The organism is Lacipirellulaceae bacterium (assembly GCA_040218535.1).
GTDB lineage: Bacteria > Planctomycetota > Planctomycetia > Pirellulales > Lacipirellulaceae > Adhaeretor.
Genome location: JAVJRG010000012.1, coordinates 1,153,430 through 1,211,100 on the forward strand (window position 1 = coordinate 1,153,430; position 57,671 = coordinate 1,211,100).

47 protein-coding genes (2 of these 47 running past the window's edge) are annotated in these 57,671 nt (G+C 54.8%); 27 read left to right on the plus strand and 20 right to left on the minus strand.

Annotation, left to right across the window (positions count from 1 at the left end):
- From RIB44_18635 to RIB44_18650, 4 genes are all read left to right on the plus strand, one after another.
- A protein-coding gene (locus RIB44_18635; protein MEQ8618595.1) for an HlyD family efflux transporter periplasmic adaptor subunit crosses the window boundary here: on the plus strand, positions 1 to 466 show its final stretch. Its footprint begins 1,520 nt before the window's first position; the window shows 466 of its 1,986 coding nt (coding positions 1,521-1,986); its start codon lies off the left edge, out of view; it ends in the stop codon at positions 464 to 466.
- 35 nt (positions 467 to 501) lie between these two features.
- Positions 502 to 1,446 carry an HlyD family efflux transporter periplasmic adaptor subunit gene (locus RIB44_18640; protein MEQ8618596.1) on the plus strand — a complete coding sequence of 315 codons (945 nt, stop codon included), beginning with the start codon at positions 502 to 504 and terminating at the stop codon, positions 1,444 to 1,446.
- Positions 1,439 to 3,649, plus strand: coding sequence for a hypothetical protein (locus RIB44_18645; protein ID MEQ8618597.1), 2,211 nt, complete (start codon positions 1,439 to 1,441; stop codon positions 3,647 to 3,649). The genes RIB44_18640 and RIB44_18645 overlap by 8 nt, the downstream gene beginning before the upstream one ends.
- A 234-nt stretch (positions 3,650 to 3,883) precedes the next feature.
- The gene (locus RIB44_18650) at positions 3,884 to 6,121 is read left to right on the plus strand and encodes a TolC family protein (protein MEQ8618598.1); all 2,238 of its coding nucleotides are present in this window, start codon (positions 3,884 to 3,886) and stop codon (positions 6,119 to 6,121) included.
- 129 nt (positions 6,122 to 6,250) lie between these two features.
- Here RIB44_18650 and RIB44_18655 read toward each other — a convergent pair whose 3' ends face one another.
- Positions 6,251 to 6,712 carry a hypothetical protein gene (locus RIB44_18655; GenBank protein ID MEQ8618599.1) on the minus strand — a complete coding sequence of 154 codons (462 nt, stop codon included), beginning with the start codon at positions 6,710 to 6,712 and terminating at the stop codon, positions 6,251 to 6,253.
- A 305-nt stretch (positions 6,713 to 7,017) separates the two neighbouring features.
- On the opposite strand from RIB44_18655, the gene RIB44_18660 reads away from it, so the two are divergent.
- The 4 genes from RIB44_18660 to RIB44_18675 all read left to right on the plus strand — a co-directional run bounded on the left by RIB44_18660 (position 7,018) and on the right by RIB44_18675 (position 10,645).
- A complete protein-coding gene (locus tag RIB44_18660; protein ID MEQ8618600.1) occupies positions 7,018 to 8,658 on the plus strand; it encodes a hypothetical protein in 1,641 nt (546 codons plus the stop codon).
- 131 nt (positions 8,659 to 8,789) lie between these two features.
- The gene (locus tag RIB44_18665; GenBank protein ID MEQ8618601.1) at positions 8,790 to 9,074 is read left to right on the plus strand and encodes an antibiotic biosynthesis monooxygenase family protein; all 285 of its coding nucleotides are present in this window, start codon (positions 8,790 to 8,792) and stop codon (positions 9,072 to 9,074) included.
- Positions 9,075 to 9,271: 197 nt separating this feature from the next.
- On the plus strand, positions 9,272 to 10,063 hold the full coding sequence (locus tag RIB44_18670) for a phosphoadenylyl-sulfate reductase (GenBank protein ID MEQ8618602.1): 792 nt from the start codon (positions 9,272 to 9,274) through the stop codon (positions 10,061 to 10,063).
- Between the two features lie 159 nt (positions 10,064 to 10,222).
- The gene (locus RIB44_18675) at positions 10,223 to 10,645 is read left to right on the plus strand and encodes an Rrf2 family transcriptional regulator (GenBank protein ID MEQ8618603.1); all 423 of its coding nucleotides are present in this window, start codon (positions 10,223 to 10,225) and stop codon (positions 10,643 to 10,645) included.
- 117 nt (positions 10,646 to 10,762) lie between these two features.
- Here RIB44_18675 and RIB44_18680 read toward each other — a convergent pair whose 3' ends face one another.
- Positions 10,763 to 11,050 (minus strand): hypothetical protein, encoded by a 288-nt coding sequence (locus tag RIB44_18680; protein MEQ8618604.1) that lies wholly within the window; start codon positions 11,048 to 11,050, stop codon positions 10,763 to 10,765.
- Between the two features lie 125 nt (positions 11,051 to 11,175).
- Between RIB44_18680 and RIB44_18685 the strand changes: the two genes are divergently transcribed.
- Together RIB44_18685 and RIB44_18690 are read left to right on the plus strand one after the other, a co-directional pair.
- Positions 11,176 to 11,757, plus strand: a complete 582-nt coding sequence (locus RIB44_18685) for a protein tyrosine phosphatase family protein (protein ID MEQ8618605.1) — start codon at positions 11,176 to 11,178, stop codon at positions 11,755 to 11,757.
- 76 nt (positions 11,758 to 11,833) lie between these two features.
- On the plus strand, positions 11,834 to 12,538 hold the full coding sequence (locus RIB44_18690; protein ID MEQ8618606.1) for a hypothetical protein: 705 nt from the start codon (positions 11,834 to 11,836) through the stop codon (positions 12,536 to 12,538).
- Between the two features lie 75 nt (positions 12,539 to 12,613).
- On the opposite strand, the gene RIB44_18695 is transcribed toward RIB44_18690, so the two are convergent.
- From RIB44_18695 to cysD, 3 genes are all read right to left on the minus strand, one after another.
- Positions 12,614 to 13,165, minus strand: coding sequence for a hypothetical protein (locus tag RIB44_18695; protein ID MEQ8618607.1), 552 nt, complete (start codon positions 13,163 to 13,165; stop codon positions 12,614 to 12,616).
- A gap of 49 nt (positions 13,166 to 13,214) precedes the next feature.
- On the minus strand, positions 13,215 to 15,149 hold the full coding sequence (cysN, locus tag RIB44_18700) for a sulfate adenylyltransferase subunit CysN (GenBank protein MEQ8618608.1): 1,935 nt from the start codon (positions 15,147 to 15,149) through the stop codon (positions 13,215 to 13,217).
- Between the two features lie 371 nt (positions 15,150 to 15,520).
- Positions 15,521 to 16,432 carry a sulfate adenylyltransferase subunit CysD gene (gene cysD / locus RIB44_18705; GenBank protein MEQ8618609.1) on the minus strand — a complete coding sequence of 304 codons (912 nt, stop codon included), beginning with the start codon at positions 16,430 to 16,432 and terminating at the stop codon, positions 15,521 to 15,523.
- A gap of 491 nt (positions 16,433 to 16,923) precedes the next feature.
- On the opposite strand from cysD, the gene RIB44_18710 reads away from it, so the two are divergent.
- From RIB44_18710 to RIB44_18745, 8 genes are all read left to right on the plus strand, one after another.
- Positions 16,924 to 18,708, plus strand: a complete 1,785-nt coding sequence (locus RIB44_18710) for a hypothetical protein (GenBank protein ID MEQ8618610.1) — start codon at positions 16,924 to 16,926, stop codon at positions 18,706 to 18,708.
- A 103-nt stretch (positions 18,709 to 18,811) separates the two neighbouring features.
- The gene (locus RIB44_18715; protein ID MEQ8618611.1) at positions 18,812 to 19,855 is read left to right on the plus strand and encodes a DUF1559 domain-containing protein; all 1,044 of its coding nucleotides are present in this window, start codon (positions 18,812 to 18,814) and stop codon (positions 19,853 to 19,855) included.
- Positions 19,852 to 20,316, plus strand: a complete 465-nt coding sequence (locus RIB44_18720; protein ID MEQ8618612.1) for a hypothetical protein — start codon at positions 19,852 to 19,854, stop codon at positions 20,314 to 20,316. The genes RIB44_18715 and RIB44_18720 overlap by 4 nt, the downstream gene beginning before the upstream one ends.
- Before the next feature lie 141 nt (positions 20,317 to 20,457).
- On the plus strand, positions 20,458 to 21,207 hold the full coding sequence (locus tag RIB44_18725; GenBank protein MEQ8618613.1) for an FKBP-type peptidyl-prolyl cis-trans isomerase: 750 nt from the start codon (positions 20,458 to 20,460) through the stop codon (positions 21,205 to 21,207).
- A gap of 514 nt (positions 21,208 to 21,721) precedes the next feature.
- Complete coding sequence (locus tag RIB44_18730; protein MEQ8618614.1) at positions 21,722 to 23,623, plus strand: hypothetical protein; 1,902 nt, start codon at positions 21,722 to 21,724, stop codon at positions 23,621 to 23,623.
- A 251-nt stretch (positions 23,624 to 23,874) separates the two neighbouring features.
- Positions 23,875 to 24,912 carry a DUF481 domain-containing protein gene (locus RIB44_18735; GenBank protein MEQ8618615.1) on the plus strand — a complete coding sequence of 346 codons (1,038 nt, stop codon included), beginning with the start codon at positions 23,875 to 23,877 and terminating at the stop codon, positions 24,910 to 24,912.
- Between the two features lie 113 nt (positions 24,913 to 25,025).
- A complete protein-coding gene (locus tag RIB44_18740; protein MEQ8618616.1) occupies positions 25,026 to 25,478 on the plus strand; it encodes a YiiD C-terminal domain-containing protein in 453 nt (150 codons plus the stop codon).
- A 314-nt stretch (positions 25,479 to 25,792) separates the two neighbouring features.
- Positions 25,793 to 26,266: an Hsp20/alpha crystallin family protein gene (locus tag RIB44_18745; GenBank protein ID MEQ8618617.1), complete on the plus strand. Its 474-nt coding sequence runs from the start codon at positions 25,793 to 25,795 to the stop codon at positions 26,264 to 26,266.
- Positions 26,267 to 26,367: 101 nt separating this feature from the next.
- Here the strand turns inward: RIB44_18745 and RIB44_18750 are convergent, their stop codons facing one another.
- Both RIB44_18750 and RIB44_18755 read right to left on the minus strand, forming a co-directional pair.
- Complete coding sequence (locus RIB44_18750; protein ID MEQ8618618.1) at positions 26,368 to 27,114, minus strand: SGNH/GDSL hydrolase family protein; 747 nt, start codon at positions 27,112 to 27,114, stop codon at positions 26,368 to 26,370.
- A gap of 83 nt (positions 27,115 to 27,197) precedes the next feature.
- Positions 27,198 to 28,664, minus strand: coding sequence for a Y4yA family PLP-dependent enzyme (locus RIB44_18755; protein MEQ8618619.1), 1,467 nt, complete (start codon positions 28,662 to 28,664; stop codon positions 27,198 to 27,200).
- A gap of 153 nt (positions 28,665 to 28,817) precedes the next feature.
- Here RIB44_18755 and RIB44_18760 point away from each other — a divergent pair, with 153 nt between their 5' ends.
- Together RIB44_18760 and RIB44_18765 are read left to right on the plus strand one after the other, a co-directional pair.
- Positions 28,818 to 29,804 (plus strand): peptidoglycan recognition family protein, encoded by a 987-nt coding sequence (locus tag RIB44_18760; GenBank protein ID MEQ8618620.1) that lies wholly within the window; start codon positions 28,818 to 28,820, stop codon positions 29,802 to 29,804.
- A 122-nt stretch (positions 29,805 to 29,926) separates the two neighbouring features.
- Positions 29,927 to 30,574 (plus strand): EF-hand domain-containing protein, encoded by a 648-nt coding sequence (locus tag RIB44_18765; GenBank protein MEQ8618621.1) that lies wholly within the window; start codon positions 29,927 to 29,929, stop codon positions 30,572 to 30,574.
- A gap of 37 nt (positions 30,575 to 30,611) precedes the next feature.
- Here the strand turns inward: RIB44_18765 and RIB44_18770 are convergent, their stop codons facing one another.
- On the minus strand, positions 30,612 to 31,742 hold the full coding sequence (locus RIB44_18770) for a DUF1559 domain-containing protein (protein MEQ8618622.1): 1,131 nt from the start codon (positions 31,740 to 31,742) through the stop codon (positions 30,612 to 30,614).
- Between the two features lie 248 nt (positions 31,743 to 31,990).
- Entirely contained in the window at positions 31,991 to 32,905 is a 915-nt protein-coding gene (locus tag RIB44_18775; protein ID MEQ8618623.1) for a PEP-CTERM sorting domain-containing protein, read from the minus strand.
- Between the two features lie 647 nt (positions 32,906 to 33,552).
- On the opposite strand from RIB44_18775, the gene RIB44_18780 reads away from it, so the two are divergent.
- From RIB44_18780 to RIB44_18800, 5 genes are all read left to right on the plus strand, one after another.
- Positions 33,553 to 33,993 carry a hypothetical protein gene (locus tag RIB44_18780; protein MEQ8618624.1) on the plus strand — a complete coding sequence of 147 codons (441 nt, stop codon included), beginning with the start codon at positions 33,553 to 33,555 and terminating at the stop codon, positions 33,991 to 33,993.
- Between the two features lie 56 nt (positions 33,994 to 34,049).
- Positions 34,050 to 35,117: a DUF1559 domain-containing protein gene (locus tag RIB44_18785; GenBank protein ID MEQ8618625.1), complete on the plus strand. Its 1,068-nt coding sequence runs from the start codon at positions 34,050 to 34,052 to the stop codon at positions 35,115 to 35,117.
- A gap of 417 nt (positions 35,118 to 35,534) precedes the next feature.
- Positions 35,535 to 37,073 (plus strand): hypothetical protein, encoded by a 1,539-nt coding sequence (locus RIB44_18790; GenBank protein MEQ8618626.1) that lies wholly within the window; start codon positions 35,535 to 35,537, stop codon positions 37,071 to 37,073.
- Between the two features lie 431 nt (positions 37,074 to 37,504).
- Positions 37,505 to 38,608, plus strand: coding sequence for a DUF1559 domain-containing protein (locus tag RIB44_18795; protein ID MEQ8618627.1), 1,104 nt, complete (start codon positions 37,505 to 37,507; stop codon positions 38,606 to 38,608).
- 95 nt (positions 38,609 to 38,703) lie between these two features.
- Positions 38,704 to 39,081 (plus strand): hypothetical protein, encoded by a 378-nt coding sequence (locus RIB44_18800; protein MEQ8618628.1) that lies wholly within the window; start codon positions 38,704 to 38,706, stop codon positions 39,079 to 39,081.
- 49 nt (positions 39,082 to 39,130) lie between these two features.
- Here RIB44_18800 and RIB44_18805 read toward each other — a convergent pair whose 3' ends face one another.
- Together RIB44_18805 and dapF are read right to left on the minus strand one after the other, a co-directional pair.
- The gene (locus RIB44_18805; protein MEQ8618629.1) at positions 39,131 to 42,484 is read right to left on the minus strand and encodes a fibronectin type III domain-containing protein; all 3,354 of its coding nucleotides are present in this window, start codon (positions 42,482 to 42,484) and stop codon (positions 39,131 to 39,133) included.
- 234 nt (positions 42,485 to 42,718) lie between these two features.
- Entirely contained in the window at positions 42,719 to 43,582 is an 864-nt protein-coding gene (dapF, locus tag RIB44_18810) for a diaminopimelate epimerase (GenBank protein ID MEQ8618630.1), read from the minus strand.
- Positions 43,583 to 43,632: 50 nt separating this feature from the next.
- On the opposite strand from dapF, the gene RIB44_18815 reads away from it, so the two are divergent.
- The gene (locus RIB44_18815) at positions 43,633 to 45,375 is read left to right on the plus strand and encodes a Na+/H+ antiporter NhaC family protein (protein MEQ8618631.1); all 1,743 of its coding nucleotides are present in this window, start codon (positions 43,633 to 43,635) and stop codon (positions 45,373 to 45,375) included.
- Positions 45,376 to 45,386: 11 nt separating this feature from the next.
- Here the strand turns inward: RIB44_18815 and RIB44_18820 are convergent, their stop codons facing one another.
- A complete protein-coding gene (locus tag RIB44_18820) occupies positions 45,387 to 46,460 on the minus strand; it encodes an LD-carboxypeptidase (GenBank protein ID MEQ8618632.1) in 1,074 nt (357 codons plus the stop codon).
- Positions 46,461 to 46,587: 127 nt separating this feature from the next.
- On the opposite strand from RIB44_18820, the gene ggt reads away from it, so the two are divergent.
- The gene (gene ggt / locus RIB44_18825; protein MEQ8618633.1) at positions 46,588 to 48,279 is read left to right on the plus strand and encodes a gamma-glutamyltransferase; all 1,692 of its coding nucleotides are present in this window, start codon (positions 46,588 to 46,590) and stop codon (positions 48,277 to 48,279) included.
- 337 nt (positions 48,280 to 48,616) lie between these two features.
- Here ggt and RIB44_18830 read toward each other — a convergent pair whose 3' ends face one another.
- From RIB44_18830 to RIB44_18865, 8 genes are all read right to left on the minus strand, one after another.
- Positions 48,617 to 50,332 (minus strand): Na+/H+ antiporter NhaC family protein, encoded by a 1,716-nt coding sequence (locus RIB44_18830; protein MEQ8618634.1) that lies wholly within the window; start codon positions 50,330 to 50,332, stop codon positions 48,617 to 48,619.
- A gap of 61 nt (positions 50,333 to 50,393) precedes the next feature.
- Entirely contained in the window at positions 50,394 to 52,442 is a 2,049-nt protein-coding gene (locus tag RIB44_18835; GenBank protein ID MEQ8618635.1) for a serine hydrolase, read from the minus strand.
- A 16-nt stretch (positions 52,443 to 52,458) separates the two neighbouring features.
- On the minus strand, positions 52,459 to 53,481 hold the full coding sequence (locus RIB44_18840) for a dipeptide epimerase (protein MEQ8618636.1): 1,023 nt from the start codon (positions 53,479 to 53,481) through the stop codon (positions 52,459 to 52,461).
- 39 nt (positions 53,482 to 53,520) lie between these two features.
- Positions 53,521 to 54,582, minus strand: coding sequence for a DUF1611 domain-containing protein (locus RIB44_18845; protein MEQ8618637.1), 1,062 nt, complete (start codon positions 54,580 to 54,582; stop codon positions 53,521 to 53,523).
- Between the two features lie 233 nt (positions 54,583 to 54,815).
- Complete coding sequence (locus RIB44_18850; GenBank protein ID MEQ8618638.1) at positions 54,816 to 55,559, minus strand: PEP-CTERM sorting domain-containing protein; 744 nt, start codon at positions 55,557 to 55,559, stop codon at positions 54,816 to 54,818.
- 193 nt (positions 55,560 to 55,752) lie between these two features.
- Positions 55,753 to 56,172 (minus strand): hypothetical protein, encoded by a 420-nt coding sequence (locus tag RIB44_18855; GenBank protein MEQ8618639.1) that lies wholly within the window; start codon positions 56,170 to 56,172, stop codon positions 55,753 to 55,755.
- Complete coding sequence (locus tag RIB44_18860; GenBank protein ID MEQ8618640.1) at positions 56,165 to 57,271, minus strand: DUF1559 domain-containing protein; 1,107 nt, start codon at positions 57,269 to 57,271, stop codon at positions 56,165 to 56,167. The genes RIB44_18855 and RIB44_18860 overlap by 8 nt, the downstream gene beginning before the upstream one ends.
- Before the next feature lie 176 nt (positions 57,272 to 57,447).
- On the minus strand, positions 57,448 to 57,671 hold the 3' end of the coding sequence (locus tag RIB44_18865; GenBank protein MEQ8618641.1) for a SpoIID/LytB domain-containing protein. 1,438 nt of this gene lie beyond the right edge of the window; the window shows 224 of its 1,662 coding nt (coding positions 1,439-1,662); its start codon lies beyond the right edge, outside the window; the stop codon is at positions 57,448 to 57,450.

Consider the following 57,671-nt stretch of genomic DNA (forward strand, 5'->3'; position numbering starts at 1 on the left):
GCAGCGCGCTGAGCTAAAACTGAATAGTCCGCTAGACGGTAAGATTCTTACCTGGGATGTCGAGGGAGAACTCCTGAAAAGGCCAATCCGCCGGGGTGATCGCTTGCTAACGGTGGCTGATGTCGAAGGTCCATGGATCGTGCGACTGCACGTGCCTGACGAGTCGATTGCCCATCTGTTGCAGGCTCAAGCGGAGCAAAATGCTGACTTAAAGGTGAGCTTCGTTGCGGTGTCCGATCCTGGGGTCGTGATCGAAGGGAAAATTCAGTCGCTCAGCAGCGTTTCGCAAGTGGATCCGACGAGCGAAACCAACGGGGTGATTGTCGAGGTGGCGTTCGACAAAGCCGCAGCTGCCGGACTGCGTTCCAACGCTACCGTCGTCGGGCGAGTTCACTGTGGAAAACGGTCGCTGGGATATGTTTGGCTGCACGAGCTATTGGAAGAGTTCAACCGCCGCTTTTTCTGAACTGTCTACCGAATCAATAATTGATGAGTCTCGTTATGCGATCTGCAGTCAATCGTCACCATGACCTAGAGCATATGAATAACCATAGTTTTTTTCGCCATCGCGTCCTGACTTGGTTCGCACTGCTACTTGCCTGGAGCGTGTGCGAGCAAGTTCGTGCTGCGGAAGAGCTTTCGATCCCAAATGCGCTGCTTACTGTGGTCGAGAGTGCTGAGGTTTCTGCTGCACGTGGGGGAACCTTGGACAAGCTGCTCGTGCGGGAAGGAGAGTTGGTGGCTGCGGGTGAGTTCGTCGCGGAGTTGCGTAGCGAGCAAGCGCAACTGGCTGTCGAAGAGGCTCGTTTGGAGTTGAAGATGGCCGAGCAGACAGCGGCCAACGATGTGGACATACGCTATGCTCGCAAGACACGTGAGCAGGCGGAGAATGAGTTCGAACGTGCTGTTTCGGTGAATCAAGCCTTGCCGGGAACGATCCCGGATCGTGAGGTTGACTTTTTACGTTTGGCCGTCGAACGATCAAAACTGGAAATCGAGCGTGCGGAGAAGGCGCATCAGCTTTCAGATACGAAGGTTGCCCTGCATGAATCGGCGGTCAAGATGGCGGAGCTGGAGCTCGCTCAGCATCGGAGCAAAGCGCCGATTGACGGGATGGTCGTGAGCATCGAGAAACGGGTTGGTGAGTGGATCGAGCCCGGTGATTCGCTGGCACGCATCGTGCGGATTGATCGAATTCGTGCGGAAGGTTTTTTGAAGGCACCGCAGGCGAAGATGGGACTGATTGGCCAACCGGCAGAGCTCACGGTGGAGGTCCCCGGCGGAAAGACGATCAAGGTCGCCGGTGAGGTGACCTTTGTCAGTCCCGAGGCGAACCCTGTGAACGGCATGGTGCGGATTTGGGCGGAGTTCGATCGTGCGAAAACCGCGTTGCGGCCTGGCTTGAGTGGTGTCATTTCTATCCAACCGCGGAAAAAGAATGACTAGCTTACAAAGGCTCAATCCAGATGCCGTCCGCATGAAGCTGCGACCCGACTTGACCGCGAAGGAGCGGGCGTCTGGCTTTACCCGACGCTGGATGGTGAAAGATCCCGTCGCACTGAACCACTTCGAGTTTACCGAGGACGAGTGGTTTCTGCTGCAGCAACTCGACGGTGTGCGGACCCTCGAAGAGATCCGCGAGAACTACGACAGCCGTTATGCGCCACAAGTGATTACCCTGCCGGTGCTTCAGCAGTTCTATACCGAGGCTTACCAGTCGGGGTTGATCGACAGCGAGGGACGCAACCAAGCGGACTCGCTACTTGAGCGACGTCACGCTTCCTTGAAGCAGCGAGTCCTCTTCAGTCCGCTTTCGCTCTTGGGGATGCGATTCACCTTTGGAGATGCGCAAGGGATCCTGGACTTCCTGCGACCCGTGGGGCGTGTTCTCTTTTCGAAAGGGTTTGCCCTACTCATTGGCTTGGCCATGTTGGTGGCGATCGCGCTGGGCGTTGGAAGGGCCGGTCGAATCGCCGAGATGTTGCCGAGCTTTGGAGATTTTTTCAGCCAATCGAACCTCTGGTTGTTGGGGCTCTCGTGGATTGTCGTCAAGCTTCTGCACGAACTGGGGCACGGCTTAGCATGCCGTCGCTTCGGGGGTGAATGCCACGAGTTTGGGGTGCAGTTGATCGTTTTCTTTCCGTTTGCTTACTGCAATGTTTCCGACGCGTGGATGATGCCGAGCAAATGGCAGCGCATGATTGTCTCAGCAGCGGGGATGTATGTTGAGCTGATTATCGCAACCTTGAGCATGTACCTGTGGTACTTCAGCGAACCGGGCCTGCTGAACAGCCTGGCATTGAATCTCGTCATTCTTTGTTCGATCAACACCGTGTTGTTCAACGGGAATCCTTTGTTGCGGTTCGATGGCTACTACATGCTGAGCGATTGGCTGGAAGTACCGAATCTGCACGCCCAGTCGAAAGTTGCCCTGCTGCACCCGATCAAGGCTTGGCTGTTGCCTGGGAAGATGACTTCACCTCGATACGATGGAAACCGTTTTGGTTTGGCCAGCTTCGGTCTGCTCGCTTTCGCGTATCGTTTGTTTACGATAGGAATCATCGCCTGGACGGTTTACCAGGTGCTCGCGATGGTCAACTTAGCTCCACTGGCGGACCTGTTAGTCGCCCTGCTGTTGATCGGCTTGGTGATTCCTGCAGTGTTAGGTTGCGTAAGAATCATGCGACATCCGATGCTTCGAAAATCGTTGAGAAAAGTTCGCCTTGCCGTGATTGCGGCAGGGCTTGCGGTGATTGGCTTCGGGATACTCAGTTGCCCCTGGAACCGCGTGGTGAGAGCGCCCGTTGTTGTGCGGTTGCAGGACTCGGCTCGACTTTACGCTGGGTCGCCGGGTCGGCTGGTTTCGCATGTCGAGCTTGGTGAACAAGTGACGCAGGGGCAGATTGTTGCCAGTCTCGAGAATGAGACACTTCGGCGGCGTGTTCTTGAATTCGAAGGTCGCCAGGCGGAATTGAGTCAGCAGCTCGCCAGTTTGAAGATTCAGGTTGTCCAAGCTCCGCAGTTGGCGGCAGAGATCAAGGCGACGGAAGCCGCTTTGGAGCAAACGCGGCAGCAATGGGAAGTGGCCAAGAGTGACTACGAGAAGCTGTCCGTCAGAAGTCCTCGCGACGGGGCGCTGTTTCCGGATCGCTATCGATTGGCGGTTGCGGACTCGACGCAGCTTCCCTCTTGGCAAGGTTCACCACTGGAACGAGAGAACCTTGAATGTTACCTCGAGGCGGGGGACACCTTGGCATTGGTTGGCAAGTCTGACGATCTCGAGGCGATCGTGCTGCTGAGCCAAGAAGACGTCGAACAGATTGCCCCCGGCAGCCTCGTCGAGATGCGCTTGGAGCACGCCCCCGATAAGCTGTGGACGGGAACAGTTCGTCAGGTTGCGCGAAACCCAGTCGAGGAGATCCCGCCGGCGATCCTTGCCGAGGGCTCGATCTCCATGCGGATCGATCCGTCAGGGGACGCTCGCCCCACGGATACGCACTACTATGCAACGGTCGAATTCGAACAGCAACCTGCGGGAGTGCTCCCCGATTCTGTGGGCAGGGCGAAAGTGGTCCTGGCGGAAAGCACCCTCGGGCGTGAACTGCTACGTTCGCTACGCAGGGTGTTTTACTTCGAGTTCCAGCGTTGAAGTTCTCTTTGCTCTTGCCACTAGTGCATCCGTTGCTAGCACAAGTACCGCGTTTCGTTGGCTGCCACGCGGAATAAATTCCCTGGCCCGCAAATCTTGCCAGTTCTGCTTAACTGGAACAATTGGCAGTGACGATTGATACGAGCAGGACCCCGTAGGTCTGATCGCGCTGGTTCTCTGCATTCACGAGGGGAATCGGCGGAAGGTCCCTTTTCCGACTTCGCTTTCGCACTGATGACAACCAAGAAGCTCCAACAACTCCGGGCTCTGCTACCTCTGCTCTTCGCAGTGGTTCTTGGACTTGGCATGGCTGGTTGCTCGATCAGTAAGCCGGATGAGTGGGACTTCGACTGCAAGAAATGTGAAGAGCCCTTAGCTCCCGGTTGCTGCCCTGCTCAGTTGGAGATCGACGAGCCTTGCCGTTCGGGTTGCTTGGCCGACGAGACGCCAATTCCCGTGGGTCCCAATGAAGTGGGCACCAACGATGAAGTTGGATTCTTCAATCTCACTCTCGAACAGGCCATTACGATGGCGCTGCAAAAGTCACCCGCGTTACGCGACCTGGGGGGAACCGTCCTCAGGAATCCTGCGGGGATCCAGTCGGTTTACGATCCGGCAGCGGCGTTCAGCGATCCGCAGTTTGGTGAGGAAGCGGCTCTCAGTGCGTTTGACACCAGCTTTGGTGCCTCGATGTTCTGGGACAAAAACGATCGCGTTGCCAACAGCACTTTTGTTGGCGATACGGGCGTCCTCGATCAAGACTTGGGTCTCTACACGTTGGAGCTGACCAAACGGGCGGCTACGGGTTCGCAAATGGCGGTGCGCCATATCACCGAGTACGACGCGAACAACTTCGTGGGCAATCAGTTCGGCAGTTCTTGGCAGACCTATTTCGACGCCGAGATTCGTCAGCCTTTGCTGCAAGGCGGAGGCATCCGATTCAATCAGATCGCCGGCCCGAGTAATCAAGCCGGCGTGATGAATGGCGTGTTGATCGCCCGAATCCGCACGGACATCAGCTTGGCAGATTTCGAAGTCGGCGTGCGCAACCTGATTAGCAACGTCGAGAACGCTTACTGGGATCTGTACTTCGCTTACTACGATTTGGACGCCAAGAAGCTTGCCCGTGATGAAGCTTTAGCACTGTGGAACTCGAAGAAGGTGCTGTTCGACAACGGCGATGCCAAGCGCAGTGAAGTGGACCAAGCGCTTGAGCAGTATTGGCGATTCGAGTCTGCGGTGATCGACGCCTACAACGGAACTTTGGTTGATCGGACCAGCACGAACAACGGCAGTTCGGCGGGCTCGTTCCGCAATCCGGGCGGCGTCCGGGTGGCTGAGCGACGTTTGCGGCTAATCATGGGAATGCCGGTCAACAGCACCCAGTTGATCAAGCCGGTCACGACTCCACCCGACGCGCCGGTGCAGTTCGACTGGGCGTCGTGTGCAGCCGAGGCTCTGGCACATCGGACCGAACTGCGACGTCAGCGGTGGCGGGTGAAGCAGCGAGAGCTTGAACTGATTGCCAGTAAGAACTTTCTCACCCCAAGGCTCGATCTGGTGGGGCGTTATCGCTGGCGCGGCTTTGGGAAGGATCTTATCTCGCAAAGCAACGCCACGGGAGCTCCCACCTACGCAAGTGCTTGGGGCGCGTTGGCGGATGGCAAGAATGATGAGTGGCGATTGGGCGTCGAGCTGGACGTCCCCCTCGGCTTTCGCCGCGGGCACGCTGCCGTTCGGAACGCGGAGTTGCAACTAGTGCGAGAAACAACTCTGCTCAAAGAGCAAGAACGGAATGTGCTGTTCGGTTTGAGTAACGCGTTCGGTGAGGTGGAGCGAGCTTTTCTCATCCTGCAGGCTCAGGATAATCGCCTGAGAGCTGCGAAGGATCAGGTAACAACTTTCCTCAAGGAAGTCGAGCGTGGCAACGAGGTGACAGACATCTTGCTGGAAGCACAACGGCAATTGGTCGATAGTCGTATTCGCTACCAACAGGCGCGCGTGGAGTATGCGTTGGCGATCAAGAACGTCCACTTCGAGAAAGGGACCGTGCTTGAGTTCAACGACGTGCGACTCGCCGAGAGTGCTTCACCCAAGGCAGCGTATCAGGAAGCAAGGTTGCGACGGAAACGTCGTACCGATGTGCTCGATTACGTGTCGCGAGCTTTCGTCGTGAGTGGCGGAAAGACCAGCCAGTCGGGCCTCACGCCGGCAGGCTATACCGAGGAGGTAAGCCCCGACGAAGCGGTTCCCATCCCCGGTGCCCCTTCCATTCCAGCGCCCGCAGAACCATTGCCCACGAAGCCGAACGAAGCGGAGGGGGGCGACCCGACAACCGATCCCGATGCGGCCGAGTTGATCGATCCCAAGCTGACACTGAGCGTGGCGAGCGAGCCAATCGAAGTAGGAAGCTCGTCTGATGAGGTCAAAGGGCAACTTTCCGTCGAGTCGCCGGAGAATCCGTTTCGTTAGCGGCAAGCGAAGAACGATTATAGCGATCGGCTCTCGTAACCCGAAGCGTAAGCGAGGGAAAAACCTTTCAAGCGTAGCCCCTCGCTTACGCTTCGGGTTACCATTTGCGAACCCACTTATTCGCGTGAGCTAGTTCTTCGCTTTCCACAATGCCTGCCAGCGTGGCTTCGCAGGCTTGGGGACTTGTCGGGTCGCGTCGGTTGTTGCACTCTTGGCCGAAGTTACTGGGCGACCCAGCACGTCGTGCGTCGCCCCGCGACGGCGGGCGGCTTCGGCGAGCAACGCCCGGTCCATCTCGGCGTGGTCAATAATGGTGGCACTCACGGAATTCGAACCGGATGCTGAGCTCCCACTGAAGCTGCGATTTCCTAGGCCAGGCCCGAAGCTCTGTGCTCCACGGCTCCCACGGTTCACTCCACCCAGCACCAGCGTGCCGCGATCAGGAACGAGTACGGTGGTCGAAGCGCCAAAGACATGCCAAGTGGGGAGTTGGACACGAACCGGTTGTCCGCCGGTTTGGGCATGGCACGTCTCAGCCGCGTGGCAACACAGCGCGAGCAGTGCAATCGGTAGGAGAAGCAACGATCTCATAAACAGAAAACCGCGGGTTGAGTAATCACTCTTTGATTGTAGGGCAGTTCTACGGTTTGGGCGAACTTCTAGCAAGAAACCGCATTCTTGTCGGTATTTCGTTTGCCGGCGTGATTTTCGTTGGTGGTCCGTTTATCATTTTCAATTAGTTGGAAGGCGGGCTCATCGAAGGAGATGCACCTTGGGAGAATTCATGTTGCCCAAGCGTAGCGACTCTGCGGATTCAAGAGTGATTAATTACTGAACCTGCGTTGATGTCCGGCCACCATTTTCTGGGTAAGTAACGCTAGTCTCGAGTGCACAGCATGAAATCACGAATCCTTGCAGGCGCGGTCATCGCGATTGTGTTCACACTGGTATCGGCACAGACAGTTTCTGCGATCGATGGCGGGACGCTACTCATCAATTACCGAAACGGTTGGCAAGGTTTTGAGGTGATTACCGAGGGAGATGACCCCACTGGTGACGGCTTCTCTTGGTCGATGCTGGATGATTTTGACGGGATCGGTGCGCGAATCGTCGACGAAACGACACTCCGCTTGCAGGTGAATCACGAAACAGGTGATGCGACGATTAGCGAAGTGAATCTTGATCTTGAGGCTTTCACAACAGCGATCAGCAATACCATTGATACAAGTTCCACAGGCGGTGGGCGTTTTGTTGACTCGGCACGACAGGCCTACAGTCGTTGGAGCGATGATGGGGGAACCACTTGGGTAAACACCAACAGCACCAGCAACACGAGCTTTTTCAATTTCTGTTCTGGCCAGTCCTATGCCCCACATACCTTTGGCGAGGATCGGGGATTCGTCGACCCGATTTATATCACTGGGGAGGAGAGCTTCAGTAATACCTCCTTTCAGAGACTCTTCGCGCTCGATTTAGAGAATCGAGACTTTTACCAATTGAGCGGCGTAACCGGCGAAGCAACCGGGGGGCTGGGCGGAATGCCCTTTGATTCTTGGGAGAACGCAGCACTCCTTGATACGGGCGAGACCGACCACGTGGCATTGTTGCTTTCTCCCGACGGCGGTACGCAAGACATGAAAATCTATATCGGCGAAAAAGGAAAAGGATTCGATGGAAGCAGTTCAAACGACTTCCTCGCCCGCAATGGCCTCGCCTATGGCAGCTACTACTTCCTCAATGATGTTTTGCCTGCGGTTGGTAGCTCGAATGACGGAACGTTTGATACAACGGCCTCGGGAGCTCTGAATGCAAGTAAGCACGAAGATGTCGATACGAGTCCCAGTCAGCCGCACCGCGCGGTTTTAGGAAATCAGAATTTCGGTCTCTTTACGTTGGACTTTGACTTGGATTTTAGTAGCGGCAGCTTCGATGCGAATTCTTCAAGCTTCTCAATCGAGAAGATTCAAAACGACACCTCGAACACGCTCAATGCGATTGGCGACCAAGACAACGTTGACTGGACGGCCGCGACAGCGTTAGGCGACACTGAGTACGAGGAGGGGTTGATATTCGTCAACGAAGACAACTCCAACGGCGAAGTCTGGGTCAACACGCCCGATGGCGACGGGCTGACTTTGGTGGCAGATACGACCGGCATCAGCCCAGCGACAGAGACCTCGGGGATCCTGGATATCTCTGAATTCGTGGGGTACGTCCCTGGCAGCGTTCTCTTGACGAGTAATCAAGGGAGTACCGCTTCGTTGTCCGTGTTGATTAACCCCGACGCGCGGCTACTGGATGCAGACTACGATGGGGACGGCTTTGTCGAGGGCTCTGATTTTCTGGAGTGGCAAAGCGGCGATTCGCCAGTGCCGCTTAGCCGTTTCGACCTGTCCGTTTGGCAAGACGAGTTCGGTGCGGCTTCCGCCTCGGTTTCCTCCGCACAAGTACCCGAGCCAAGTTGCCTCCTGTTCGCTCTCGGACTGATTTGCTCAGCCACCGTATTCAGGCGATCACCGCTATTGGACGGGAAGTGATCGGAGTCGAATCGAGCGTCGTTGCGGTGAATGCTTTCGCGAATCCCTGCTGACCCCGTTAGACGATCCGACTACCTGCGGGTTACAATCGAGCGATCGATTAACTCATACAATATTGGAGCCTGAAAGCGATGATCACGGTCGGCATGAACTACAAGGTAATTGAGGGGAAGCAGCAGGATTTCGAGGATAAGTTTGCCGGAGTGATTGACGCGCTCAACGCTGCTGAGGGGCATGATTCGTCGACTTTATGGAAAGATACCGCCGATGGGGCGAGCTACCTCATCACGAGCGAATGGTCGGACCAGGAGGCTTTCACCGCATTCATTCAGAGCGATGCTTTTCGCGCGGTGACGAATTGGGGCAAGGAACAGATCCTTGCCGGGCGGCCCCAGCATAAGATTTATAAGAGCTAGCTTGGCGGCTAAGCTGCAAGCAGCCGAGTGAGTGAGCTGCTTGGCGTTCACCCAGGGTTTCTCCTGGAGATTTCTAGCGATTTTGCCGAACTTTCTATTACCGGAGGCGTAATGTTGACTATTCAGGTCAAGTTGCATAGGATTGAGCCGTGAGTGCTGCTGTCAGACTAGAAAACAAGCGAATTGAGACCACTGAAATGCCTGCTACTGATGTCCCGCAGCTCAAGATTGCTGCGGAGGAAGTTGGTGAGAGCGAACAGCTCGTCGCCACCCCCGAATTACTGGCCGAACTGGCCGAAGTCAGCGGACGGCTGGAAGCGGCCACGCCTCAGGAAATCGTTTCCTGGGCGGTCAAACGCTTCGGTGACAAACTGACGATGGCTACCGCGTTTGGGCTCGAAGGCTGTACGATCCTGTCAATCCTGGCGGAGATCGCGCCACAGACCTACGTGTTCAATCTCGACACGGGTTACCAGTTCCAGCAGACGCTCGATTTGCGTGATCGCATGGCCGAGAAGTATGGCATCGAAGTCGATTTACTCAAGCCGGAACTCACCGTGCCTGAGTACGAAGCGAAGCACGGCGGTCCGCTCTATAAGACCAACCCCAATCAATGCTGCTTCGACCGCAAGATTAAGCTGCTTCACCGCGGCGCTGCTGGCAAGCACGCGTGGATGAGCGGCATCCGCCGTGACCAGAGTGCCGATCGCGCGCAGGCTCCGATCGTGGGCTGGGATAAGAAGTTCAACTTAGTGAAGATCGCGCCGCTGGCGAACTGGACGAACAAAGAAGTTTGGAACCACATCATGAAAAACGATGTGCCGTACAATCCGCTGTTCGACCAAGGTTACACCAGCATCGGCTGCTGGCCGTGCACGCGGGCAGTTGCCGCGGGTGAAACCGACGAACGCGCTGGTCGCTGGAGCGGCACCGGAAAAACCGAGTGCGGATTACACTCGATTGCTGAGCAAGATGGTAGTGGAATTTGAAAGAAGTTTTCAGTTGCCAGTTTTCAGTGTTCAGCCTCGACATGCAATGACGTTGAGCTTCGACGGTGTTCGGTAAAAAATCCGCAAGAGACTGTTTCTGCGATAACTTATGCCATCTGAGACTGAAAACTGAACACTTCCAACTGAAAACTAAGTCCCATGCTTTCCTCAAAAACTCAATATGCCTGTCTCGCCATGATGCACTTGGCGGGTGAGTACGACTCGGGTGAGCCGGTCCAGGTTTGTCGCATTGCCGAGCGGCATGGGATCTCGCAGACTTTTCTTGTGCAGATTATGCACGAGCTGAAACGTGCTGGGCTCGTCAGCAGCACCCGCGGTGCGAATGGTGGTTACCGGCTCCAATCGAAGCCCGACCGAGTCACGTTGGCAGAAGTGGTCGATCTGTTCGAGCCGCTGCAGCTTCCCGAGGCATGTGCTGCGCCGGAATCTCCGTTCGCGCCAGCCGTGTTAGAACTGTGTTGCGAACTCCAGTCGTCGCTGCGTGAGCGTCTTAAAGGGACGACGCTGTCTGATCTCGCTGAAAGCGCGACGGCGAGTGGCCCGCCGATGTGGTATATCTGAACGTAGCCCTGTCGCTCCGCGACAGGAATTGCAATATCGAAGCACTTGTTTGGCCGCACGCGAAGTCGAGGCTTGCCTCGGGGCTCGCTTTCCTACCGCGGAGCGGTAGGGCTACGTTCAATACGGCAAATCGCTCGGATTCAGGTTATGAAATTGAACCTCGAATGGGGTGCCTAGTTCTTGCAGCTTTGTTCGCAGTAGCCGTAGCGATTCTCGGAAATCTCCGACTTCGAAGACTAGCAGATGTTCGGCCGGTTGCTCGGGGTCTTCTTGGTCTTGGTGCAAGTAATTACTGAAAATCCCGCCGCGCTGCTCTTCCAAGGCTGCCCGTAGCGGGCGAACGAAGGACTCGCGTACCTCATCAGGTGTACGCGGTGAATAGAACGAAATGCCGATGCGATCCATGTTGCGTTCTTGCCCTTAGTTAAGAGTTCAATCGCGAAACCTGTTATCATGTGGATACGAGTTTGCGGTTGATTGTAACCGTAACGAATGCTGCTTCCCATTGGTACCGTTACTAGGAGTTCCTTGTGTTTCGATTTTTTGCCGCCTCACTTACTGTCTCGTCTTTGTTGATCTTCCTGGGTTGCAGCGGGAAAGCCGTCGTTGAGGAGGAAGAAACCAAGCAAGAAGTCGCGTCGAGCGAACGTTCTGCTGAGCTCAAGCCTGTCGATCTCGGTGCGGCTGAGCCGGCCCATGTGGTCGGTCAAGTTTATTTAGCGGGCCAACCGAGCGAAGCGGACATGCCGCAGCTTAAGTCGAAAGGTATCAAGACGATTGTGAATCTGCGGACCGAAGGAGAGATTCCCTGGGATGAGAAGGCTGCTGTTGAAGGCGCGGGCATGAAGTTCGTGAACATTCCTTTCAAGGGAGAAGAGCAACTCACCGATGAGGTCTTCGACGAAGTGCGGGCTGTTCTCAAGGACAAAGAGCAACAGCCAGTGCTGCTCCATTGTGGCTCGTCGAATCGCGTGGGGGCGGTGTGGATGACACACCGGGTACTCGACGGTGGTCTGGGGATTGAGGAGGCTCTCGAAGAAGCGAAGACGGCGGGGTTGCGCTCTGAGGGGTATCAGAAGAAGGCGGAGGCTTATATTGAGCGGAATAGATGACTTTCCTACCGAGTATCTGCACTTCGAGCAGGCTGGGTTTGTGGCATTGTTGGTATGAGATTGTGGGGTTTCCTTTATGGATGAAATAACCGCGATTCTCGTCCTTATGGGAACACTCACAGCAGCGGTCGTAGGACTCCTCGCCTTCCTGAACCATCAGAGACGTAGTGAAAAGCGTTCTTTGATGAACCAGCTTGCACGCAAACTCAATTGGAAGTTGGAAACGAAGCGATATCGCCTCGATCAGAACTTTTATGTAACGAATTCCTATTTCAGTTACCGTTACTACGCCTACCATACCCTAACAGGAACACAGGAGTTCGCAGGGAAAGATCGTCTTGCCATGATGAGCGAGGTGTGCGAAGTAGGAAACGACTCAGGCCCGGCGACCGACAGTTTTATCTGCTATTTGATGTTCGACTTACCTTTGCCCCAAGAATTGAACCTGGAAATCGAATCCGAAGGTCGCATCCCGGGAAATGTGACTCTGCTGGGTTGCCCGAGGATTAAATTCGAATCCGACGCGTTTAACCGACGCTGTGAGGTGAGATCGTCAGACAAGAGATTCGCCTCACACCTCGTCGATCCCAGGATGATGGAGTTTCTTATGCAGAATCCTGGACCGGATGTTTTGCTCAAGGCAGGACGCTGTTACTTTATCGGAAGAAACTGGCACCCCACCGAATTCTATGCCGTCTGGCGATGGGCGCAGGAGTTCCTCAAGCGTTGGCCAAGTCATGTAGTTGACGAGCTAACCGTGAAGGAGCGGGTGCCAGGTTAGGACATTGCTTTCAGCGTACCGGCACTTTGAGGAGGCGGGGTTTGTGGCGCTGTTGAGGTGAGTTTGAGAAACACATCACTCATCAAGACTGCGATAAGCCAGTGCATTGCCCGTCATTACAGGCCCGGTTGAATCACTGGTTGAAATGATGTGGTCCAAGACTAACTCGCGCGCTTGCTCTCGGGTACCCGAAACGATGCGATTGTCAGGTAGCCAGAAGGGATGATTAGGTCCTTGCATCAAGAGGATGCCGTCTTTGTAGATGGCTGCTTCAGTGAACGCTGACCATTCGTGAGACGACTTCGAAGTTCCAGCTTCAGCCTCAGTGCCTATCCGAGTAAGTTGCCATCTGCATGTCTTTCCAAAGCTTGGGTGCTTGCTACTGCGATGGATTTGCACTTTTGTTTGGAGTGGTATGACGCAGGCCACAAAGCACGCAAGCAGAAGCATGGCCAGCGCAGCTCCTTGTTCATTTTGCTTGTAGTAAACAAATGACAATAGAAGGAGCAATGCAGCGATAATGGCCATTATCACCAAAGCGAAGCGAGCTCTGGAACTTTGCCGACGGTACCTTGAAAAAAATGCTTTGTAGTGTTCTGAATCGATTGGAAACGAGTATTCAACCATGCTGTAAACTCCGGGCGAGGCGTAGCTCGCGGGCTAGCAAGTATTGTGCTTACCCCACCACGCTCCGCTTCGCCAGCAATTCTAGTACTGCCTCGACACATTCCTCAACCGACTGCTCAGCCGTTTTGAGAGTTAAGTCAGGTGCCGTGGGCACTTCGTACTCACTGGTCACGCCAGGCATGTTGGCGATGTCGCCCGCGTCGGCCGCTTTGTAGTGGCCTTCGGTGTCGCGTTCGCGGCAGACTTCGATGGGGGCGTCGCAGTGGATGACGAGGAACTTGTCGCGACCGACCACGTCGGCGGCTTTTTGGCGGACCTCTTCGCTGGGGGCGATGAACGCGCCGAGGCAAATCAGGCCGGAGTCGTTCATGAGTTTGGCGACTTCGGCACTGCGGCGCAAGTTTTCGCTGCGGTCGGCGGCGGTGAAGCCCAGATCGCGGCTGATTCCCTTTCGCATGTTTTGGCCATCGAGGGCACAGACTGCCCGGCCTTGGTCGAACAGTTTGCGTTCCAGGGCCTGCACCAGCGTTGTTTTGCCTGAACCGGCCAGCCCCGTGAACAGCACGGTTGCCGGTTGCTGGCCGTAGCGGCCAGCCCGCTCGACGGCGGTCACTTCGCTGACGCTGCCGGTGAGGTGCTCGTCGGCTTCTTGTTCCCAGTGGTCTGCTTTGTCGGAGGAACTGCGGTCGAGAATCATTCCCGCGCCGACGGTAACGTTCGTCACGCGGTCGATCACGATGAACGCACCGGTCCCCTTGTTGCGTTTGTAGCCGTCCATCGCGACAGCACGGTTGAGACGGACCTCGCAGCGACCGATTTCGTTGAGGTCGAGCTTATCGGCTTCGTTGCTGTGCAGCGTGTTCACGTCGATGCGATAACGCAACTTGCTGATGCTGCCTGTCGCCGTGCGGGTGGTCTGCTTGAAGACGTACTGCTTGCCGGGGGTGAGGGCGTCTTCGCTCATCCAGACGATCGTGGCGTCGAACGAGTCGGTACTCTTGGGCACGTTGTTCGGACGGACGATCATGTCGCCACGACTGCAGTCGATCTCGTCTTCGAACGTGAGGGTTACCGACTGTGGGGTGAAGGCTTCCTCGACGTTGCCGTCGTAGGTGACGATTTCCTTCACGCGGCTCTTCTTCCGCGAAGGCAGGACCATCACTTCGTCCCCCTGGCGAACACGTCCTGAAGCGATTGTGCCGCAGAATCCGCGGAAGTCGAGGTGCGGGCGATTGACGAATTGCACGGGGAAGCGGAAGTCAATCAGGTTGCGGTCCGACGCGATATGCACGTTCTCCAGCATGTGCATCAGCGTCGAGCCATCGTACCACGGCATGTTCTCGCTTTTGTCGACGACGTTGTCTCCGTCGAGGGCCGACATGGGGATAAAGTGCAAGTCGCCCATGCCGTCGAGCGAGCTGGAGAAGTCCGTGTAATCCTTCTTGATTTGGTTGTAGGTCTCCTCAGAGTAGTCGACCAAGTCCATCTTGTTGATGGCGATGATGACGTGCTTGATGCCCAGGAGCGAAACGATGAACGAATGTCGCTTGGTCTGGGTCATCACACCGTGACGTGCGTCGACGAGAATGATGGCCAGATCGCAGGTGCTGGCGCCGGTGGCCATATTGCGGGTGTACTGCTCGTGGCCGGGCGTGTCGGCGATGATGAACTTCCGCTTGGCTGTCGAGAAGTAACGATACGCGACATCAATCGTGATGCCCTGCTCTCGCTCCGCTTTCAGGCCGTCGGTCAGCAGCGCCGGGTCGAACCCGCCGCCGGTCGTGCCCACAGTAGCGGAATCCTTTTCCAAAGCGGCAAGCTGATCTTCGTAGATCATCTTCGAATCGTAAAGCAAACGCCCAATGAGCGTACTTTTGCCATCGTCGACGCTACCGCAGGTGAGGAAGCGGAGCAGCTCCTTGTTCTCGTGTTGTTCGAGATAGGCGTCGATGTCAGTGGCGATGAGGTCGGATTGGTGGGACATGGGTAGTGCGCAGTCTTATGTTTGCTAATTGAGTTTTCCCCGGAGGGGATTCGTATCATAGCCCAGGGTTGGTCAACAGCGAGCCTCAGCGAGCTTTGACCTACCCTGGGTACTGTTTGTTCGTCAAAACAGCGACCGAGGAAAACGGATTGAAAACCGGCGGGGCATTACCGAGGTCGCAATAAACCGAGGAATGCCTCTCATGTTTCGACCTCGATTGAATTTTCACAGCTGGCAATGCTCTTTGCTCGGTCGATGGAAAAAACTGATTGCTAACCCAGGGTACGACCACACTCGCTGGGGCTCGTGATGGTCGAACCCTGGGCTATGTTGGGTAACGCCTTCGGCGTATTTTGGCGTTGGTTATCGTCTTAGAAATATCCCTTCCGTTTCTTCTCTTCCATACTGCCTGACTGGTCGTGATCGATCACACGCCCTTGGCGTTCGCTCGTCGTGGCCAGCAGCATTTCTTGAATGATCTCTGGTAATGTCGTTGCGCTAGACTCAACGGCTCCAGTCAATGGATAGCAGCCGAGTGTTCGGAACCGAACCAGTTTCTCTTCAGCCGTCGCGGCAAGTTCCGGTGGCATGCGGTCGTCGTCGACCATGATTAGGGCACCTTCATACTCTACGACGGGACGCTTGGCGGCGAAATAGAGCGGGACGATGGGGATCTTCTCGATGTGGATGTATTGCCACACGTCGAGTTCCGTCCAGTTTGAGAGCGGAAAGACGCGGATACTTTCGCCCTTGTGGACTTTGCCGTTGTAAAGGTTCCAGAGTTCAGGGCGCTGGTTCTTGGGGTCCCAGGTGTGGTTCTTGTCGCGGAAGGAGTAGACGCGTTCCTTCGCTCGCGATTTTTCTTCGTCACGACGGGCACCACCGAACGCGGCGTCGAACTGATGTTCATTGAGCGCCTGCTTGAGCGCGTCGGTCTTCATGATTTCCGTGTGAACATCACTGCCGTGCGTGAAGGGGCCCATGCCTTGGGCAACGCCCTCCTTGTTAATGTGAACCATCAGGTCCCAGCCGAGTTCCTTGCGAATGAGGTTCTCGCGGAAGGCGATCATTTCCTTGAACTTCCACGTGGTGTCGACATGCATCAACGGGAACGGTGGCTTCGCAGGATAGAAAGCTTTCTCGGCCAGGCGGACCATCACCGAGGAGTCCTTACCCACCGAATAAAGCATGACCGGATTGTCAAACTCGGCAGCCACTTCGCGGATGATGTGGATGCTCTCAGCTTCGAGCTGCTTGAGGTGCGTCAGATTGTAGGAAGACATCGCTCTAAACTAATTAAAGAAGAAAGGGGTTGTGGTGCACAGCCGAGGGTATCGGTATCAGATGCGGGGCTGCTGATGTGCTGCTGCAAGATGCGGGGAGCCGTCGCGGGTGGGTTTCTAGGGGCAGGGTTATAGGAGACCTGCAGGTGGTGGCAATCAAACCAGCTAGTCTAGGCTGCCGACCGGTGAGGTTCAACGTCTAGCTTTGAGCCTAGCGGGCTAGCGTTTCTTGAGAGTGTCGAGCAGTCCGAGCAACAGAAATTCGTATTCCAGCCCACAGAACACGCGAAACTAACGGTTCTCAGAGGTGCTTATTGCTTGCTGAGGCTCCCCCGACGTGGAATAATAGTAGTGGGCCAGATCGGGCTTTGGGCAAGCCCAGGACAGAGAACTTCTTATTTTCGACGAACGTACGAGCCACGTGCTGATAGGGTCTGTGGGGACCGATCAGCCTGTTGTGGCCGCATGAGGCATCTCGCATCGATATCGTAATGGCCACGAGTAGATTATCCCCCAATCACCCCCGTAGCTCCTGGCTTGGTGGTGACCGTGCGGAAGGTCTGCAGCTTCTCCGTTGGATCACCTACGGTGTCTGCCTGTTGCTTCCGCTGCTCGTCGCAACCCCGGCGTCCGCCTTGCAGGACAATTTGGCCTCTTCAGGCTACCAGGAACTGCTCGATCTCCTGGGGCCCGATGTGCCCGTGGGGGAGGGGGTGCCCTTGGCTCAGATTGAGTCGGGCAACAACTACCGGCCGAGCTTCACCTCGAGTGAGTTCTCGCACATCACCTTCAATGATCTCACTACGAATCCAAGTACAGGGACGTCGAACCACGCTACGAACGTTGTCGCCCGTAGTTTCTATGGAAACAATCCCGACTTTGCCATGGCGCGTGGTGCTCACGAGGTAGCCATCTACGAGACTGTGGATTGGCTCAACGATGTTGCTAATCCCACCACCCACGAGATTCTGACGACCTCTGGCGATTTGGCGAAGGTGCAAAACTTCAGTTGGGTTGGGACTTTTGCCGGGGGCACGAACCCTATGCCTGATGACCCGGCAAGTACGAATCGCGTTCGCCTCGCTCAGTTCGACCGCGATATCAACGACGACGACTATACCGCCGTCGTTGGACTAAACAACGGTTCGAGCCAGGGCATCCCTTGGCTGGTGGCTCACAGCTACAACGCGATTGCCGTCGGTCGCAGTGACGGCAACCACAGCACCGGGCTGACGATTGATACGATGACGTCCGCGTCCAACTACGGCCCAGGGAGAAGCAAGCCCGACCTCGTCGCCGACGCTACCACGTCAAGTCGTGCGACGGCAACGGTTAGTTCCGCAGCGGCTGTGCTACGCGGGTTGCTTGAAGGCACCGACGGCGACCGATCCGAGCCCATCAAAGCGATTCTGATGGCGGGCGCGACGAAGGACTCAACTCGGTTTACCTTTAATTGGTCGCGAGACGTCGATACCCCCTCGAATACTTACACAACTTCGCTGGACGATACCTACGGGGCGGGTGAGCTGAACATCTTTAACAGCTACAAGATCCAACTGGGCGGTCAGTTTGATGGAGGAACCGATCTCCCCTCCGCGGTTAACGCCGGTGCACACGGTTGGGATTACGGCAACGTGGGAATAGGCGAAGATCGTTTCTACACGTTCACCGTTGCTGAAGGTATCACGGCCCAAGAGCTCTCGATCATCCTCACTTGGAACACGCCGGGAGGAAACAACGGCAGTTTCCCAGGCGACGCGCCGCCGTTGGCGAATCTTGATTTAGAACTGCTCGACAGTTCAGGTGAAGTCGTCCTGGACCACCTGGGAGTGTTTGGGGTCAGTGCGAGTACTGTGGAGAATGTTGAGCACCTCTACTTGCAAGACCTTGCTGCAGGTGACTACACGTTGCGAATTGCTGGCGATGCGTCATCAGCAACCGATTATGGCTTGGCTTGGCGAACCGAAACGCTAGCTGACATGGTCAATGCCGATTTCGACGACGATGGTTTCGTTGATGGGGCCGATTTGCTGATCTTTCAGCGTGGGTTCGGCAAGGTGGTCAACGCCACCCATGCTGACGGTGATGCAGACGGCGATGGGGATGTCGACGCGGACGACTTGGCTGCCATCAATGCGGGCTTTGGGGGAGTCGAAAGCGTAAGTGCGGTGCAGTTTGCAGCCTTCCTCGCCAGCGTGCCTGAGCCGAGTAGCTTCGCTCTCTTCTGGGCAAGCATGCTCTTACTATCGGCTCAACGCGGGCAGCGTAGGACTTGACGTTAGGATTTGAGAAACTGGGCCGTTCAGAAAGCTATCTTTTCACGTGTCACTCTACTAGCAAAAATTACGATTCTTCTCTTCAGCAATTTTGCAAGATCGTATGGACCAGCCCCAGTATCAAACGCAGAAGGCGCGAACCTGTCGTCCAGGCTTCACGCTTGTTGAACTGCTGGTCGTGATTGCGATTATTGGCACGTTAATCTCGATGCTGTTGCCCGCCGTGCAGCAATCACGTGAATCGGGGCGAAGAATCAGTTGCGTCAACAATCTCAAGCAACTAGCCCTCGCGTTGACGAACTATGAGTCCAGTCGAGGCAAGCTCCCTCCAGCAGGCAAGTTAAAAAAACAACCGCTGAAAGAGGCATATAGCAGTCGGGCATCGCAACATGTCATGGATATGCAATCGGGGACGAATCATAGTTGGATCGTTCTAACACTGCCTTATCTCGAGCAAACGTCACTTTATGAGCAGTTTGATTTGAAGGCTCACGTCTCCGAAAGCGACGGCGATCCACAGGCCGTACAGCCTCCAACGCTCCTTTGTCCAAGTGGGCAAGCTATCGGGCGAGCTTTTCAGTGGAGCTCCTCCCAGGGAAACACTGAATTGTTTGGGAAGGGCAATTATGCCGCATACTCCAGCCCTTTTCATATTGACGACTACTACAACCCCGGCGCTGTCCATGTGCTGGGCGTGAAGTTGCAGCAGGTTACTGATGGCCTCTCAAATACGCTCGCGATTGCAGAGGTCAGAACGCGAGAGAACGATCGCGACCAACGTGGAGTCTGGGCTTTGCCCTGGTCGGGATCTACCCTTCTCTCGGTGGATGCTCATCCCGTGCAGTACCCCGTCGAATCGGAGGAGATCGCTGAGCACTATTCGCCGCTGCTGACTCAAAAAACCGGGTTCCAAACTCCGAATTCTCGAACGGTCGATGTCCTTTACGAGTGCCCGGATAAAGTGGGTGAGCAGATTGACCGCATGCCCTGCACAGAACATAACGGTTATATGTCAGCCTCCCCTCGCTCGATGCACATAGGCGGAGTCAACGCAGGGTTTCTTGATGGGAGCGTCCGATTCGTGAGCGATGACGTTGATCCGCATACCATGGCTTTACAGATCTCGATTGAGGACGGATTGCAATGAGCAACGTTGGCCATTCACGCAGCTTGGCTAGATTTGGGCTGGCCGGCGAAACGAAAGCTGCAAAACCTTCTCGCAGCTTTTCTACTGGCGAGATCGTCTGCTGGTCGGGTATCGTCCTGGGTGGTTTGCTGATTCTGGGCGGACTCGCTTGGAACGGGCAAGCCAAGGCAGCCGACGTGTGGACTGAGGAGCAAGCCGCTGAGTATGAGGCAGCCTCTCAAGCGATGCATTGCTTGGCCAACGAGGCAGCCGAACATGACTCTCATCGTCACGCTGCGGACCACGACCACCAACACGGTGAGTTGAGCCTGGAGACGACACAACGCTTCGAACGAATCGAACAAGAGCTAGAGGCTGCTCTCTACAAACGCGACGTCTTGGGAATTCGCGTGATGCAAGCAGGAATGCTCGCTGTTGTCGGATTCGGACTCGGTCTACGTTCGATTCATCAGAAGTCGTAGAACCAGCCCGCTCAATACAACTGGCGTTTCTCTCCGAGCCCGATACGACGTATACTTCTTCTCTCTGGCGTTTGCCGGCATCCCACAGGTGTTGGTCATTAGCCCTGACATCCCCCTTCGATTCTAGTCGAAATTAATTCCATGAACCGATCTCGAATTACCGTTTTGGCACTGGCCCTTTTTTCGCTAGTCGCATTTTCCTGTTGGTCGGTCGCTCAGGATGAAGAGCTGCCAGCTCGTGGTGCCAACGGACTTCCACCTCAGCGGCAATTGCCGAAGACCGATGCGCGGCATCATAGTTATGCAATCGGGTTGAATATGGGGGCAAGCCTGAACGATGACGAGATTGAGGTAGACGTCGATAGTCTTGTGGCTGGCCTGAAAGATGGCTTGAAGCGCGCAGAGCCTCGCTACTCACAGGAGATCCTTGGCGCTGCGATGCAGCGATTGTCGACCGAGCAGATGGAAAAAGCGAAGCGACGCATGGCGGTCCTGAAGAAACAGAACGAGGCGTTTCTCGCCAAGAACGCTCAAGCAAAAGGAGTGCAAGTCACAAAGAGCGGCTTGCAGTATCAGGTACTCGCCAGTGGAAAGGGCGATTCTCCGAAGGCGACCGATTCCGTACGCGTGCACTATCAAGGGAGCTTGATCGACGGTTCGGTATTTGATGGTTCAATCGGTGGACCACCATTTGAGTTTGCTCTGACCCCACCTGACGGCAGGCCCGGCGTGATTGCGGGCTGGATCGAAGCCCTGCAAAGAATGAAACCGGGTGATCGCTGGCGAATCTTCATCCCGTCAGAACTTGCCTACGGAGAGCAAGGTTTCGGCGAGGTGATTCCGCCGCACTCGACGCTCGTCTTCGAACTCGAGTTGATCGAGGTGCTGTGAGGCCGGCTCATTCCTTCGATCCTTCTCTAGCCGCTAGATTTGGGCAAACTCTTGCCACGAGGGACGAAAACCGTTGTGCTGTACCAAGCCTGATGGGGGGATCCAGCAGGCTCGGTTGCTCAAGGAAGGTATTTCACCGTCCACTCTTTTCGAGTATCGCTCTAAACCGTTTTCGATGCTGGATTTAAGGCTGCCAGAAGTGCTCGGTCGTGCTGCGCACGGAATATCAATGGCTGATTCCGCCCCGGTATGTTCCTGATGCAGCGAACGACAAGTTCAGGAGTGGTAATTGGCATGTTGCAAGTTTTCAAAGGCAAACTTGAGCGAAACTAGAAAAAATGCGGATTATTACCTTATTTCTACGGGAAAATAGTTGCAGTAAACGGTCACTAAACTAGAATCTCGAAGTGCCTAGATTGTGTAAATTGTCTAGGTGCTTCACGGCATTTAACCGTAAATCAGAGCACAGTTTGCTCATTTTCTGTTTTTTTATTGCTTCCTTGGAGGGCACCCTATGTTACGTCGTGTGATGTGCTTGTTACCAGCAATTGCTTTGCTGGTCGCGAGCGTGGCCGAACAAGCCGATGCCGGTTTGTTCAAAAAAGACAAGTGTTGCGCAGCTTCTAGCTGCTGCGAAGCCGCACCAAGCTGTGGCTGCGAAGCTCCTGCTGCCGACTGCGGTTGTGCAGCTGCTGCACCTGCGGCCGCTTGCGGTTGTGGTGGTAGCGTTTCTGCTTGCGGCGGTGCCGCCAGCGGATGTGGCGGCGTCGCAGTTGCCGCTGCTGGTTCTGCTTGCGGAACCGTGATGGAAACTCGCACTGTTATGGTGCCAACGACTGTTACCGAAATGCGTACGGTAACCGCTACCGAGTATCAGCAAGAGCAGCGCACTCGCACTTACACCGTGTACAAGCGCGTTCCTAAGACTGAAACTCGCACTCGCACCGTAACCGTTATGGTGCCTGAAGAGCGTACTCGCACCGTGACTTACCAAGTGCCTCGTCAGGTTCAAGAAACCAAGACACGCACCTGGAGCGTTCAAGTTCCTTACACGGAACAACAAGAGCAGACCTACACGGTCATGCAACAAGAGCAACGCAGCCGCACGGAAAACTACACCGTATGCGTTCCTGTCACAGAGACCAAGACTCGCACTTACAATGTTTCGGTTCCTTACACCGAGCAGCAAGAGCAGTCTTACACAGTGATGAAGTGCGTTCCTGAAACTAAGACTCAGGACTACACGGTTCAAGTTCCTGTCACGACCCAGGTCGAGCAGAGCTACACCGTGATGGTACCTAAGACTGAGCAGCAGGTTCAGAACTACACTGTAAGCGTACCTGTCACTGAGCAAGTCGCTCAAGAGTACACGGTAAGCGTCCCTGTGACGACTCAGCAGACTGGTTATCGCACGGTCTCGAAGTGCGTTCCTGTCCAGACCATGAAGACCGTAACGGTTAACACTGGTAGCTGGCAAACGCAGATGACCGAAGTTGCTGCTTGCGGTGGCGGCGCTGCTGCTGGTGGCTGCGGAAGCAGCGCTTGTGGTGGTTGTGCTAGTGCTTGTGGTTCATGCGGTGGCTGCGGCGATGCCTGCGGTTGCGGTGGAACTGCTGGTGCCGGTGCCTGCGGTGCTCCTGCTACTCGTACCGTTTGCAATCGTGTTTGGGTACCTTCGACGGAAACCCGTCAGGTTCCTGTCACGACCTACCAACGTACGACTGAGCAAGTTCCTTACACCTACAACACAACGAGCTACAACACAGAGACTCGTACTCGTATGGTGAACAAGACCTCTTATAAGCAAGAGACTCGTCAACGCACGGTCAACGTTTGCAAGATGGTTGCTGAAACTCGTACTCGTATGGTCAACCAGACCAGCTACAAGACCGAAACTCGTCAGCGTACTTACACCGTCAACAAGATGGTCCCTGAGACGAAGACTCGTACGGTTAACGTAACGAAGTACAAGACTGAGCAACGCTCGCAAGACTATCAAGTTACCAAGATGGTCCAAGAGCAACGCACTCGCGAAGTACCTTACACCGTTTGCGTGCCTGTCCAAAAGACACGTACCGTAAACGTGACTAAGTACAAGACCGAGCAGAAGTCTGAAGACTACACCGTCACCAAGACGGTCTGTGACACTCAGACCAAGGAAGTGCCTTACACCGTAATGGTTCCTTCTCAAAAGGAAGAATCTTACGAGGTAACCACTTACGACTGCGTACCTGAAGAAAAGACCGAAACTTATACAGTTTCTGTTCCAGTTCAGGTCGAGAAGCAGGTTGAAGTTCAGGTTTGCAAGATGGTAGCTCAAGAGCAGCAAGTTGCTGTTCCAGCTCCTGCTGCTAGCGGATGTGGATGTGGTGCTGCTCCAGCAGCTGCCGCCCCAGCTGCTTGCGGCTGCAACTGAGTTCGATAAGAGCAGCACTTGCTGCTCTAACGAAAGACGCTAATCGCCCGAGAGCCGGTCGCCTGAAAAGGCAGCCGGCTCTCGGTTTTTTCATGCGCTGGGCTTTGCTAGCAACTTGGCGGTAGTGAAATCGCCTTGCCCCAGAGCAAGCGGATTTGCTAATTAAGCCCTCTGCATGCGGATGAGTCGCTAGATCAATACTTCTAGCGCTGCTTATCTGACGGTCGCAAGCTTGAGCTGAACTGACAACTATGAATCGTCTAAGTCTATTCTTATACACGCTGATCGGCTGCGTGGTGTGCTTGATTGGTAGGGATTTACTCGCGCAGCAAGGAGGCGATGGTCCGGGTGTTCTGCCACCACCAAGCATCGGCGGGCCGGCATTACGAGGGCCAGATACAAGTCTGCCGGAGATTCCAGGAATGCCCGTCGAGGGGATACCTTCGGACTCCGCCGGTAATCGCTACGGACAGCCCGTCACCCCGCCTAGCTATCTTCAGCCGCCCGCTGCGGACACGAGTCAAACACTCTCGGCAGCGCCGCTGATCGATCCCACGGTCGTCACGCAGCCCACGCCGATGGATTTGGTGATTACGCCGACGCCACACTGGTATCAGTTGGGTTACTGGCTAGGGCCTGATCCTTGGGAAGGGCATGTTGAGTTAGGCCTCAACGGCAGCCAGGGCAACAACGACGTCTTGAGCATGCGCGCTGGGGGTCACCTGAAACGTGATACCAAGCGGTGGAAGTTTGATAGCGACCTGCAATACAACAAGAACGTTGCCAACAGTATCGAAACGCAAAACGATGCTAAGCTTGATGTCCGGCTTGATCGCATCTTAGGTGACTCGCCTTGGACGTTGTTTTTCTTGAAGAATGTAATCTATGATGAGTTCCAAGCCTTTGACTTGCAGCTTTCGCTAACAGGTGGTGTGGGTTACCAGATCTTCGATACGGAAACGCTCGATCTGCTCGGGCGCTTTGGTGCCGGTACAACACGGGAGTTCGGTGGTCCAGACAACGAGTGGGCACCGAATGCTTTGTTCGGTCTCGACTACGAACATCGCATTACGAAGACACAGCGACTCGTTGCAACGGTCGACTACTATCCTGAGTTTGGCGACTTCTCGCGTTATCGAGTCGTGACCGATGCTGGCTGGGAGATCGATCTCGACAAGCCGGAGAATGTGAGCTTGAAATTCTCGATCGTCGATCGTTATGACAGCACGCCCAACGGTCGCGATCCGAACAACTTCGACTACGCGATGCTCTTGATTTGGGGACTGTAGGGTAACTCCGATTAATCCAGCGGGTAGTGACCGCCTCCAAAGTTCGGTAAGATAGAGCAATTAGGGCGTCACGCTTTAGTGACGGCCCAGTTCATGTTCTTGAGACGCTGCCGATGGACGACGCCCTGCTTGCCGAACTTGAGGCCACGCTGGCCAAGCACATGCCGATCTGCACGGCTATGGAGTTGGGTGTCGAAGGGTGGGATGGTGAGCGGCTCGCGATGAGCATGCCGCTGGAGCCGAACCGTAACCATCAGTATTCCGCCTTTGCGGGCAGTCTTAGCGCTCTTTGCACGATCACCGGCTGGGGTACGGTATTTATGTTGCTCAAGCAGAAGGGCTATGACGGCAACATCGTGATCCGGCGCAGCACAATTCGCTATCGACGCCCCGTCGTAGAGCGAAAGTTCGTGGCCCGAGGCTTGCCCCTGGAAAGCGACTGCTTGAAATACTTCTTTGAGCTGATGGAAAGCAAGAACCGCTCCAAGATCGATGTGTCGGTCGAAATCGCGGACGATGACGGCCCATTTGTCACTTTCACGGGCTCTTACGTCGTCCAAGACTAGCGACGTCCATGAGCCGCCTGGCGGGCCCTAAAGCGAGTGCCAAAATGGCACTCACAGTCGGGGCATTTCTGTTCGGCTGCCAAGTTAGCGGCTGCCATATTGGCTCAATCCGCCACTGTTTACCCTGCCAGAATTGATCGTAAGTATATTTATGGCAATGGTTTACGGATTCCTATAACTTGTGGTCGAGTTTTGGTACGGAGCTTGCAACTTCTCCTCCCATGAATTCAATCTCGCGGAACTCGCTCAGCTAGGTAGCCGAGGCCGAAAACGCGAGCCAGTGCTAATTGCCGTTTTCACAAAGGAGAACAGCCATGAGTAATGCCGTCAGCAAGAATCGAGTCCGTGAGTTCCTTCCCAATAACTGGAGCGATGTCGACACCCTCCTGGGCCACTTTTTTGGCCCGACCTACGCAGGCGTGAAGTCCGTCAGCACGGGACGTTCGCCACTCGCACCGGCTAGCTTTTGGGAAGGGGAGGATGCCTACCACGTCGAAGTCGACCTTCCTGGAGTGGCTCGCGAGGATGTGGAAATTACCTTCGATAAGGGCGAACTGAAGATCGCCGCCGAGCGGAAGGCTTTCCACACAGAAACCGACTCTGACTCGGACACACCAGTACGAAAGGGTTTGGTCGAAGAGCGCGTCTATGGAAAAGTCGAAAGAAGTGTCACGCTTCCTGACTCGGTGGATGCGGATTCGATCGAAGCACGGTTCGACAACGGAGTGCTAAGCTTGAGCATCGCGAAGCTGCCTGAAGTCCAACCGAAGCGTGTTGAAATCAAGTAGCCGCTTGCGGCTTAGCCGGCTAAGCCACAAATGGTTTGGATAACGAAAGAGACCGCACGTTTTGTGCGGTCTCTTTTGCTTTCGCGTTTAAGAATTCGCTTTCAAATCCCAACCATACGACGCCAAGTTTGCGCCATAAGCGCATGTCCGGCGAGGGTTGGGTGCACACCATCAGCGGCCCAGTATTCGGGTTTTGTTCCTGCGGAGATCGCTTCATCAAACATCGTTTGAAAAGGAACCCAAATGGCTCCAGCCTTTTCCGCAACGCTCTTTGCCGCAGTACGCCTCTTGTCGAACTCAGGAAACCAGGAATCATTTACCGCACCGCAGCGTAAGGCGAATGGTTCGCAGACGACGATCTTTGTTTCGGGAAGGGTTAGTCGAGTCTTCACCAGCAACTCGGTGAGTCCGTTTTGGTAAGTGGCGACCGTGCCTTCATACTTGCCGTTGATCTTGTGCCAGATGTCGTTCACTCCGATCAGGATGCTTAGCACAGCCGGTTTGAGATCAAGGCAATCCTTCTGCCACCGCTTATGGAGAGCGGGGACCTTATTGCCGCTAATGCCGCGGTTGAAGACCTTCAAGTTGAGTTTCTGATACTCAGCCAGCAGGCTGGCTCCGATGAGTGCGGGGTAACCATTGCCTAGCGTGTCTGCTGTGTTGGGCTTCTGTTCCGCTTTGCGATTGCGACGCACATCGGTGATCGAGTCACCCTGGAAGAGAATGACATCGCCTTCGCTGAGCTTGATAGGGTCGCTCGCTTCCGGTTCTGTCGCTGTCGAGTTGTTCGCAAGAGTGGCCGCCCCAACGGATAGGGCAGCGGTCTGAAGAGCTTGTCGTCGGTTCATGGTTCTTTCTCGTTGTAGGGGGCTATTTCGTCTGTCACGTTTCTGATTCGCGTATCATTCGCCACATCAACTCTCTTCGTGGCTTACCTCAATGATTCTGGCCTATCGATCAGGTCCAGCTCAAACTCCTGTTCTTCTATGACAAGGTTTTTAGCGAGCGGGAATTGGTGAGAGCGGCTCTCCCGAAAGTGCATGAAATAGCCTGCCGTGTTGGGCCACACAACGAGATCACCTGGCGAGATCCCAAGAGGGAAATTCAACCGCCGCCAAGTCAGCAGTTCGCTCTCGGTGCAGTAGGCACCGGTCAGATATCCCGAAATGGGCTCTCCATTAGGCTTTCCTGATTCACTCACGCGCACCAAAAGCGGGTCAATAAGAAAGTCATCGTGCATCGTTCGGCACTGGGTGTTATTCATCGAGAGACCGATCAGGTGGTGCCCTGCCGGATGCTGCTTCACGTAGGCGACTCTAGCGACCGTCATTCCAGAGCCGTTGAGCATGGCTCTTCCCGGTTCGCAGCGGAGTTGTAACCCGCGGGCGGTTATCGCTTGGGCAATGGTTTCCTTGCCGTCAAAGGCTTGAGACTTGAAGACATTTGCCAGCCATTGCGAGGTATCGTGCTGATGAACACTAGGATAGACGTTCGGCGTGCCGACAATCTTCCCCGCGTTCACCCCCAGACCCAAAGCGTGATTCTGATAGGTGATCGGCTCCCTCTCGCCCAGCAAGGCTCGGTGAAGCTCACCCCAGAACGCTTCCCACTGCGCAGCAGAGTCGAGATAGCTCATCGGAAAGCCTCCGCCCATGTCGATGAATTCGAGCGAGTGGCCGAATTGTTTCAGGCGATCTGAGACTTCTAGGCACTGTTCCAGCGCGGCAACTCGTTGGCGATAGTCGTAGCCATCGAGGTGGAAATGCAGACCTTTCAACAGCAGCGGATTCTCTTCGAAAGTACTATCGAGGTCGCGTTCTACGAACTTCTCGAATTGATCGATGTCCACACCGAATCGGGAAAAGAGCTTCTCGCCGTGAAACTGGAAGCCGCTAAGCCGGAGGGCAACAATCGCTCTGGTGTCGAGTGCTTGGGCGACTTCGCGCACTAATTGTGCCTCGTCAGCATTGTCGATCGCGATGCAGACGTTATTGGAAACCGCTAGCTCGATCAGCTTCTGATCCTTGATCGCCGCGGTGAGGATTAGCTTGCCTGGTTGAGCCCCGAGTGCAAGGCTTTGGCGAAGCTCCTCGTGGCTCGCCACGTCGAGGCCAATGCCCGCTGCTAGCGCCGCCTCAACAAGTGAGACGCATTTGTTCGCTTTGCGAGCAAAGAAGACCTGTAAGTTCAGGTTGTGCTGCTGCGCGATGTTATTAAGTTCGCCGAGGTTGCGATGGAGCAGCTCAGGCTGAAGCAGATTGAGCGGCGAGCCATACTGATCGACCAGCCGGTTAAGGCTCGCTGGATCGCCTAACAGTTCTTCCTGCCAGGGCTCAAGCCGAGCTGTTAGTGGCGTGACTCCCGCGCAGGCTTCACGAAGAGATTCAATCGAATTCAAAGGTTGTGTGGTCGCGCTCAAGTTCTTGCTTGACCTTTCTGTCAGTCTGTTAGACTCATAGTTGTTGTCAAAAGCACTTTTATATCAGGTAACGCGATGTCTGTCAGAAGTGAGCATTCAAGAGCTATTCGGGCTCGGCTTTTCTGTCGAGTTTTGCTCTCCACACTAGCCGTTTTTGTCCTTTCCTTCAGTTCTCAGGCCGTTGAGGTTGGTGAGCAGCTCGAACGATCGGGTGACGAGATTATGGTCTGTGGGCAGCTCTTCCACACGACTGCGCCGGTGGTGCTGTGGACAGACCCCAAGGGCTATGATGCCTACCGCGTCGAGCGTCGGTTCAGTGAGTTTGAGACCTCTTCTTGGGAGCAATCGAAGCAGGCGAATCCGTTTCTCGACACACCGAATCGTTACAACCTGAGGAAGGATACTTTGACGAAAGACCAGATCGAGCAAGTTCGCGGCGGCGGTTGGACGTTGCCGTTGCTGCGAGAGGTCGTCGATCAGTTCGTGATGCATTACGACGTCTGCGGTGTGAGCCAGCAGTGCTTCAAAGTGCTGCATGACGGTCGAGGGCTGAGCGTGCATTTCATGCTGGACATCGACGGTACGATTTACCAAACGCTTGATCTGAAGGAACGCGCCTGGCACGCGACGATTTCTAACACTAGGTCGATTGGAATCGAGATCGCCAGCATCGGCGCGTATCCCGAGGACAAGAAGGCTGTTCTAGAGCGTTGGTACACAGAAAAAGCCGACGGCACGATCCTGCATCCGCCACGCAGCTTGGGCCACTTGGGGCTGCGTCGAGAACCCTTCAAGGCCATGCCTGCACGACCGAAGCCCGTCGTGGGGACGATCCAGGGCGTCGAGCTCTACCAGTACGATTTCACGCCCGAGCAGTACGACTCGCTGATCAAGCTCACAGCGACACTCTGCCGGGTTTTCCCGAAGCTCGATTGCGTCTATCCCCAGGATGACGAGGGCAAGCTCGTTCCCAAGAAGCTGCCCGACGACCGATGGCGCGATTTCCAAGGCGTGCTAGGGCACTACCATGTGCAACTGAACAAAACAGACCCCGGGCCGGCGTTTGATTGGGAACGGGTAATCGGCGGTGCGAACAAACTGTTGGCTGGAAAAGAGTAGCAAAGAACCTTGTAATGGATGCGCGAAACGATGAACCCCATGCGCTCAGTTCGCTTCCGTGCCCAGGCTAGGTTGAATAACGTAGAAGGGAATCAATAACATTGTTTGTCAGGAAAGTATTTATGATTTTTGCTCAACTCGGCAACTTGAAGCAGTTGGTAGTTCTTTCGGCTCTTGGAACCGTGCTTGGCTGCGGGGGGCCTTCCGCTGTGCCAGCGCCAAAGTTCGATCCGGAGGGTGCGGCAGCGAGTGCTATGGAACTGCACGATGCGAACGGAGACGGTTCGATTGATGCCGAAGAACTAAAGAAAGCGCCTGCCTTAAAAGCGGCTCTCAAGACATTGGACACAGACAACAATGGTCAAGTTTCTGAAGAAGAAATAGTAGAGCGGGTCAAAGCCTGGGATCGCTCTCAAATCGGTGCCACGATATTCGATTGCACAGTCCTTCTCAATGGACAGCCGCTAGAGGGTGCAAAGGTCACGTTCGAACCAGCCGAATTCCTTGGCGATGTCATCATTGAGGCAGTTTCAACCACGAACATTATGGGAAGAACGAGCCCAAAGATTCCAAAAGAGAAGCGGCCTACAGCCGACTTCCCACCAGGAATGCAAGCCGGTGCCTATGTCGTGCGAATTTCCAAGACTAGAGATGGAAAAGAGATGATTCCTGCCAAGTACAACACCGAATCGATACTGGGCCAAGAAGTCGCCAAGGACGACTGGGCGATCAACAACAAACAAGTTCGATTTGAACTCAAGACTAAATGAGTTCGACAAGCTAAGCGACCCTAGCTAATCAAACGTTCTATTGAGAAATCACTTGGCCATCATTGCGGCTTGCGGAGTAACTGTGCGTAAAGGGATCGACGTCGTAGCTAATGGTTTGTACTGACCCGTCACAGTAAACCATGTTGAATCCTCCGGGATGTGCGCTGCCAAAGATTTTCGGATTTGTGACGAGCGGTCTATCTGGTGCTGGCTGCGCTTCTTCTTGCTGGTCGACTGTGCTATTGAGAAAGCTCCAAGCGACTTTCTGATTATCCCATTCATATCCGCAATAAGCCGCTTGATTGGTGTTAAATGAGACACTATCCGAGCTAAGATTTGTGCCACCTGCATATTCATTCGGGTTAATATTCTTTTCGCCGAATAAATAGGTATTCGAAGTTCCGTCTTCGATTTGTTGGACTTCAACCTCGCTTGCAACAAACGATACGCCATCTTGGCAACGAATTACTATATTTCGATTGCTTCTTGTTGCCGGCTCGCAAATGTTAATAGGTTTGCTTGCGAACTGGGCTTCGATGTGGGCGTCGACCGCTGAGTAGTCGCCATCCAGTGCTGGAGGAGCAGCCGCATTGTTGAACCAAGTAGCACCATCGTGGAGGATAGCGGTTCCCGAGCTTGCTGCATAATCAAGCCGAAAGAGCCCCTCGGAAGTAGCCAATGGTTGCACCCAACTTCCTAGATTCTTGACGGGATTGTTCCAGACCGTGAGCACCAAGTTCGGAGTTCCCCGCGTAGGGCAGCGGTAAGCAGGTACTGGTGTCTGCAAAAGCTGTGTCAGTGCTGCCTGTCTTTCTGCGGAGCCGTAAGGTAAGCCCCTTCCAAGTTCCCGCAAGGTTTGCTGTTCCATGAAGGGAAGCAAGCTATATGCCCAACCTGCAGGTTGCTTCTTACCAAAGCCGCGATCAGGATCTGGACCCCAATCGTAGCTCCAGCCTCCGGTAGGGTAGAAACCTTGGGCGCTTTCATGATTGAGCGCTGCCAATCCCATCTGCTTCAGGTTGTTCAGGCACTGAGAGCGTCGCGCTGCCTCTCGGGCGGCTTGCACCGCCGGGAGTAGTAACCCGACTAGCACGCCGATGATCGCGATCACTACCAAGAGTTCAACGAGGGTGAAACCAGATTGTTTTGGCTTACGAGAATTCTTCATGCGAGTGTCTCTAGTCTACACGGGGTTGCTCAAGTCTGGGGCTGGCGACGTAGTTCAGCCACTATAGCTATTCTTGGTAGAACTCACAAAACCGACAACGGAAATTAAGCGCAATCGTTTCATTTCTATGCGCAAAACCTTGCGGTTTGTCCCGCCAAACTGCGGTAGCTGCTAGACCATGAAAAACGGCTCAGGCTCTGCTATGAAGCTGAGCCTGAGCCGCCAGGTGTCGAATATGTCGCCTAGTCTTAGCGGCGGCGGCGCACCAGAGCCAGACTACTCAAACTAAGTAGCATGAGCGAGCTTGGCTCAGGGATTCCAGGAATCGTCGTCACGTTGAGGTTATCGTAAACGATAAAGTGAGGTCCAACCGAGGAGAAAACGTCCGCGTAACCAAGGCTAACGAGGCCGTCAGACCCGTCGTTGCTGGTCTGGATAATCGGCGTGCCATTCAGCGAGTACCGAACAATATTCGGAGTGACGAAGATGGACAAAGTTGCCCATTGGTTACCAGGGGAACCAGCAAAATCGCTAGTGGCACCCGGGAAAATCGCCTGGTAAGTATCGCCAGTGGCGTTGGTAGTGTTGTCGGAATTCAGGTACGAGGCATCACCGTCATTTAAGATGCCTGTTGGGGTCGAGTGACGGTAGTCGGATGCCGAACCACCTTCACCGGTCATGGCTAGTGTGTGGCCGTTGAGGACGACTGGAGTGAAAATGGAAAGAAAGTCAGAGCTATCACCACCGACACCGATGTGTGCGAACTCTGTCGAGCCCCCTGCACTTTCGACACCCATGTAGAAGTCGACTTGCAGCTCGTAGGCAATGGCATCGACGTTAATGTTGTTAAACGCCGTGATGTGATCGGCTGCCCCGGCGTCGTTGCCGGTTTCATTAGCAGCAAATCGGAGGCCACCGATGTCACCCGCAGTCGAGTTCGGGGCGAGCGGAATGCCAGCACCGACATAATCAAAAGCAAAAGCAACGGTGCTGTCGGGGGTGCCATCACCCGAAGCGGCATTGCTCTCATCAACCACCGTGTACATTGCCGAGGAATCGACTTCGAAGTCGTCGGTGATCAAGGTGACTTGGCCCAAGGCCTGGCTTGTAAAGCCTAGCAGCGCTAAGCCCATACAGTAGCTAATCCATGTTGTACGCTTCATTAGTACATACTCCCCTCAAAAAACTGAAAAAGAAAACAATTGAGTTGCCGGACTCGTGTTACGACTCTCACGACACTAGTTAGCCCAAGGCTGCTTAGTGCTCATCTGAGGTTGGCGTTAACGAAAAGGTTTGCGCGCCGCAAAACCGATGTCCCTCACTCGACCAACCGCCATCCTTTACAATATTCAAACCGTTGCCGATTGTAAAACCTTTTGGCTGATTTGAGCGCAGTTTTTACGCGGTTTTGCGCAGGTGTAAATTGATCATCCGTCTAACATCGGATTGCATATGCGGTCGTGCGCCAGACACCATAAGCAGGTGCTTCGTTTCCGACAAAGTTCAAAAAGTGGTCGTCGTACGAAGTAGATCATGTGGCTTAAGGCTGGCCGTCCTTGTTGTTGCCTGGCTTCAGGTGCTCGGATTGTTCGGAGTCTGAATCCACTTGATCGCTAGCCTTTGCCCGTCTGCGGTTTGCCTCAACACGAAAACGCGCACGGGATTCCAAGTGTTGCGCAAAAGCACTTAAAAAGCTCCACTTTCCGCGAGATTCGCTTTCAAAGTGATTGAAAGTTGTGCAATACTGAGCGATGGCAAATATCTCGAAGCAAAATGTTGCTTGATGGGTTGCAGGAATTGGTTAGTTGATATGAATAAACGTTTCGCGGGCTTGTTGTTGATGTTAGGCGTCTTCCTAACATTGGCCTCTGGTTGCGGACCGACCCAGAAGAGAGAACCAACGACTGTCGAGCAGGCTCACCTCAAGGTGCTGGGAATCATGTACGGTAAGTTCATGAGTTCCAGCCGCGGGCAAGCTCCTAAGAATGAGAAAGAGTTGCTCGCGTACCTGAATGCGAATCGTCCGAGCTGGGAGAAAATCGTCGGTAGTGCTGAGGAACTACTCATTTCACCATTCAACAAGAAACCCTTCGTGATCTTTTACGGAGATCAGTTTTCAAAGCACAACACAGACGGTTCCCTTTGGATGGCTCACGAACAGGCAGGAGATGGCGGACAGCAGCGAGCGATCAATATTCGAGGCGATGTTGAGCTTTTGGATGCTCAACAAGTGCAGCAAATGTTCCCGTGAAGAGAGTGATTTCTATGTCAATCAGCTACGACCCCCCAAGTTCTCGGTCGCGACAGATCTCGTTTCAAGCTAGGCACAAAAGCGGTTTTACGCTTGTCGAACTGCTTGTGGTGATTGCCATTATCGGTGTGCTCGTGGGTTTGTTGCTTCCTGCCGTACAAGCAGCCCGGGAAGCGGCTCGTCGGACGCAATGCTTGAATCAATTGAAGCAAATCGGGCTCGCCTGCCAAAACTTTGTTTCCGCGAAAGAAAGTTTTCCAACTGGTGGCAGCTTTATCTTCCCTGAAATCAGCAATTACGTAGATGGCGGCAGACCTGTTGGCCACGAAAAGCAAGGTTTGGGCTGGGGCTATCAAATACTCGATTATCTAGAGAAAGAGAATTTGGCGAATATCACGACGCAAGCCCAGCTCCAATCGACGATCGTGGCCGATTATATTTGCCCTTCACGTCGGGCACCTTTCGCCACACAAGATGTCTTAAGTCCCGCACTGCAGGTTACGCTGTCCGATTACGTCGGTGTGATTCCTTGCGGGTTTGAAAATGCCACGTCAACGGTGCGTCTCCGGCCAGACGAAAATGCAAGCCGAAGAGAGAGATTTTTTGGAGGACCCGGATCAACCTTTATCCTTCAAATTCCCCCAGACGAAGTCTACATGGGCGTGATTACGCGAACCCCAATTGGCTTTACGAATTCAGCACGCACAGGTTTTATTCGTCGTCGGGTTGCGGGCACTGAATTGCCAGTAAGAATGGAACAAATCACCGACGGAACAAGCAACACCATGCTGATCGGCGAGAAGTTTTTGCGACCTGATTTGTATGAGGGCGGTAGCGCATCAGACGACAAAGGATGGACCGATGGCTGGGACCCCGACACGATGCGTTCCACTTGCTTCAAACCTTTGCAGGATACCCTGGCCGGCACGTCGGGCGGTTCCTTAGAAAACCTCTACGGCTTTAACGCCGATGTTGTAAATTTTGGATCCGCGCATCCAGGAGGACTCAACACAGTGTTTGCGGATGGGTCGGTCCATACCATTAGTTACGACATCGATGTGCAAGTATTCGACAACCTCGGTGATCGACAAGACGGCGAGGTCATCGACTTTGATCAACTCTAAAGCTCAAAGCAGGTAGCCTCGATCAGAATCGCTTTCTGAACTTGGTTATCCATTCCCAGGCAAGAACCGTAACGCGTTACATAACAATCGATAAACCCGACCCTGCGCAAAGCCGTGTGAGGCATGCGCAAAAGCATGGCTGGGCTTTGTGTTGATAGCCGAAAAGCAGTGAAACACGCATCAAACTGGCCATAAGTTTCTTGAGACAAAGGACTCTACTTGTTAATCTGAGATTAACGGAGAAGAAGAGTTTAACGGCAGCGATTGGTGGCTGCAGCTTCGATGAGAAGCTGTTTGGGATGGCGGCGAGAGGCTGAGTGAGTTGTGCAATCTTCTGCCCGGTACGGCAGAGCATTGCGTGTCCGATTGATGGTTGCTTTCGAAAGGCAACAGTTCTACTGAAGGGGAATTTAATCCATGTTTACTCGTCCAAAAATCCTGACCTGCATGCTGGTAGGCTTGATTGTTTCAAGTCCTGCCCTGGTCAACGCTCAAGTATTTACCGATGACGATTTTCTTGCCGCTGACTACACGACTAGCGGAACCGGCAACACCGATATTCGCTTTAACGTTGACTACAGCAATATCGACATTTTTGGTGATGGGTTTCTAACCGTTAACGTACCTGAAGCACCCAACTCCTCGGGAGGTGCTGCGACAACCGGTGTTTTCGTTTCGGCAAACAACGACAGTACGGTATCAGGTACCGAATCGTTTTCGTCGGTCTCTCCAACACTGGCAAATGTCAACGTTGGTGCTGGCACAGCGACGCCCAACTTTGTAATGCAGGTCGACGTTTTTAACAGTACCGGCCCCGGTATTGATACCCTAGGCAATGGTGATCCTAACGACTTCGATTTTACCGGAACAACCAACTACTCATTTGTAGGCATCAACCAAACGAACACGACGGTTCGTATTCAAGAACTCAACGCTGGAGCAACCACCGGACAAGGTGTCGCTCTTGCAATCACCGCAGACACCGGTGCTGCTGAGGATTACATGCCCCATTACGGTGGCGTTGGTTACCGTTTCCGTGCCGGATTGGGTGCCAACACTTCGGGCGACGGTTCGAACTTCCGTTCTGGCCAAGCTGACAATCCAGATCTTCGTACAGGACTTGTTGGCGACGTGATCAATGAAGCATGGCAGGGAGAAGCTGCGGCAGTAGGTACCTTCGACTTTGGAACAGGAGTCCCCGAGAATGAGCTGAATCAATTCTCAGGAGATTCGCTCTACTTTTCGCCAGATCCAACTGATTCGGGCTCATTCCTCAGCGATGGCTCTGGTGTTGACCGCAGTTACTTTGCAGAAGCGTTTCCAACCCATGACGACCCATTGGTTGTCACTGCAAACCTCGCTTCACCGCAAGAACTTCTTCCCAACAGCTTTGGAACTGCTGGTGTCGTTTACAATCGATGGGCGACGCATCGTGCGTACTACATCGATGGTGTGGTTACCTTCACCGTCGAAGATTCCGTAGCCGGCGTTGAGGTTGTGATCATGGAGAAGGAAATCAACGACCCCAGCGATCCCGGAGCCGATACCGTCTTCGACGACACCAGCGATGCCGGCTCAGTTGTTCTCGGATTCTGGGACCGCTTTGGTGGCTCGATTGCTCTCAGCCCTGAAGGTGCAAACTTTGCCATCTATGACAACCTAAGTGTCACTGCAGCCAGTTCTGGCGATGCACCAACACTCGCAGCAGCTATCGCAGGCTTCCTGCCAGGAGCTACCGGCGACAACGGTGACGAGAACGGTGACCTCTTCGTCGATGGAACCGACTTCTTGCTCCTGCAGCAGGCCGATGCCGACTTGACTGCTTGGGGCACAAACTATGGTTCAAGCGTTGCAACCGTTGCCTCTGGTGCAGTGCCTGAGCCGACGAGTGCACTTTTGATGACGAGCTTATTGCTTGGCTTGCTAGCTCCTCGACGAGCGAGCCAACGCTCGTAGTTTGGGGTTTTGTCCCACTGAACTCACATGGGGCAGACGGCCTCATGGCCGTTTGAAATGGACCCCGAGAGAAACGAGTTTATTCGCAAGCCTTGCGAGTAGACCGTTGCTCTCGGGGTCGTTTTTGTTTGAGACGTGTCGAAGCAGTCGTGCGATCCAGACCGCTGTAGCACGAAGAGAAACTGAGGTGGAATCTTCTGCGGCGTGCTCTGCCGCTCATGCTTGAAGTCATGTTTTCTTGAAACAAGCCGCAGTGGTTTCGCAAGAGCGTGAACCGAATGCGCATAACTTATCATTCGATGGGCAGACTTAGCTTTTGCTTGATGCTCGCGATAAGATTCCGCTAGTCAGAAAGGTTTCGCGAGTACTATAATGAGGGTCAACAACGTTGCCCGGCGGCAAGCTCCCCAACGGTCCAAGGAGAATTAGTTGTGCGTACTCGACTCTTGATTGCCCGCCATAGATTCGCAAGTAGCGAACGTCGGCGGCCCGGTTTTACGCTGGTAGAACTTCTTGTTGTCATTGCCATCATTGGCGTCTTAGTCGGGTTGCTCTTGCCCGCGGTCCAAGCAGCGCGCGAAGCCGCGAGGCGTATGTCTTGTCAAAACAATGCTCATAATTTGGCGCTTGCAGTTTTGAACTACGAAAGTGGACGAAAGAATCTGCCGCCAGCTACAAACATGGTGCCTAGAGTGACTGGTGGTCGGTTGGGAACGGAACGTGGCTACATTCCTTTCTCGGCAGCCACGCCTGGAACGAACTTTAGTTGGATTGTCAAAATCCTTCCTTATATGGAGGGTGGGGCACTCTACGATGCTTTTGATTTTACCGTTTCACCAATGGAACAAGACCTGAACGTCAATCCCCAACTTGCGCAGATTCCAGCACTGCAATGTGCCTCCGACGAAGCCTCAAGTCGATTCTATGAATCTGCCGCCCATACGAATGGTCGCAGGTTTGCCAAAGGTAACTATGCCGTCTATTGTTCTCCGGAGCACCCCATTGCTTCTGGGATCTGGCCAGGCGCTCTTGTCAATGGAGAGCAGCCTATGTCTCGGATCACCGACGGTACTAGCAATACGTTGATGATTGCTGAAGTTCGCACCCGTGATGAACTGACCGATCATCGGGGAGTCTGGGCCCTCGACTGGCCTAATACGACTGTCCTAGGCATGGACATGCACGGCGACGTTGGGGCTCTCACGAATATCGTCGAACAAACCATCGACGTGGATTATCGTCCGGGCCCGCAATACGTTCAGTACGCGCTCACGCCAAACCTGCAGCCGGGTAACTTGGGAATCGATGAGCTTCGAGAGTGCGTGAATCCTGAGGAAGCAAGCGTCCAGAATATGCAATGTGTCACGGGACGCGGTGATTGGACCGGCGCTCCCCGAAGTTTGCACACGGGCGGGGTGAATACTGCTAACTGCGATGGCAGCGTGCGATTCCTCACCGATGATATCGACCCGCTGGTGATGGGAGTTCTGATTTGCATCAACGATGGCGTTCCTATCGATCCGGAACAATTATGATGCACCGTCGATGAAAGTTGCATGGATCATGACGAAGTCGATCTATGCAATTGATAACAGCCTCCCGTGACGCAATCCTCAGTTGAGAACTTGGAATGAAATCTCTCTTACCGCCTATTGCTGTTGGCTTAGGCGTGATCTTGCTGCTCGCAAGTTTTTTGTGGTCCACGATCTTCCCTGCGACTGCTACCTGGACCGAGGAAAAGAATGCTCGGATGGTTGAGTTGCAGAATAATGCTCATAAGTTGCTCTATCTTGCCGAGAGCGCGCGGAGCAAACCGAAGTACGATGGGCCCACGCCTGAAGAGGCTCGTGCGAAATTCGACGAAGCGAAAGCGGAACTCGACACGCTCAAGGCAGAGTTTGAGAGCATTCGTGACCGCCCAAACACCGTTGCCACCTATCTGAAATGGATTGGCTCAGGTGCCGTGCTGCTAGGCGCAATTGGAGTAATGGCTGCTCGTGGAGGTTAGCTGGAGAGCTTTGCCGTCCAAAGGCAAGCATCGAGGCGTTGACAACGAGCTACTTGGAATAGCCTCTAAGGCTCGTGCGTCCCTCCGAGATTTGATCGAAGACAGCATCTAGAGCTTCTTCCGCATCGTCTGAGTACGTAGTACTTTGAACCGCTCCGGTTCCGTCGGCACGATCTCGTGATGTGCTTTGCGATTCACCTACAGGGCTGAAACTCTGCTGTGGGAATGCGTTCTCCGAGGTGCTACTGGCTGCATTAGAGATCCCGTTGTATTCTTCGCTCCGTGCTTGAGCAGAGTGGTAATCCAGTTCAACTGCTTGGGCCAACGCTGTCAGTTCACCCTGTGAAGCCCCATTGGAGACGTTGGAGACGAATGCCGCGACGTTGCCGACGGTGCCATATTGGTTATCCCAGATGACGAGGTCAGCCCCGTCAACAGCTTCATCGGCGTTCGCGTCGCCTTGCGAGAGCGTGGCACCAGAGCTTATGCCGGACCCTCGTTGCCACGCGAGGAAGTCAGCGCCATCAACGATTCCGCTGCCGTTGAAGTCGGCGTCTTCTGATGTTGCGGGGGCCATCAGTTGAACACGCACGGCATCTGCAATGACGACTGAGCCGCCCGTGCTCGCCGCAGCATCAAGAGTCACTGAGTGATTGCCGGCGGTGAAATCATAAGTCCCAAGCGAAACCCAAACGAGATCGTTGTTCCGCTGATTGATGCTTACGGTTTGCGAACCATTACCTGTGTCGATCTGGTAAACCGTGTCTAAGGCACGGTTGGTTCCCGCACGATATTGAACAAAGACTTCAGCTTCGCCAGCGAAGGGTAGATCGAACTCCCACTCGGCAGTCGCTGAATCGCCAACCACGGCAAAGCGGTAGGTGCTGCCGTTGAAGCCCGTGCTGCCAGAGGTGGTCCAACTACCCGTCTCAGTATAAACCGTGGGGCCATCATCGTTATCGAGGATCAGCTCGACATCACTCAGCACCACGTCGTATTCGAAGAACTCAAGCACACGTGACATAACTGAGTTCCGTGTGCTTTCGTCCGTGATGGTTTCGAAGGGGAAACCGAAGTTGACGACCTTGGTGCCCGTTCCGCTGTTATATTGAATTGCCGCAGTTCCTCCGGTGCCACCGACGTAACTCAGCGCACTGGTTGAACCTGCTGCCGGGTTGATAACGTCAGGGAACTCAACGTTGTAGAACTGCGATCCGTCATCAAAGTTGAAGGAGAGTCCCTCAAAGATTGAACCGCTCGTTCCTTGCACACTATAAGTCCCCGCATCGTCGGAGACGTAATCCGCTCGCAACTGGTTGTTATAGAAAAAAGGACCGTTGCCGAGGGCATCAAGGTCCCAGCCCACTTCGGCCCCGGAAAGGAAGAGCTGTCCTCCGCCGGATAAAAAGTTGGTTACGAGCGTCTGCTCAGTCGTATTGAAGGTATCGTCGGCCGAAGACTCTTCGCCAAGGATCCAAATGACGCTCTCGTAGTCGGTGAGATCGATATCGCCGGAGATGACTTTCTCGTTGGATGCCGTATCGACGGCCAATCCTTGGGTCGTGGTTTCGATGGCCGAAGCGACTTGCACCGCATAATCAAAGGAATTGCTCTGCCGTGGTCGGACCCGGTCTGCACCCGACTGAACCGGGTTCTGCGACTTATCGAGTCGATCGAACCCGTTGACGATCAGGATGTTCTTACTTGTTCCGTTCGGGAGGCTAGCGACGACTTCCGACGCGCGACCTTCGCCACCGGAGTTCACAGCGACGACTTTGAAGTAGTAGGCACCTTCGTTGGGATCGAGGCCATTGAACGTATGGCTTGTCGTGCCCGCACCAGCGACAAACGTTCCTCCATCGAAGCCGTAGCCGTTGGTCGAACCATAAATACGGTAGCCGGTTGGCGCGTCCCCCTCGGCGTCGCTAACGGTTGGAGCCGTCCAAGAGACGGTCACGCTACCTGAGCCCACCGACTCCGCAGAGACTTGCTCCACTTGTCCGGGGACCATGACGATTGGTGTAGAGCCGGAATCGACGTTGTTGAAGTACTTCACCGTGCCTTGGTAAGTTGCCCGCGCAATGGCATCTCGGACGTTTGCATCCCGTAGAAGATCGGTATCCAGGCTGTTATCGTGGAAGCCCGTCTCGATAATCGTCGCGTCGAATTCATTCTGGATGACTGAGTTGTTGATTTCGCCAAAATCAATGTCTGCCCGATCGAGTGTGACGATGGAGCCCCGATCGAACCAGTTGTGCTCGAACTCACCATTGAGATCCACGAGGTCGTCGTTCACCTCACGCGCGAGAGTGTTGGCGAGCAGGAACTGGTTTGGAGTGGCTCCTGGCCCATTGTAGAGCCCGAGAACGCCACGGCTTGAGCCTCCCGCGGCATTCGAATGGAAGCTCACGAATACGCGATCAGAAAGAGAGCCATCGGTCTCGCGGTTCATGTACTCAGAGTAACGCGGAGCGAGCGAAACAGTCGCGCTGCGATCACTGCTGGAGGTGCGATACTCACTTGTAGCGATCCCCTGAGAGCGCTCGACGTGCCACTCAACCCAATAGAGCCCCGCTTCGTCCTCGCGATCGCGACCCGAGATCGTGCCGCTTTGCTGTACGTCGCCGACCCCGTTACCGAAGCGGATCATGTCGGCAATCACCACTCGGCCCGCCTCACTGGAGCGGTTGCTGATGTCGACCGATCCTGTCGTCCCTTCCTCAAAATGATAGGTGCCAAGATAAACGAGCCCGTTGCCCACGCGGCGATGGTTGACCGTGACTTCAGTAGTTCCCCCCGAGTGGTGGACGCGATAGAGCTGGTCGGAGGCACGGTCTGAGCCGTATCGTGTCCAAGCATAGACGGGATAAAAACCAGCCTCGGTAATGTTCGGACGGTAATTAGCCGTGGCCGTTTCTGTGGCCGAGGTGCTGGCGAAGCGATAAGGCAACTCTCCTGCTTCACCGAAGTAAATGGGCGAGCTACTGTCGCTCCAGGCTCCTGTAAATGTCACTTCCGCATCGACGTTGTCGAGGACGACTTCATTCGGCTGGTGGCCCACGGGTCGTAGGGGCACAACGGTTGCGCCCGAGTTGAACAAGTAGTCCGTGTAGAAGGTCATCTGATCTTGGTTGCCAAGATCTTCGATCATGTTGAGCAACAGAGGGCGTTGGAATGCCCAATTGCCTGCACTGGGCGAGTCACCTGTGATGCCGTGGCCACCATGGGTGTAGACGATCTTCCCCGAGAGCGCACCATCAGGCTGCGTCCCCACGTCAACGAGGCCCGCCGCCGCCAGCGCGATGCGAGGCTCCAGGGGTTCATAGTTAAGCGACTTGGCTGGCGCGTTCTTCCCTGCTGGCCGACTGCTCATCGGCCAGAGGTTCTTCCAGAAGTTCTTCATCGGTTCCGTTTCGAGAATGAATGTTCCGCAGGCAGGAGTGGCCTTTCCGCGTTCTGAGGCGAAGCAGAGCCACTAATTTCCATTGTACACGCGACGACAAAGACAAGAAGTTTTCGTCGCTCGAATGCGCGAGGTGGAGAACGGATTGCGCGAAATCGATGCCGTTGATTACCTTTTTGGAGCGTGTTTCGACGCTAGAACGTCAGAGCGGTGGTTGGCCTCGTCGCTACCACCTCACCAAGAGAGGCACTCTTCAGCCATCACTCCCGTACTGACTTTGGTAACGGGGCCGGTCATCGTCGCGGCAAAGTCGGTGTCAAATGCGATACTTAAGAGCCCGCCGGGCATCTCGACGGTGATCTCCGCATCGCATTCACCGAGACGATGGGCAACCGCAGCGGCTGCCGTGCTGCTACTTCCCGAGGCGAGGGTATAGCCGGCTCCACGTTCCCAGATCTCAATTTGAATCCGATTGCGATCAATCACCTTCATGAATTGCACGTTCGTGCGAGCGGGAAACCGCGGATCCGTCTCAATCTTTGGTCCCAGTCGATGAGCCAACTCCTGGGTAGGTGTATCAACGAGGACCACGCAGTGAGGGTTGCCAACGGTCGCGGCGCAGAATGTCAGCGTTTCCTCGTTGATGTCCATTTCTTCATTGATGACTTCTCGCGATTCTCCCTTAACGGGGATTGCTTCACTCTGGAAACTGACTCTGCCCATCTCAACGCGGACGCTTTGCCCTGAATCCTGAACCTCGCAGCGAACGGCACCCCCCAGGGTTTCGACAGTAAATGGTGCTTGTTGCACCAGACCTTCGTCCCAGAGAAACCGCGCAAAAATTCGCAGCCCGTTGCCGCTTTTCTCAGCTTCACTCCCATCCGGGTTGAGGATCCTCAGTCCAAAGTCACACGCGGTGCTTTCCAGCGGTCCCAAGAGGATGCCATCCGAGCCCAGTCCATAATTGCGATGGCAGATTCTGCGGGTTGTTTCATCCGTCAGTTCGGTAGCCAAGTCCTGAGGGCGAATTACCAGATAGTCGTTGCCGAGGGCATGGTACTTTGCATAATTCATGTCTGCCTCAAGAGCACAAGTCATTGGAATCTTCTGAGTCAGCCCCAGCATATCACCGCCAAGGCAAAGAATCGATGTCGTCTGATTGGCCTGCAATGGAAGCTCCGAAAACTCAGCCTTTACGGTCACCGACCTTTTGGATCTTCGTCGTTGCGTGTGCGCTGGCTTTCGGCGTTGGAAAGAACCGATTGCCGACACTGAGCTTCAATAAGACGGAGCTTGAGGTCCAGCGGGATGACTTTCTCAATGAGCTTGTCGAAGTCGACGGTGACCGACGCTCCGTCCACGCGGCTATCCCTTTGCAGCATGTTTCGTTGGAGCCGGGTAAGTACTTGGCCTATGAAGGCAACTCCTCTGCTAAAGGATCGGTCAAACGCTACTATCTCGTAACCGTTGAGCCGCACTGGGGAATCTGGTCGTTCCTACCAGCGGTGATCACGATTGGACTCTGCTGGATCACCAAAGAGCCGATTACTTCTCTATTGGCCGGCATCGTCGTGGGCGCACTGCTTATGGGGCAGTACGACCTTCTGGGAGGCGTCTTAATCCCTGCTATCAGCACGAAGAAAGCGGCCACGATTCTGATCTTATACCTATGGCTACTTGGTGGGCTGATGGGTATCTGGACTCGCACGGGAGCCTCGCAAGCGTTTGCCGACTACATGGCTAAGAACTATGTGCGCGGACCACGCTCCGCGAAGTTCATCACTTGGCTACTAGGCATCGCCTTCTTCCAGGGTGGCACGATTAGCTCCGTACTCGTGGGCACGACGGTTCGACCACTAGCAGATAAGGAACGCGTCTCTCACGAAGAGCTCTCGTTGATCGTTGACGCGACTTCCTCACCGATCGCGATCCTGCTGGCCTTTAACGCTTGGCCTTTTTACATCCAAGCTTTCCTAGGCGTCGCGGGTGTCAGCTACCTTGCGACCGAGGCGGATCGCCTACGCTTTTTCTTTGCGTCGGTACCGCTGAGCTTTTATGCGCTGTTCTCTGTTCTAGCGACGTTGTTGATCGCCCTCGACAGGCACCCTGCTCTGCCCAAGAAGCTGAAACAAGCTCGCTTACGTGCGCTCGAGACCGGCGAGCTGAATGCGCCAGGTTCGAAGCCACTAGCGATGGAATCAGAGAGCCAGCGGAAGCCAGAAATCGATCACAAGAGCCGCCCTGTCGACTTCTTCCTGCCGCTAATCACCCTGCTAGGGATTGCCGTCGGCACTTATTGGTGGCTTGACTCCCCGAACGTACTGTGGGCATTTGGAGCAGCGTTGCTACTAGCCGGTTGCTTGGCGGCTTTCAGGGGGATGAATCTTCGGGAGATTATCGGAGGGGTGATTGAAGGACAACGAAGCGTCATCTTGGGAAGCGTGATCCTCTTACTCGCGATTGCGATCGGAAAGATTTCCCAGGACGTCGGTGCGGGTCGCTACCTCGTTTCACTACTAGGAGATTTCTCCTGGTACTGGGCTTTGCCGGCGACCGTGTTTGTAATTGCGGTGCTGATTGCGTTCTCCACAGGTACCTGCTGGGGAACCTACGCGGTCACTTTCCCCTTAGTGATGCCATTGGCTCATGCCGTGGCGACCAATCAAGAGCTAGGTCATCCCCAGTTATTCATGTCGCTCTGCTTCGCGGCTTGCTTGAACGGGGGCGTCTTCGGGGACCAGTGTTCGCCGATCTCGGACACCACTATCTTGAGCGCGATCTCCACCGAAGCCGATCTCATGGACCACGTGACGACGCAAATCCCAATCGCGCTGCAAGCGGCTGCCCTGGCGATTCTGCTCTGGACTGGAATCGCGTTCTACTGTGCGTAGCCGATTGCCAGCTACGGCTTAGCCGTTGGCGGTAGGATTCTCAGCGTTGCCGCATCAGCGTCGACTTCAACCATCCCACCCATCGGAACGGCAGCATTCGCCGGATGGTGGCCAATTGGGTAGTTGATCAGAACGGGAATGTCCAACGGTTCGAAGTATTGCCTGAGAACACCGGTGACCGAGAATCTTTCATCCTCGGTCATCTGATCTTTCTCGCGATCGTAATTCTCAGTGAACTGACCGAGCACCGCACCTTTCAGGGTATCAAGCTTGCCGGCCAGTTTCAGTTGGCACAGCATCCGATCCACTCGATAGGGAGCCTCGCGTGTGTCCTCGATCATTAGAATGGCGCCTGCAGTGTCAATCTCGTAAGGGGTTCCCATGAGGGACACAACCAACGAAAGGTTGCCTCCGGTGAGTCGGCCCCTCGCTTTTCCTTTGCCGATTCCTTCAGGTTGTGGGACCTCTTGCGAAGGCTTGATGACGTATCCCTGGTCATCGCCTTCTGACTGTTGGAGTGCTTTGTAAAAGTATTCTTCGGCGAATGCTGGCAAGTTCGGTTCATCGTCGTCTCCCCAGACGCCATTGGGCGAGTGAAACGTGACGAGGCCCGCTTTCTTATTGATGGCCAAATGCAAGGCGGTAATGTCGCTGTAGCCGGTGAGCACCTTGGGATTCTCGCGGATCACGTCGTAATCGAGTGAATCGAGGATGCGCATCACGCCGTAGCCGCCGCGTCCGGAGAAGATGGCGTCGACTTCCTTGTCTTGGAAAGCACGCATGAGCTCTTCCGCACGTCGCTCGTCAGTACCGGCCAGGAATCCGTATTCGCTAAACATCGCTTCGTCGAGCTTTACCTTGTAGCCACGTTTCTCGAGTCGCCCCTTCGTTACCATGATCGAGTCGCGACTCAGCGGACTCGCTGAGGCAACGAACATGATCGTATCGCCCGGGCGAATCTTCCTAGGCCAGATCATCGCCGGTTGCGAGGTTGAATTCGCCTCCTTCGCAATCGTTTGGGAATCGATTCCGATTAGTAAGAAACAGACCAAGACCGTGCAGCAGACTTTATCGTAGAGAGACATTCTTCACCCTTATGCCATTGATTGCTTGAAATTTGGCGTCACCGATAGTCTATTGCAAACGCACCGAAGTTGTCGCGTGAGTAAGCCACGAATTTGTTTCACTGTTTTACGCAAGTGAGTCTACGAGATGCGCAGCACCCTTTCGTCAATAACACTCTGCCTAGCGATTGTCGTTCTTGTCTCCCAACCAAGTTTAGCCGAGAGCGAACGTTGCGTCGTCGCGTCCGTTCAGCCGCTGGCTACCCAGGCTGGAGTCGCGGCGTTTGAGAGAGGCGGCAATGCCGTTGACGCGGCAATCGCCACGGCACTGACGCTGGGCGTTGTGGATACGCCCAACTCAGGTCTAGGAGGGGGCTGCTTCATTCTCATCCGCAAACCTGATGGCACGCTCCTGGCAATCGACGGGCGTGAAATGGCCCCTGCCGCTGCGACCAGAGACATGTACCTCGTCGATGGTAAAGTCGATACGCAACTTAGCGTGCGAGGGCCGCTCGCCGTCGGTGTCCCAGGCGCACTGGCCGCCTATGAACGAGCGATCAATCAATGCGGCACACAGTCCTTGGCGAGCTTGCTGCTGCCGGCAGCTAATATTGCTGAGGAAGGCTTTCCCATTGATCGCGTCTACGCCGGCAAGCTTGCGAGTAAGGCTTCCGAACTGGCGATGTTTTCAGGCAGTGCCGAAGTGTTGCTGAAGCCCGATGGCAGTCCTTTTCGGAGCGGGGAGACGCTCCGGCAAACTGACCTCGCCAACTCCTATCGACAGATTGCCGAACACGGCCCGGCTTGGTTCTACGAGGGCGAATTCGCCAAGGCTGTCGGAGATTGGATGGCCGAGAACGACGGGATTTTGACAGCCGCCGATTTCGCTGGCTACAAAACGGTCGAGCGCGAACCGATCGTCACCACTTACCGCGATTGGCAGATCGTCGGCTTCCCGCCACCCAGCTCCGGCGGAGTTCACGTCGCTCAGATTCTAAACATACTTGAGCACTACGACTTGAAGGCGGAGTTTGAGAAGGATCCGGTACGAGGAACCCATCTAGTTGTTGAGGCCATGAAACTGGCATTCGCCGATCGTGCATACTGGCTCGGTGATCCCGACTACGCCAAAGTTCCACGAGGTCTGGTTGAGAAGTCGTATGCGAAAGAACTGGCTGCGAAGATCGACCCAACGAAGGCTAGCGAAGTTCCTCAGCATGGCAATCCGCCCGACGCAAAGGCCTCCGTCTTCGAGCGACACACCACGCACATTGCTGCTGCGGATAGTGAAGGCTACTGGGTAGCAATCACCGCGACCATCAATACCTCGTTCGGATCGAAGGTGATCGTACCCGGTACGGGGATCGTACTGAACAATGAGATGGACGACTTCTCCAGCGCACCGGGCGTTGCCAACGCATTTGGTTTGATCGGCGCCGAGAACAACGCGGTTGCTGCTGGGAAGCGTCCCCTATCGAGCATGAGTCCGACCATCGTTCTGGACAAACAAGGGGAACCCGTGATGACACTTGGTGCCGCGGGCGGTCCGAAGATCATCACCCAAGTGCTCAACACAACGATCCGCACACTGGATCTAGAGCAAGACCTGTCCGACGCAGTTGCTGCGCCGAGGTTCCATCACCAATGGCGACCAGACCTAGTGCAGATCGAATCGACCTTGGAGCCAGAGATCGTTGCCGGATTGAAAGCAATGGGACATGAGATGAAAGTTCTCACCGCCAATGGCATTACACAAGCGATTGGTCTCGACGACGAGGGCAACTTCATCGGCGTGCACGATCCGCGCATCCCGGGGAAAGTCGGGTATGGGTCGCGATGAGTCGTCAGTAATCCTCTGAGTCTAGCCTGGAAAGACTACTCGAACGAGTAGTTAGAAGCTTTAGCTAGTAGCAAGGCTGAAACCATTACTAGCCCCGGGATTTATCCCGGGGGCTATGACAGTATTGGGGTAGTCGACCGCGTCAGACGATTTTTTTGTCAGCGGAGCATTGCCGCGGTCGAAATAAGCCGCCGTTGATTTCGGTCTCGTTTTAGTTCGGCCGCTTGGATGGCCGTGCTGCTCGACCGATGGTATGGCAGACTCAGATACCCCGGGATAAATCCCGGGGCTAACAAAATGTGAATACCAGAACTTAGTAGGCACTGGAAAAGATGAACTACTGTGCTGCTTCGGCGGCGACATTCTCCTCCGCCCGTTTCCCAACGAGAAAGACAAACGCCACCAACGCAGCCGCCTGCACCGGCAGCAGCATCCAGACGGAGACGCCCCATCCTAGCGGCAATGTGCCCAATAAAACGCTGACCGTACCGACGACGATTGCGTAAGGCATTTGAGTGACGACGTGAGCCACGTGATCGCAGGCGCAAGCTTGCGAGGACAGAATCGTCGTATCGGAGATGGGTGAACAGTGGTCACCAAAAATGGCGCCCGCGAGGACACCCCCCACCGAGGCAAGCAAGATTGGGTTTGTTGCCGCTGCTTCACCTCCACCAGCAATCAGGAGCGCGTGCGTGAGCGATATGACCATCGGCAGCAATAGCCCCATCGTGCCGTAGCTAGTTCCCGTAGCGAAGGATAACGCCGCTGCCAGTAGAAAGACGATCGTTGGTAGTAACTTGAGTGTTGTTGAAGTGGAGTCGGCCGTTCCTTCTTCAACTTGTTCCGTAGTACCGAGAATCTTCTTCGCGAGAAAATCACCCGTGTAAAGACGGTGGTCTTTGAATTCGTAGGGAGTCTCTGAGAGTTGCCCCTCGACGGATTTGCTTCCCGTAAGTTGGGAGAGTGCCGACGCACACCACAGGATGGCAATCGCGGGAAGGACAACCATGGCACCTTTGCCCGCGGCTTGAACCAATTGTCTCCAGTTCATCAAGCGTTGGCCGAGAGCCAGAACACCTGCACACACAAGGCCGACCAGCGCCCCGTATTGCAAACTCATGCTCGAGCTGGCCGCGCCGAGGATATCTCTTAGCTTGGCTGTTTCGAGGCCATTCTCTTCCGCCAAATTATGCCAGCCTGTGGAATACATCAGCCAGACGACAACACTCAGTGTAACGACGATTGGCAGCACCGCGTTGTACCAACGAGCGGGGACGTTTGCGGGCAGGTCGTCGAGAGCGATCTCTTCGCTGGCTCCATCCGGATTGTCGGGCTCTTCAACGGAGTCTTGATTTAGACGACGTCGCTCCGCACGCAGCATAGGACCAAAATCTCGCCCGGTGAGCGCGATCAGAGGCACAAGCACCAAGGACATCAGCACGTAGAAGCGATAGGGAATACTTCCTAGAAACAGGTCGATCGCGGTCCAGGTATTCTCGCCGCTGATGGTTTCGATCCCCTCGTTGACGTACTGGATTTCAATGGCTACCCAAGTCGAAAGCAGGGAGAGTCCAGCTACCGGAGCGGCGGTTGAATCCACCAGGTAAGCAAGTTTCTCACGCGAAATTTTCAGGCGATCGCAAAGCGGACGGAGAGTTCCTCCCAGGAGGATCGTATTCGCGTAGTCGTCAAAGAAGATCAGCATCCCTAACAACCAAGTTGTCAGTTGCCCTCCTCGACGCGTTTTCGCCAGCGGCGAGATCAGGTGGATAAAACCTTGCATGCCGCCACTACGGCAAATCACCCCGATCATCGCTCCCATGAGTAAGGTAAAGCTGAAAACCCGCAGCCGACCTTCGCTGACAAAGGTTGGCCACATGTGGACTTCGCACGTATCTTGAACTGCGGCAACCAAGTTGCCGCCAGTGGTCAGCAGAGCGCCGCAGAAAACCCCGGCAAACAAGGAAATCGCCGCCTTCCGTGTCACGATTGCCAGAATGATGGCAACGATCGGAGGAAGGAGGCTTAGCCAACCGTAGGGATGCGAATCCATGAGAGTCGATCAGTCGCGTTGTTGAAAAAGCCCGTTGTTGAAAAAGAGAGTCGAATCGCTCTCAAGGTTGCTTACTGGCAAGTTGTTTCCGTGCCCAGCGATAAAGGTTCTTCGAGTCCGTGTAACGGGCGTCCGTCGAAGTGGAACCGAGAACGACGACCATCAGTGACTTCCCGTCTTGGGTTTGTTCGGAAACCAGGCAGGAGCCAGCTGCGGAGGTCGTCCCCGTCTTTACGCCGCCAAAGCCCTCGATCTTGAGCAAGCGGTTCGTGTTGTTCCACTTCAAGTTTCGCTTATAGCCGCCCGGTCCAACGACCGTGCAGCCATGTTGCACGGTTCCCACATACTTTTTAAACAAAGGTTGCCGCATGGCACTGCTCGCGAGTTTTAGCAGGTCGACCGTCGAGGTATGATGCCCCGCGGCGGTTAAGCCATGCGTGTTTTTGAACTGCGAGTTGGTCATGCCCAGTTCTTTAGCGGTCTGATTCATGGCGGCAATGAATTGATCGAGCGGATCGTTGCTCGTTTCGCCGTCCGGGCTGACCCGGCTGCCAAAGTGTTCGGCCAGCGCTACCGAAGCATCATTTCCTGAAGGAAGTAGGAGTCCGTAAAGGAGTTCGTCAACGCTCAACTTTTCTCCTTGGCGAACTCTTGCGGAAGAACCGCTCGTTTCGTCAGCGCGCTTCGAGAAAGTGACTATCTCATTCAAGGCATCAGGGTTTTTGTCGATGAAGCTAGTGACAACGTAACCGGTCATGATCTTCGTTGTGCTGGCCATGTCCAACGGCTTCTCGGCTTGATGTCCCCAAAGTAACTCGCCCGTCTTTCCATCGCCGATGGCCCAGGCCTTGGCGGTTACGAAAGGAGGGCCTTTCAGGTCGTCGGCGGGCTGCTTTTCAATCTTTTGGGCGTTGATGACTTCCGGAGCACCTGGGTCATTCTCTTCGACCAGCGTTCCGAGTGCCTTCCAAGTTTCAGGACCGACGACTCCCTTTTCGCTCAGGTTGTTGGCCTCCTGGAATCGAATGACCGCCTGTTGGGTTGCGGGCCCGAAGTCGCCGTCGACGCCGATTGACTGATTAGCAGGGAGTTTCGAGTTGAGGGTCCGCTGCAAAGACTCGACTAACAGACCGTTGGCCCCAATCCGAAGAATCGGATCGCCGGAGTCTTTGACTTCTTTTCCTTGGTTGAAGAGGTCGTAAACCTCCTTCGCAATATAAGAGCAGAGCATATCGCCAGCGTTATCGGGTCCCCAACTCTTGTCCTCGTTCTTGTTAGTAAGCACGCAAAGCAGCATCGGGCCATGTGGGCCGACGATGATCCCCGCGTCGGTGCGTGAGCTGTTGACCGACCCGGTCTTGTGCATGACTTTTGCTTCCGGGGGAAGCAACTTGGGGAATTTCTCCGGATAGACGTCGTTGGACATTTGCTCAATCATCTGCTCGCTGGCCTTCTCGCTGACGAGCTTCTTCTCGTGGAGCGTTTCCAGCAGCTTGATCATTTCTGCTGCCGTTGTGCTCCCCAAGCCAAACTTGTTGCTACGCTCAGGGAAAATCGAGCTGTCACGCCGGTAGACCTTGGAATGGAGTTTTGTGTTTGGGCAGTCCAGCGACTCCATCAGTTTCGCGGTCGCTGGCAGGCCGACTTGATCGATTACCAAGTTGGTCGCGGTGTTGTCGGAATGCGACATCATCAAATGAATCACATTATTCAGGGAAAGCTCGGTGCCCCCCTCAAAGTGCTCAGTGAGGATGCCCGAACCGGGGACCTTATCTTCTTCCTTCATGGTGACACGTTTTTCGAGATCGAGTTCGCCCTCTTCGATCGCCTTGTAGGCAGCGATCATCAACGGGAATTTAATGAGGCTAGCCGTGGGCATTGGCTTCTCAGCCTGATGCTGAAAAGTGGCCCCTGACTTTAAGTCCTTGATCATGACGCCGACGTCTCCGTCATGGGCATCGATCAGCGGCTGAACTTTTTCCGCCAAAGCTTTGGAAAGTACGATGGAGTCTTCGTGATGCTTCGCATGGCACACGCTTGCAGCGACATACAGTAAAACGGCAAAGGAAACGCTGGCGACGAAACGGTTCGCAGATAGAGATATTTTCATCGTAGTTCTCGAAATTTTAGGAAAGCAAAGCCACCCCGTTGCCGGGCAGGTCGGGATAGAGGCAGGTGCCTCTCTCAACGACAACGCCGCTGGCGATATCCTTGGCAAGCAAAGCGGCACCATCCATGTCTACGTAATCCAGTAGGGGCAATAGTTGGGCTATCGCTGAGATGCCCACGGTCGATTCGGTCATGCACCCGACCATGACCTTCATGCCGAGTTCGCGCGCCTCGCGGATCATTCGCCGTGCAGGCGTCAATCCGCCGCACTTGACGAGCTTAATATTGATCGCGTGAAAGCTGCCTTCGCAGGCGGCGACATCTTCCTCGGTAATGCAGCTCTCGTCGGCCACCAATGGCAATGCCGATTCCTGATAGACTTTGCGCATGCCTTCGCGATCTTCGCGCGGCAAGGGTTGCTCAATGAACTCGACGCCGAGCTCGGCCAATTCGTGGGAGTACTCGATGGCCTGCTCTGCCTTCCAACCGCAGTTGGCATCGACTCGGAAGGTTGCCTCGGTATGCTTTCGTAGCTCTTTGACGATGTCTAAGTCGTAATCGGTCCCGAGTTTAATCTTGTAGATCGGCCAGTCGGGCACTTCCTTGAGCTTTGCGACCATGACTTCGACGGAGTCGATGCCGATCGTGAAGTTCGATTGGGGAATCTCCTCAGTCGAGAGTCCCCACAGTTGATAGACAGGCTGGCCCTGCTGTTTACCCCACAGGTCGTAAGCCGCTTGGTCGAGCGCACACAATGCGAAAGGACAATCTTGCAATTCCTTCGAAGCGACGGTCCACAGGCTCTCGGGAGATAGCTCGTCAATCGATTCGACAAGGCTCTTTACAGACTGAAGCGCGTCCTGCATGCGCTGGAGCGTCATGTCGTAGTAGGTATTGGTGGTCGCTTCACCAAATCCCGAGTGCGTGCCGTCGGAGAGCTCGACAATGAGCGTTGGCTGCACCTCGGTTGTTTCGCGAGAGATTGTAAACGCGTGTTTGAGTGGCAGCTCGAAGGTGTGCGTTAGGAGCTTGAGGGGCATGACTGGCTGATGCCGCTGCTGTTGTGCTTAGGAGTTTGACTACGTGGTTGCTAACTGAGGCTGCAACTGGGCCCTCAGTTTTTGCACGGCTTCGACTAACTCATCAGGACCGTGGCGAATGACATCGCAGACGGGCAAGCCCAGCTCATTGCGGACTCGCTCGCGCTCTGCCTCCGCTTCCTCGGCAGAAACCATGCGGCTATTCATCGCGACGCCAATCACCTGCGAGGGATGCATGAGGTTGGCGATCATTTCGTAGGTGTCGCGTAGCTTAGCCAGCGGCTGCAATGGGACTTGCTCCATGTGGCTCACGACCGTCCGGCCGACTTCGTAGCAAAGGATCATGCCGTGGGGGCGACAGCCGTGGAGCAGGCCCAGAGTGACGGCTGAGTACCGCGGGTGCGCGATACTTCCCTGCCCTTCGACAAACATCACTTCGTGATGCTGGTTGGCAAGGATGAGTTTCTCGACCGCACCGCTGAGAAAATCGGAGACCACCGTGTCGATGGGACAGCCTTCGCCTTCAACCAAGATGCCTGTCTGACCGGTGGCAACGAATTTTGCGTCGACCCCCTGACGTTTCATTGCGTTCGTCAGTTCCAGCGAGACCACCATCTTACCGATCGAGCAGTCTTGGCCCACGGTGTTGATGCGAAGGCAATCCTCGTTGACCTCGGACCAATTGGCGACCTCATGCTCGTCGTTCTTGCGAACGTCGACAAGACTCGCGCCGCTTTGCTGTGCCGCCGCCAGGAATTCTTTGTCTTCGGAAAGAAAATGATGCAGGCCAGAGATGACATCCATGCCTTTGGCGAGCGCTTCAAGGACGATCTTCCTCCAGGCTTCCGGCAACTTCCCGCCGGGAGGAGCGATGCCAATCATCAACGCGGTTGCCTCAGGCGCTTCTGCTAAGCCGGAGACGAAGGGCGTCTCTCCACCGACTTCGAGGACTTCAGCAGTTGTTTTGCTCGCCTGCGTCGAATCGAGCAAGGCGACGACTTCGTCCGCGCAGTAACGCAGCATGCAGACGGCCGTCTTGGCGGTGACGGGCTCGGAGTAGCCCTCCGTGAGGATAATTAATCGGCGAAGTTCGCTGCTCATCGATTCTCTTTATTATTCGTAAGAACACTAATGTAAGTTCGCGCCGTTGTCGTGCCCTCAGTCTATCGCTGACGCTGTTCGCTGAGAAGTTGTCGAGACTTCATCGACGTTCGTTTTCCAAACATAAAAACTTCCAAATAAAAAAGCCCCCCGGGTATTGCAAACCGTGGGGATTTGCAACTACCCGAGGGGTCTTGGAGGTATCGCTCAATTCGTCGCGAAACGAAATGTCACTAAGCTGTACGTCGGCGTGTGGTAATCAGAGCACAACCGGCGAAGCCTAAAAGCATCAATGAGGTTGGCTCAGGAATCGCCAACTCCCACATGACGCCTGCGAGACGTTGGGAAACGAAGGTATTGGCGTTAGCTGACATAGAGACTGTGTACGTCGTCCCAGATGTCAGTGGTACCGTGCCAAGTTTGAACCAAGAATTGTTTGCTCCACCGACGAAAGCTGGGCCGGGATCAAGGTCAGCTCCGGTGCCGCCATTGTTCTGATCCACGGCAAGAACAACTAGATCTGCACCATCGTTGGTGACCGTAAAATTCGAGCCGGCTGGGTTCACGTTCGTTGATGCGGGAAACGTGACATAAACATTGTAGAGGCCTGAGCCACCACCGACTTGCCCGCTCGCGGTTTCCGTGCCAAAGCCCGTCGTCGAGCCGAGTAGGGATCCAGCCGCTGGGAAGAAGTTGTCAGCATCAACGCCAGGTGTGTAAGACATGACGTAGGTGTCACCGGCAGTAGCGCCGTCGCCACCGAACAAACTATCGTGATCAGGAAGGCCCACAGCGGCACTAGGAATGCTTTCGGAAGCGGTTGTTGTGTCGCCGCCGAAACTGAAATTCGGATTGAGAGAGCCAGGAGTTGTGCCTCCGGCTGGATCAAGATCGACCGCTGCGGTGAAGGCGGCTTGAGCAACACCTCCGGCTAGAAGGACCGCACAAGCGGCCGTTAAACTTAGTATCTTCTTCATGAGAACTTACCCTCCGTATCAATGGTGAAAAGCAGGCAGCCAACGGGCTGCTGTTGAGTGAAAACGGGACCCTAATGCAAACTCTTTAAAACGGAAGCGAGATCCCTCCGCTTCACTATTATTATGCTAAAAACTGGCAACAGGATTGCCAATAAAATCAGCGCAGAATAGTGTCGTTTCTGCGCATAATTCGCTATTTCAGATCGAAATTGGCTTCCATCGGTTCTGTCTGATTACCGACGGTCGCCTTCAATCCTGATCTCTTGGGGTGCTGATACCTCGCAGGAACCGCGTTTGGGTCGGGCGGCGGCATCGGGTCGCCCTCTTTAAAGCCCTCAGGTAGGTTCGAGTCAGGCTGAATCACGACCGAGTAATCACCTGCCGGTAACTGAATCTCGTACTTCCCTCCATCGGAAAGAATGCCGTTGAGAGGACGGCCTCCTGTGCGAGGTAAGAAGCTAATCGCTCCTCCTGAAACGGGTCGCTCTTTGTAGGATACCATCCCCGTGACCGTGGTGGTCTCGACGGTTTCGCTACAGCCGGTGATGTTGGCAACAATCAAGCAACAACAGGCGATGCAGACGAGACCAGTGGAGTGCAAACTTCTACTCATTGACGACTTCACCACCGTTACGTGAGCCCAAGGCTAGCAATGTGTTGAGGTCCATCGAGTCCGAAAGAAAAGAGACGCTGGCATCACCACGAGAGAAGTTGACACCACCGGGGTGACGACTGGCAAAGGGAAGATCGTTCACCGAAATTACCTTCGGCGTTCCTGGTGCGATGTCAGGACGATCCCCAGCGTTGTTGTCGTGAAGTTTGTAAGCGCCAGTTAGCGGATCGTGGTTCAGTGGATAAAGGTCCGTAATGTTTTTACTTGCGAAGTGGGCTGTCGATGGCTGTGGGCCCTGGGGTTTCACGGCAGGCTGTCCGCGTTGTTGCCTTGGCAAGGTGCTGCCGGTCCAGTAGGCACCAATCATCCAAGCACGAATTTGGTAGGTACGCTCACCGATAAGCAAGGTATTGCTCAGTCCATCGGTTGCTTCGCGAAGTTCCACGCCATCGCCTTGGACAATCAATCCATCGTAGTTGTTGGGGCCGAAGAGATCATTCACATTTGCGGAGACGCAGTAGTGCTCGTTGTCTCGATCTGCGGGACAAACACCCGTGCGGGCAAAATAGGAGCCTGCCACGCCCGCATAACTCATCCCCTTGCGGTCCGCATTGCCGAATTTCTCTCTTTGTTCTGCGAGTGCAGGATCACTAGGGCAAAGATTCATTGGCGGCAAGAGCTTATTCAATTCATCCATGTCCGAGCTATAGGCGTCCGGATCACCATTCTGTGCTAGTTGTTGGTCATAAATTGCCAAGGCTTGCTGGCTGATAGCGCCTTGCTCTAAGTAGGGGAGAATAAGCACAGGCCAACCGAACCCACTACGCTGACTCTTCAGTGCATTTAATGAGGATGGTGGCAATTCACCGCGGGAAGATTCATAGTTGAGACACGACAGCCCGATGTTCTTGAGGTTGTTCGTGCAGCTTAACCGACGGGCCGTTTCACGGGCTGCTTGCACCGCTGGCAGAAGCAGGCCGACGAGCACGCCAATAATGGCGATCACGACCAAAAGCTCAACAAGCGTGAAGCCGAATTGAGTTCTATTACCTGGCGATTTTGAGCGCGATGACACGTGTTGACTGCGGGAGAGGCTCATAGGTGTCTCCAGAGGAAGAGCGGCAACTAGCGGAAAGCTGTATTGCCTCAACAAAACGGGAAAGCAAAAGCGCAGTTTGTCTGCTCTTTCACTAATCCCATGTTACGAATCCTGTCGAAAGAAGCCAAGCAAAATAAGCGCAAACTTATCTCGCCGAAGCGCAGTGAGGGGCTCGGTTATGCCGACAGCGTAGCTTGGTGTGCACACCGTTCGCGAGCGAGGAAAGCTATGGAGCAGGAGAAGATGAGAAGTAGGAACGCACGCGGCTCGGGTACCGCACTGGCTGCTGCCAATGAGTTGGACATCCCCAAGTTCTGCTGCCAAATGAGGAAATCGTCCCCATCAACCGTGCCGTCGGCGTTGGCATCCCCGTCGCTCACGGTCGCCCCGGTCAATTGGC

Excerpts from the sequence above, each read along its gene's own strand:
- RIB44_18695 (MEQ8618607.1), bottom strand. The coding sequence starts at position 13,165 with ATGGTTGAATACTCGTTTCCAATCGATTCAGAACACTACAAAGCATTT.
- RIB44_18655 (MEQ8618599.1), bottom strand. The coding sequence starts at position 6,712 with ATGAGATCGTTGCTTCTCCTACCGATTGCACTGCTCGCGCTGTGTTGC.
- RIB44_18830 (MEQ8618634.1), bottom strand. The coding sequence starts at position 50,332 with ATGGATTCGCATCCCTACGGTTGGCTAAGCCTCCTTCCTCCGATCGTT.
- RIB44_18790 (MEQ8618626.1), top strand. The coding sequence starts at position 35,535 with ATGTTTACTCGTCCAAAAATCCTGACCTGCATGCTGGTAGGCTTGATT.
- RIB44_18715 (MEQ8618611.1), top strand. The coding sequence starts at position 18,812 with ATGGACCAGCCCCAGTATCAAACGCAGAAGGCGCGAACCTGTCGTCCA.
- RIB44_18835 (MEQ8618635.1), bottom strand. The coding sequence starts at position 52,442 with ATGAAAATATCTCTATCTGCGAACCGTTTCGTCGCCAGCGTTTCCTTT.
- RIB44_18745 (MEQ8618617.1), top strand. The coding sequence starts at position 25,793 with ATGAGTAATGCCGTCAGCAAGAATCGAGTCCGTGAGTTCCTTCCCAAT.
- RIB44_18800 (MEQ8618628.1), top strand. The coding sequence starts at position 38,704 with ATGAAATCTCTCTTACCGCCTATTGCTGTTGGCTTAGGCGTGATCTTG.
- cysN (MEQ8618608.1), bottom strand. The coding sequence starts at position 15,149 with ATGTCCCACCAATCCGACCTCATCGCCACTGACATCGACGCCTATCTC.
- RIB44_18690 (MEQ8618606.1), top strand. The coding sequence starts at position 11,834 with ATGGATGAAATAACCGCGATTCTCGTCCTTATGGGAACACTCACAGCA.
- RIB44_18765 (MEQ8618621.1), top strand. The coding sequence starts at position 29,927 with ATGATTTTTGCTCAACTCGGCAACTTGAAGCAGTTGGTAGTTCTTTCG.
- RIB44_18640 (MEQ8618596.1), top strand. The coding sequence starts at position 502 with ATGCGATCTGCAGTCAATCGTCACCATGACCTAGAGCATATGAATAAC.
- RIB44_18720 (MEQ8618612.1), top strand. The coding sequence starts at position 19,852 with ATGAGCAACGTTGGCCATTCACGCAGCTTGGCTAGATTTGGGCTGGCC.
- RIB44_18665 (MEQ8618601.1), top strand. The coding sequence starts at position 8,790 with ATGATCACGGTCGGCATGAACTACAAGGTAATTGAGGGGAAGCAGCAG.
- RIB44_18730 (MEQ8618614.1), top strand. The coding sequence starts at position 21,722 with ATGTTACGTCGTGTGATGTGCTTGTTACCAGCAATTGCTTTGCTGGTC.
- RIB44_18805 (MEQ8618629.1), bottom strand. The coding sequence starts at position 42,484 with ATGAAGAACTTCTGGAAGAACCTCTGGCCGATGAGCAGTCGGCCAGCA.
- RIB44_18740 (MEQ8618616.1), top strand. The coding sequence starts at position 25,026 with ATGGACGACGCCCTGCTTGCCGAACTTGAGGCCACGCTGGCCAAGCAC.
- RIB44_18820 (MEQ8618632.1), bottom strand. The coding sequence starts at position 46,460 with ATGTCTCTCTACGATAAAGTCTGCTGCACGGTCTTGGTCTGTTTCTTA.
- RIB44_18850 (MEQ8618638.1), bottom strand. The coding sequence starts at position 55,559 with ATGAAGAAGATACTAAGTTTAACGGCCGCTTGTGCGGTCCTTCTAGCC.
- RIB44_18775 (MEQ8618623.1), bottom strand. The coding sequence starts at position 32,905 with ATGAAGCGTACAACATGGATTAGCTACTGTATGGGCTTAGCGCTGCTA.
- RIB44_18845 (MEQ8618637.1), bottom strand. The coding sequence starts at position 54,582 with ATGAGCAGCGAACTTCGCCGATTAATTATCCTCACGGAGGGCTACTCC.
- ggt (MEQ8618633.1), top strand. The coding sequence starts at position 46,588 with ATGCGCAGCACCCTTTCGTCAATAACACTCTGCCTAGCGATTGTCGTT.
- dapF (MEQ8618630.1), bottom strand. The coding sequence starts at position 43,582 with ATGACTTGTGCTCTTGAGGCAGACATGAATTATGCAAAGTACCATGCC.
- RIB44_18680 (MEQ8618604.1), bottom strand. The coding sequence starts at position 11,050 with ATGGATCGCATCGGCATTTCGTTCTATTCACCGCGTACACCTGATGAG.
- RIB44_18815 (MEQ8618631.1), top strand. The coding sequence starts at position 43,633 with ATGTCGTCTGATTGGCCTGCAATGGAAGCTCCGAAAACTCAGCCTTTA.
- RIB44_18735 (MEQ8618615.1), top strand. The coding sequence starts at position 23,875 with ATGAATCGTCTAAGTCTATTCTTATACACGCTGATCGGCTGCGTGGTG.
- cysD (MEQ8618609.1), bottom strand. The coding sequence starts at position 16,432 with ATGTCTTCCTACAATCTGACGCACCTCAAGCAGCTCGAAGCTGAGAGC.
- RIB44_18860 (MEQ8618640.1), bottom strand. The coding sequence starts at position 57,271 with ATGAGCCTCTCCCGCAGTCAACACGTGTCATCGCGCTCAAAATCGCCA.
- RIB44_18660 (MEQ8618600.1), top strand. The coding sequence starts at position 7,018 with ATGAAATCACGAATCCTTGCAGGCGCGGTCATCGCGATTGTGTTCACA.
- RIB44_18650 (MEQ8618598.1), top strand. The coding sequence starts at position 3,884 with ATGACAACCAAGAAGCTCCAACAACTCCGGGCTCTGCTACCTCTGCTC.
- RIB44_18770 (MEQ8618622.1), bottom strand. The coding sequence starts at position 31,742 with ATGAAGAATTCTCGTAAGCCAAAACAATCTGGTTTCACCCTCGTTGAA.
- RIB44_18670 (MEQ8618602.1), top strand. The coding sequence starts at position 9,272 with ATGCCTGCTACTGATGTCCCGCAGCTCAAGATTGCTGCGGAGGAAGTT.
- RIB44_18855 (MEQ8618639.1), bottom strand. The coding sequence starts at position 56,172 with ATGAGTAGAAGTTTGCACTCCACTGGTCTCGTCTGCATCGCCTGTTGT.
- RIB44_18675 (MEQ8618603.1), top strand. The coding sequence starts at position 10,223 with ATGCTTTCCTCAAAAACTCAATATGCCTGTCTCGCCATGATGCACTTG.
- RIB44_18750 (MEQ8618618.1), bottom strand. The coding sequence starts at position 27,114 with ATGAACCGACGACAAGCTCTTCAGACCGCTGCCCTATCCGTTGGGGCG.
- RIB44_18840 (MEQ8618636.1), bottom strand. The coding sequence starts at position 53,481 with ATGCCCCTCAAGCTCCTAACGCACACCTTCGAGCTGCCACTCAAACAC.
- RIB44_18710 (MEQ8618610.1), top strand. The coding sequence starts at position 16,924 with ATGGCCACGAGTAGATTATCCCCCAATCACCCCCGTAGCTCCTGGCTT.
- RIB44_18725 (MEQ8618613.1), top strand. The coding sequence starts at position 20,458 with ATGAACCGATCTCGAATTACCGTTTTGGCACTGGCCCTTTTTTCGCTA.
- RIB44_18645 (MEQ8618597.1), top strand. The coding sequence starts at position 1,439 with ATGACTAGCTTACAAAGGCTCAATCCAGATGCCGTCCGCATGAAGCTG.
- RIB44_18780 (MEQ8618624.1), top strand. The coding sequence starts at position 33,553 with ATGAATAAACGTTTCGCGGGCTTGTTGTTGATGTTAGGCGTCTTCCTA.